At 49.9% G+C, this 57,671-nt stretch carries 41 protein-coding genes, 2 tRNA genes, 1 other RNA gene, 1 pseudogene, 1 riboswitch and 1 other annotated feature; of the genes and pseudogenes, 39 read left to right on the forward strand and 6 right to left on the reverse strand.

Annotation, left to right across the window (positions count from 1 at the left end):
* Positions 1-130: 130 nt before the first annotated feature.
* Positions 131-215 (reverse strand) — tRNA-Leu (locus tag QJ036_RS08195).
* 194 nt (positions 216-409) lie between these two features.
* Between QJ036_RS08195 and QJ036_RS08200 the strand changes: the two genes are divergently transcribed.
* The 13 genes from QJ036_RS08200 (at position 410) to QJ036_RS08260 (ending at position 12,015) form a co-directional block, all read left to right on the forward strand.
* Positions 410-494, forward strand: a tRNA-Leu gene (locus QJ036_RS08200).
* Between the two features lie 91 nt (positions 495-585).
* On the forward strand, positions 586-954 hold the full coding sequence (locus QJ036_RS08205; protein WP_283230905.1) for a CidA/LrgA family protein: 369 nt from the start codon (positions 586-588) through the stop codon (positions 952-954).
* Entirely contained in the window at positions 947-1,642 is a 696-nt protein-coding gene (locus QJ036_RS08210) for an LrgB family protein (protein ID WP_283230906.1), read from the forward strand. Before QJ036_RS08205 ends, QJ036_RS08210 begins: the two co-directional genes overlap by 8 nt.
* Before the next feature lie 76 nt (positions 1,643-1,718).
* The gene (gene ytvI / locus QJ036_RS08215; RefSeq protein ID WP_283230907.1) at positions 1,719-2,786 is read left to right on the forward strand and encodes a sporulation integral membrane protein YtvI; all 1,068 of its coding nucleotides are present in this window, start codon (positions 1,719-1,721) and stop codon (positions 2,784-2,786) included.
* Positions 2,787-2,993: 207 nt separating this feature from the next.
* Entirely contained in the window at positions 2,994-4,130 is a 1,137-nt protein-coding gene (locus QJ036_RS08220; protein ID WP_283230908.1) for a sodium ion-translocating decarboxylase subunit beta, read from the forward strand.
* Positions 4,131-4,146: 16 nt separating this feature from the next.
* The gene (locus QJ036_RS08225; RefSeq protein WP_283230909.1) at positions 4,147-4,281 is read left to right on the forward strand and encodes a hypothetical protein; all 135 of its coding nucleotides are present in this window, start codon (positions 4,147-4,149) and stop codon (positions 4,279-4,281) included.
* Positions 4,282-4,356: 75 nt separating this feature from the next.
* Positions 4,357-5,292 (forward strand): AEC family transporter, encoded by a 936-nt coding sequence (locus tag QJ036_RS08230; protein WP_283230910.1) that lies wholly within the window; start codon positions 4,357-4,359, stop codon positions 5,290-5,292.
* Positions 5,293-5,343: 51 nt separating this feature from the next.
* The gene (locus tag QJ036_RS08235; RefSeq protein ID WP_283230911.1) at positions 5,344-6,012 is read left to right on the forward strand and encodes an LbetaH domain-containing protein; all 669 of its coding nucleotides are present in this window, start codon (positions 5,344-5,346) and stop codon (positions 6,010-6,012) included.
* A 647-nt stretch (positions 6,013-6,659) separates the two neighbouring features.
* Positions 6,660-6,854 carry a hypothetical protein gene (locus QJ036_RS08240; protein WP_283230912.1) on the forward strand — a complete coding sequence of 65 codons (195 nt, stop codon included), beginning with the start codon at positions 6,660-6,662 and terminating at the stop codon, positions 6,852-6,854.
* A 70-nt stretch (positions 6,855-6,924) separates the two neighbouring features.
* Positions 6,925-7,428, forward strand: coding sequence for a hypothetical protein (locus QJ036_RS08245; RefSeq protein WP_283230913.1), 504 nt, complete (start codon positions 6,925-6,927; stop codon positions 7,426-7,428).
* A gap of 138 nt (positions 7,429-7,566) precedes the next feature.
* Complete coding sequence (locus tag QJ036_RS08250; protein WP_283230914.1) at positions 7,567-11,193, forward strand: lectin-like protein; 3,627 nt, start codon at positions 7,567-7,569, stop codon at positions 11,191-11,193.
* A 226-nt stretch (positions 11,194-11,419) separates the two neighbouring features.
* Positions 11,420-11,803 (forward strand): DUF3847 domain-containing protein, encoded by a 384-nt coding sequence (locus QJ036_RS08255; RefSeq protein WP_283230915.1) that lies wholly within the window; start codon positions 11,420-11,422, stop codon positions 11,801-11,803.
* Positions 11,804-11,820: 17 nt separating this feature from the next.
* Positions 11,821-12,015: a hypothetical protein gene (locus QJ036_RS08260; protein ID WP_283230916.1), complete on the forward strand. Its 195-nt coding sequence runs from the start codon at positions 11,821-11,823 to the stop codon at positions 12,013-12,015.
* A gap of 164 nt (positions 12,016-12,179) precedes the next feature.
* On the opposite strand, the gene QJ036_RS08265 is transcribed toward QJ036_RS08260, so the two are convergent.
* Entirely contained in the window at positions 12,180-12,707 is a 528-nt protein-coding gene (locus QJ036_RS08265) for a TetR/AcrR family transcriptional regulator (protein ID WP_283230917.1), read from the reverse strand.
* Positions 12,708-12,868: 161 nt separating this feature from the next.
* Here QJ036_RS08265 and QJ036_RS08270 point away from each other — a divergent pair, with 161 nt between their 5' ends.
* Both QJ036_RS08270 and QJ036_RS08275 read left to right on the forward strand, forming a co-directional pair.
* Positions 12,869-13,660: an MATE family efflux transporter gene (locus QJ036_RS08270; protein WP_283230918.1), complete on the forward strand. Its 792-nt coding sequence runs from the start codon at positions 12,869-12,871 to the stop codon at positions 13,658-13,660.
* Positions 13,661-14,227: an MATE family efflux transporter gene (locus tag QJ036_RS08275; protein ID WP_283230919.1), complete on the forward strand. Its 567-nt coding sequence runs from the start codon at positions 13,661-13,663 to the stop codon at positions 14,225-14,227.
* Positions 14,228-14,422: 195 nt separating this feature from the next.
* Here the strand turns inward: QJ036_RS08275 and QJ036_RS08280 are convergent, their stop codons facing one another.
* Positions 14,423-15,256, reverse strand: a complete 834-nt coding sequence (locus tag QJ036_RS08280; protein ID WP_283230920.1) for a YihY/virulence factor BrkB family protein — start codon at positions 15,254-15,256, stop codon at positions 14,423-14,425.
* Positions 15,257-15,422: 166 nt separating this feature from the next.
* Positions 15,423-15,651: a binding site (T-box leader), on the forward strand.
* Positions 15,652-15,853: 202 nt separating this feature from the next.
* Between QJ036_RS08280 and pheS the strand changes: the two genes are divergently transcribed.
* The 6 genes from pheS to smpB all read left to right on the forward strand — a co-directional run bounded on the left by pheS (position 15,854) and on the right by smpB (position 23,852).
* Positions 15,854-16,873 carry a phenylalanine--tRNA ligase subunit alpha gene (pheS, locus tag QJ036_RS08285; protein ID WP_283230921.1) on the forward strand — a complete coding sequence of 340 codons (1,020 nt, stop codon included), beginning with the start codon at positions 15,854-15,856 and terminating at the stop codon, positions 16,871-16,873.
* Between the two features lie 22 nt (positions 16,874-16,895).
* A complete protein-coding gene (gene pheT / locus QJ036_RS08290) occupies positions 16,896-19,316 on the forward strand; it encodes a phenylalanine--tRNA ligase subunit beta (RefSeq protein ID WP_283230922.1) in 2,421 nt (806 codons plus the stop codon).
* Positions 19,317-19,461: 145 nt separating this feature from the next.
* Positions 19,462-20,766 carry a phosphopyruvate hydratase gene (gene eno / locus QJ036_RS08295; RefSeq protein ID WP_283230923.1) on the forward strand — a complete coding sequence of 435 codons (1,305 nt, stop codon included), beginning with the start codon at positions 19,462-19,464 and terminating at the stop codon, positions 20,764-20,766.
* Between the two features lie 68 nt (positions 20,767-20,834).
* The gene (gene secG, locus QJ036_RS08300; protein ID WP_283230924.1) at positions 20,835-21,071 is read left to right on the forward strand and encodes a preprotein translocase subunit SecG; all 237 of its coding nucleotides are present in this window, start codon (positions 20,835-20,837) and stop codon (positions 21,069-21,071) included.
* Positions 21,072-21,198: 127 nt separating this feature from the next.
* Positions 21,199-23,388: a ribonuclease R gene (rnr, locus tag QJ036_RS08305; RefSeq protein ID WP_283230925.1), complete on the forward strand. Its 2,190-nt coding sequence runs from the start codon at positions 21,199-21,201 to the stop codon at positions 23,386-23,388.
* Positions 23,385-23,852 carry an SsrA-binding protein SmpB gene (smpB, locus tag QJ036_RS08310; RefSeq protein WP_283230926.1) on the forward strand — a complete coding sequence of 156 codons (468 nt, stop codon included), beginning with the start codon at positions 23,385-23,387 and terminating at the stop codon, positions 23,850-23,852. Before rnr ends, smpB begins: the two co-directional genes overlap by 4 nt.
* A gap of 607 nt (positions 23,853-24,459) precedes the next feature.
* On the opposite strand, the gene QJ036_RS08315 is transcribed toward smpB, so the two are convergent.
* Positions 24,460-25,422 (reverse strand): uroporphyrinogen decarboxylase family protein, encoded by a 963-nt coding sequence (locus tag QJ036_RS08315; protein ID WP_283230927.1) that lies wholly within the window; start codon positions 25,420-25,422, stop codon positions 24,460-24,462.
* Between the two features lie 188 nt (positions 25,423-25,610).
* Positions 25,611-25,805: riboswitch (cobalamin riboswitch) on the forward strand.
* Between the two features lie 253 nt (positions 25,806-26,058).
* Here QJ036_RS08315 and QJ036_RS08320 point away from each other — a divergent pair.
* The 5 genes from QJ036_RS08320 (at position 26,059) to ssrA (ending at position 34,683) form a co-directional block, all read left to right on the forward strand.
* Positions 26,059-30,870 carry a hypothetical protein gene (locus QJ036_RS08320; RefSeq protein ID WP_283230928.1) on the forward strand — a complete coding sequence of 1,604 codons (4,812 nt, stop codon included), beginning with the start codon at positions 26,059-26,061 and terminating at the stop codon, positions 30,868-30,870.
* Positions 30,867-32,111 (forward strand): ABC transporter substrate-binding protein, encoded by a 1,245-nt coding sequence (locus tag QJ036_RS08325; protein ID WP_283230929.1) that lies wholly within the window; start codon positions 30,867-30,869, stop codon positions 32,109-32,111. The genes QJ036_RS08320 and QJ036_RS08325 overlap by 4 nt, the downstream gene beginning before the upstream one ends.
* 28 nt (positions 32,112-32,139) lie before the next feature.
* Positions 32,140-33,162 (forward strand): FecCD family ABC transporter permease, encoded by a 1,023-nt coding sequence (locus QJ036_RS08330; protein WP_283230930.1) that lies wholly within the window; start codon positions 32,140-32,142, stop codon positions 33,160-33,162.
* Complete coding sequence (locus QJ036_RS08335; RefSeq protein WP_283230931.1) at positions 33,162-34,262, forward strand: ABC transporter ATP-binding protein; 1,101 nt, start codon at positions 33,162-33,164, stop codon at positions 34,260-34,262. The genes QJ036_RS08330 and QJ036_RS08335 overlap by 1 nt, the downstream gene beginning before the upstream one ends.
* 71 nt (positions 34,263-34,333) lie before the next feature.
* Positions 34,334-34,683: a transfer-messenger RNA gene (gene ssrA, locus QJ036_RS08340) on the forward strand.
* 595 nt (positions 34,684-35,278) lie between these two features.
* Here ssrA and QJ036_RS14330 read toward each other — a convergent pair.
* Positions 35,279-36,376: pseudogene (locus QJ036_RS14330) on the reverse strand (recombinase family protein); the annotation flags it as partial.
* Positions 36,377-36,533: 157 nt separating this feature from the next.
* Positions 36,534-36,770 (reverse strand): DUF4314 domain-containing protein, encoded by a 237-nt coding sequence (locus QJ036_RS08345; RefSeq protein WP_283230932.1) that lies wholly within the window; start codon positions 36,768-36,770, stop codon positions 36,534-36,536.
* 593 nt (positions 36,771-37,363) lie between these two features.
* On the opposite strand from QJ036_RS08345, the gene QJ036_RS08350 reads away from it, so the two are divergent.
* The 13 genes from QJ036_RS08350 to QJ036_RS08410 all read left to right on the forward strand — a co-directional run bounded on the left by QJ036_RS08350 (position 37,364) and on the right by QJ036_RS08410 (position 57,652).
* Positions 37,364-37,558: a hypothetical protein gene (locus QJ036_RS08350; protein WP_283230933.1), complete on the forward strand. Its 195-nt coding sequence runs from the start codon at positions 37,364-37,366 to the stop codon at positions 37,556-37,558.
* A 394-nt stretch (positions 37,559-37,952) separates the two neighbouring features.
* Positions 37,953-39,071 carry a tyrosine-type recombinase/integrase gene (locus tag QJ036_RS08355; protein WP_283230934.1) on the forward strand — a complete coding sequence of 373 codons (1,119 nt, stop codon included), beginning with the start codon at positions 37,953-37,955 and terminating at the stop codon, positions 39,069-39,071.
* A 172-nt stretch (positions 39,072-39,243) separates the two neighbouring features.
* Positions 39,244-39,939 carry a sugar transferase gene (locus QJ036_RS08360; RefSeq protein WP_283230935.1) on the forward strand — a complete coding sequence of 232 codons (696 nt, stop codon included), beginning with the start codon at positions 39,244-39,246 and terminating at the stop codon, positions 39,937-39,939.
* A 3-nt stretch (positions 39,940-39,942) separates the two neighbouring features.
* Positions 39,943-40,731 carry a glycosyltransferase family 2 protein gene (locus QJ036_RS08365; protein WP_283230936.1) on the forward strand — a complete coding sequence of 263 codons (789 nt, stop codon included), beginning with the start codon at positions 39,943-39,945 and terminating at the stop codon, positions 40,729-40,731.
* The gene (locus tag QJ036_RS08370; protein ID WP_283230937.1) at positions 40,716-41,573 is read left to right on the forward strand and encodes a LicD family protein; all 858 of its coding nucleotides are present in this window, start codon (positions 40,716-40,718) and stop codon (positions 41,571-41,573) included. The genes QJ036_RS08365 and QJ036_RS08370 overlap by 16 nt, the downstream gene beginning before the upstream one ends.
* Positions 41,574-41,598: 25 nt before the next feature.
* Positions 41,599-42,093, forward strand: a complete 495-nt coding sequence (locus QJ036_RS08375) for a hypothetical protein (RefSeq protein ID WP_283230938.1) — start codon at positions 41,599-41,601, stop codon at positions 42,091-42,093.
* 34 nt (positions 42,094-42,127) lie between these two features.
* On the forward strand, positions 42,128-47,098 hold the full coding sequence (locus QJ036_RS08380; protein WP_283230939.1) for a phosphodiester glycosidase family protein: 4,971 nt from the start codon (positions 42,128-42,130) through the stop codon (positions 47,096-47,098).
* A gap of 164 nt (positions 47,099-47,262) precedes the next feature.
* The gene (locus QJ036_RS08385) at positions 47,263-47,949 is read left to right on the forward strand and encodes a prolipoprotein diacylglyceryl transferase family protein (RefSeq protein WP_283230940.1); all 687 of its coding nucleotides are present in this window, start codon (positions 47,263-47,265) and stop codon (positions 47,947-47,949) included.
* A 6-nt stretch (positions 47,950-47,955) separates the two neighbouring features.
* Positions 47,956-52,974: an InlB B-repeat-containing protein gene (locus QJ036_RS08390; protein WP_283230941.1), complete on the forward strand. Its 5,019-nt coding sequence runs from the start codon at positions 47,956-47,958 to the stop codon at positions 52,972-52,974.
* Positions 52,975-53,050: 76 nt separating this feature from the next.
* Positions 53,051-53,899: a glycosyltransferase family A protein gene (locus tag QJ036_RS08395; RefSeq protein ID WP_283230942.1), complete on the forward strand. Its 849-nt coding sequence runs from the start codon at positions 53,051-53,053 to the stop codon at positions 53,897-53,899.
* Positions 53,874-55,046 (forward strand): glycosyltransferase, encoded by a 1,173-nt coding sequence (locus QJ036_RS08400; protein WP_283230943.1) that lies wholly within the window; start codon positions 53,874-53,876, stop codon positions 55,044-55,046. Before QJ036_RS08395 ends, QJ036_RS08400 begins: the two co-directional genes overlap by 26 nt.
* A gap of 1 nt (position 55,047) precedes the next feature.
* Positions 55,048-56,349, forward strand: a complete 1,302-nt coding sequence (locus QJ036_RS08405) for an O-antigen ligase family protein (protein ID WP_283230944.1) — start codon at positions 55,048-55,050, stop codon at positions 56,347-56,349.
* Positions 56,342-57,652: a glycosyltransferase family protein gene (locus tag QJ036_RS08410; RefSeq protein ID WP_283230945.1), complete on the forward strand. Its 1,311-nt coding sequence runs from the start codon at positions 56,342-56,344 to the stop codon at positions 57,650-57,652. The genes QJ036_RS08405 and QJ036_RS08410 overlap by 8 nt, the downstream gene beginning before the upstream one ends.
* Positions 57,653-57,671 lie beyond the last annotated feature (19 nt).

The following is a 57,671-nucleotide window of genomic DNA, read 5'->3' on the forward strand; positions in this document are numbered from 1 at the left end:
CACCATTTTTTATACCAAAAGATGCAGACTTGCTCAGAAATAGAAAAATTCATACAAAGAAACGCCAAAACCGACATTTGCCGGAGTTGGCGCTTCTTAATCAGGGACTTATTTTACAGCCCCCTCTTCGTGCAGTTGGCGGGACTTGAACCCGCACGAGCGCAATGCTCACTAGATCCTTAGTCTAGCGCGTATGCCAATTCCGCCACAACTGCGAACCGTCATTTAACTGACGCGACTATTATAATACCATTGACTTGTGAAATTGTCAATGGTTTTCTGACAAAAAAACACCAAAAAAATTTTTTGAACTTTTTTTACTAATTGTGTTGACATCTGCGAAAATTTAAGGTATACTACATTTCGTTCGGTGGTGAGAAATCACAGAAACGAAAGGAAAATTACATATGCAGTTGTGGCGGAATTGGCATACGCGCATGATTCAGGTTCATGTGAGCATTACGCTCGTGAGGGTTCAAGTCCCTCCAACTGCACTGCAGCCTCTTCTGAAAGGAAGAGGCTGTTTTCATGTCGATTATATTTGGAAAAATTTTCATGGAGGAATAAGATGCTATGGTGGATTGTATGAAATATATCAGACAGCTGGCTGTCATCATGGCGGTATCGTTTGTGGGAGAGCTTTTAAACCGGCTCTTACCTTTTCCGGTTCCGGGGAGTGTTTACGGGCTGGTGCTCATGTTTCTCTGTCTGATGAGCGGGGGGATCAAGCTCAGGCAGGTGGAGGATGTGGGGGACTTCCTTGTGAAGATCATGCCGATTCTTTTTGTCGGCCCCTGCGTCAGCCTGATGACCGTGGTTGGAGAGATTGCGGATCAGATCGTTCCGATTCTGATCATCTGTATTGTAAGCACCGTCCTTGTGATGGCGGTGACCGGCTGGGTGGCCCAGGCGATCATGAGAAAGAGAGGAGACAGGGAGGAAAGCCATGAATGAGATTCTTACGGAAAGTGTTTATTTTGGATTTTTTCTGGCTCTGGCGGCCTACTGGATCGGACTGACGATTCAAAAACGGTTTCCCTATACCATCTGCAATCCACTGCTGATCAGCGCTGTTGTCTGTGTGGCAGTCCTTCTGTTCTTTCGCATCGATTACGAAGTTTTTGATGCGGGAGCATCCAAGATCACCTACTTTCTGACGCCCTGCACCGTGTGTCTTGCTATCCCCATGTACCGGCAGGTGAAGGTCCTGAAGAAAAACCTGGCGGCGATCCTCATCAGCATTTTCAGCGGATGCCTGACGGCTGCCCTTTCCATCTGGGGGCTGTGCGCACTGTTTCGGATGGATGGAACGATTTATCATTCCCTGCAGGCAAAATCCATTACTACGGCCATTGCCGTAGGGGTAACGGAGGAGCTGGGAGGTATTCCCACTGTGACGGTGGCGGCAGTGGCAGTTACCGGTATCTTCGGGAGTATCGTGGCAAAGACGTTTCTTCGCTTTCTTAAAATCACAAATCCCATTGCCGTTGGCCTGGCCTGCGGCAATTCCGCCCATGCCATGGCAACCAGCAAGGCTCTGGAGTTCGGCGAGCTGGAGGGCGCCATGTCCAGTCTGGCTGTGGTAGTGGCGGGTGTTGTAACGGTTATTCTGGCACCTGTTTTTTCCGGTTTGATCCCGTAATGGCGGGAAATGGTTGTGGCTTCCGGAATAATATGGTAAAGTAGAAGAAAGCTTTAGTGTACAGGCGGGAGAGAGCATGGACGAAAAACTTAACAAGCGGAAAGCGTTTATCATTAATTTTTTATTTTTTATTATTGTGGTGGGAGTGTTTTATGTTGTACTAAAGAAGCTTTTTCCCATTTTTCTGCCTTTTGTGATCGGATTAGCGATCGCCGTTCTTTTAAATCCGCTGATCCGTTTTCTGACCGATAAAACAAAGGTGAGCCGGAAATTATGGTCGCCTCTGGCTGTGATCCTCTTTTACCTGCTGTTCGGATCACTGATCTATTTTTTCGGAGCGAAGATCTTCGGCTTTATCCAGCGTGGAGCCATGCAGCTGCCCGGCTACTATGAGTCCCACATTGAACCTCAGTTAAATCTTCTGGTGGAAAAGATCGCTTCCAGCTTTCCGGAAAATCAGGACCGCCTCATTGAAATTGCAGGTTCCATGGAAAATACCGTACAGAATCTGATTCAGAAGGGCTCTGGTGCGGTCATCAGCCTCGGTGCATCGTATGTGGTGGCATTTCCGGGACTTCTGCTCCAGCTCGTTTTTACGATCATTTCCTCCTTTTTCTTTACCGCGGATCTGGAGACTATAAAGGAATTTGTGCTCCGTCAGATCCCTTCGAAGAGGAGAGGAATCGTGACAGAGGTGTTCCGAAACGCAAGAACCATGGTCGGCAGGATCCTCCGGGTCTATCTGCTTTTGATGTGCATCACCTTTGTGGAGCTTTTCATCGGGTTCAAGATCCTTCGGGTGGACATGGCGTTTTTCTATGCTTTTCTGACTGCTATCGTGGATATCCTGCCGGTTCTCGGTACCGGAACGGTACTGATTCCATGGGGGATCATCGCCTGCATTCTGGGCAACATGGGAATGGGTGTGGGCATTTTGATCCTGTATGTGATCATCACGGCAGTACGGCAGTTTTTGGAGCCCAAGATCATTGGCCAGCAGGTGGGGCTTCATCCCATCGTCACTTTGATCTGCATTTTTGCGGGCGGTAAGTTTATGGGAATCTGGGGTATTTTCCTGTTTCCCATTATGGCAACGGTGTTAAAGAAAATGAATGATGAGGGGACCATTCATCTCTGGAAATAAAATTCAGACTGTACAAACAGGGAAAAGTGGTATATTATAACAGTATCAATAAGAGGGAGTAGCCGGCAGACTTCTGGATTCCGCAGCGTCAGTACGATTGAAAGATCCGCTGGGAATTGAAATGGCAAGACTTTTATTGCAGCAAATGATGCTGCAATGAAGGCCTTGCCCTTTTTATTGCAGCCAATGAAGAAAGGAGAGGTTACGATGGATTTTTTGTTGGAAGGAATTATGGCAGTGACCTGGCAGCAGGCCGTCATGTATGCAGTCGGCCTGGCGCTTATCTGGCTGGCGGTGAAGAAGCAGTATGAACCGGCATTGCTTTTGCCTATGGGCTTTGGTGCCATTCTGGTGAATCTGCCCATGAGCGGTGTCATTAATCAGGTGCTGGAGGGGGTCGGTGAGACCGGCGGAATCATCCAGTGGCTGTTTGAGGTGGGAATTGAGGCATCGGAGGCCATGCCGATCCTTTTGTTTATCGGGATCGGCGCCATGATCGATTTCGGTCCGCTGCTTCAGCAGCCGGTCATGTTTTTCTTTGGGGCAGCGGCTCAGTTCGGCATCTTTTTTGCCATATCGGCGGCCTGTCTCATGGGCTTTCCCCTGAAGGATGCAGCATCCATCGGAATCATCGGGGCAGCTGACGGCCCTACGTCCATTCTGGTATCCCAAATCCTTCATTCCAATTATATCGGTCCCATTGCCGTGGCTGCTTATTCCTATATGGCGCTGGTTCCCATTGTGCAGCCATTGGCCATTAAGCTGGTGACGACGAAAAAAGAGAGGCAGATCACGATGGATTACCAGCCGGGCAGGGTATCAAAGGCCATGAGGATCGCATTCCCCATCGTCGTGACGTTTATCGTCGGACTTCTGGCTCCTTCCGCCGTGGCGCTGGTAGGATTTTTGATGTTCGGAAATCTTCTGAGGGAATGCGGTGTTTTGGGAAATCTTTCCGAGACGGCCCAGACGACACTGGCGAACCTGATCACGCTGCTTCTCGGTATCACCATTTCCTTCAGTATGAGGGCAGAGGTCTTTGTCAATGGAAAGACTCTGATGATCATGGGAATCGGCCTTCTGGCCTTTGTTTTTGATACCATCGGAGGCGTTCTTTTTGCCAGGTTTATCAACCTGTTCCGAAAGAAAAAGATCAATCCGATGATCGGGGCGGCCGGCATATCCGCTTTTCCCATGTCCTCAAGAGTCGTACAGAAGCTGGCTATGGAGGAAAAGCCGGGTAATATTCTCATCATGCAGGCGGCCGGGGCCAATGTGTCCGGGCAGATCGCGTCGGTGGTGGCAGGCGGTCTTGTGATCAGCCTTGTCACACAGTTTCTGTAGAAAGGGGAGAAAAAGCATGTGGAATAATTTTCTGATCTCACTGGAGATTATGGCGAAGGGGATGGGCGGCATTTTTGCGGCGATCCTGATCCTTGTTCTTTTTGTATGGCTGATGGGGAAAATCGGAGGCGGCAGGGAACAGAAGAACTGAAACCTCTGTCGACGAAATCGCTCTGTTGTGCTATAATTCATTTGGTAAATATTATGAAAAACAGAGGATAAGATCGTGACAGACATTTTTGTGCGGGCGGGCTCGTTCCTGCTCATTATTGTACTGGGCTATGTGCTGAAAAGAGTGGGATTTTTCGGGAAGGATGATCATCGGCTTGTTTCAAAGATTGTGCTGAATGTGACCCTTCCGGCGACGATCATCGTCAATTTTTCCTCCACGGAGGTGGAACCGTGGCTTTTGCTCATGTTTGCTCTGGGGCTCTTCGGTAATCTGGTGCTTCTGGCAGCTGCCATGGCATTCGGCAGGGGAGCCGACTGGAGCACCAGAAAGCTTCGGATGCTCAATTATCCCGGCTACAGCATCGGCTGCTTTACCCTGCCTTTTGTCCAGAATTTTCTGGGGGCCTCCGGTGTTGTGGCTACCTGCCTGTTTGATGCGGGAAATTCCATGATGTGTACCGGCACCACCTATGCCATTGTGGCGGAAATGGACAGCAGAAGAGGAAGCGGAAAAAGCGTCAGTCTGGGGAAGAAGGTCAAGGAAATCGGAAAGAGACTGGTTCGTTCGACACCCCTGCTTACCTATGCGGTGATGCTGCTCCTTTCCCTGTGTCATCTGAAGCTGCCGGCCCCCGTTCTCACCTTCACCGGCATTGCGGCCAATGCAAACCCGTTCCTTTCCATGTTTATGATCGGCATGATGTTTGAGATCCGGCTGGCACCGGAGAAGCTTAAGGAGATGGTGCGGCTTTTTGCGTGGCGGTATGGCATCAGTGTTCTGGTGGCACTCTGCTTTTATTTCCTGCTTCCGTTTCCCGTGCAGATCCGTCAGGCATTGACGTTGGCGGCCTTTTCACCCCTTTCCGTGGCGGCTCTCGCGTATACGGATAAGGTGGGCAGTGATACGGAGCTGGCAAGTGCCTGCAATTCCTGCAGCATTATCGTCAGTCTGGTGGTCATGACTGCCCTGGTAACGTTGTTTGCAATATAATAGAAAAAATGCTATACTGAATGCAACAATTTGCGAGGAGAATGACACTATATGGATAAAATGAAAATTACAGAGCTTTATGATCTGAGCCATACCCTGGCGGCGCCTTATCTCATGCAGTTTACATATCCCTGGGAGGCGCTGGCCGGTTTGGGCGATTTTATTACGGAGCTTGGAAAAAGCCTTCCCAGGGAAGAATATGAGGAGATCGGAGAACATATCTGGGCGGCAAAATCGGCAGTGATCGCCCCCACAGCCTCCATTGCGGGGCCGGCCATCATCGGAAAGGAAACGGAGGTCCGCCACTGTGCCTTCATCCGGGGAAACGCCCTGGTGGGAAACAATGCAGTTGTGGGAAATTCCACAGAGCTCAAGAATGTGATCCTGTTTGACAACGTGCAGGTGCCCCATTACAACTATGTGGGCGATTCTATTTTGGGTTATAAGGCCCATATGGGGGCTGGCTCCATTACCTCCAATGTGAAGTCCGACAAGAAGCTGGTCGTAGTCAAGGCCGGCGATGTCCGGCTGGAAACAGGGCGGAAAAAGGTTGGCGGCATGCTGGGCGATTTTGTGGAGGTGGGCTGCGGCACCATCGTGAATCCCGGTTCCGTTGTGGGACGGAACACCAGCATTTATCCGCTGTCCATGGTACGGGGCTTTGTTCCGGCAGATTCCATTTACAAAAATCAGGGAGAGATCGTAAAGCGGGTGGACTAAAGCTTACTGAAAAATAATGGCACCTGAGATGCCATTCAGAGAGGGGGATGTTCATGAAGCAGAGAAGGGGCCTGTCAGGAGAAAAACGGAGGACCCCATCCAAAAGGCCCTGTATGCCGCTGCTTTTGAGCGTCCTCCTCATGCTTTTGTTTTTGGCCGGCTGCAGAAAAGAGGGACACGGCAGCCTTTCTGCAGGAGATCCTGAAAACTCTCGGGATGACACCAAGGGAATACAACGAGTTTATCGTTTACTGGCTGCCACAGATGAAAGACAATGCCTGCAACCTGATCTCCCTCCAGGGTGAAAACTACGAGGAGGCAGAGAAGTGCTGTATATCAGGCAGATAAGCCTGCATACTTTCGGTGTAAAATACATCAATATCATGGCGAAATGCACTGCACAGTGTTGAAAAAGAAATGCTACAAGCGTATAATTACTCTTTGAAATACACATCAGGAACCCCGCGACAGATTACCTCCTGCAATGCAGCGGCTCTGCACACGGAAATGATCCACAAGAGAAAAAGAGGCTTTGAAATACATATTCGAAATAAGGAGGAACTGGTATGGCTTTTGGGATCATGCAGAAAAAGCAGGGCAACAGGCCGCAGAGGGTATGGCAGATACCGACCGCATGAACGCAGAAATTGCCGAAGAAGAAAAGGCGATCGACACCTTATGTCGGGAACCGGATCGCATTGGTTTACAGCGAAGACGGCGGCTCCCGGAGCACGGCGGACGATGATGCGGTGCTCTGCAGCCTGTCTCTGACGCCTTCTCCCAGCAAACGGATCGACGAGCTGACCACAGGCGGAGAGCTGACCGTCCAGGTCGGCCAATAAGCCGTTTTGTCAAAAAGATGATGGAAGGGCGGATTTATGCCCCGCAAATGATTGAAAGGAGAAGGAAATTATGACGGTTTTTTTCACGATTCCGTGGATCTTTATTGTTTTAATTGCGCTTGTCGCGCTTGCGTTCGGGTTTGAAACGGTCAGCGTGATCGTTACGTTTGTGCTGAAATACTTCTGGATCATTTCCGTTGTTCTGTGGCTGGGTCTGTATGGCTTTGTATCCATGATCATGGAAGCGGAGGAATTTGATGCGGACAAGCTGAAGGGCCTTCCCAGAAAGCTGTATGCAGGCCTGAACACGCTTCCGTTTCTGCCGCTTTACATGGTGTTTTATGAATTCCTGCGCGAGCTGAATGAATGCGTAATCAAGGTAAAGATCATTGCGCTGATCATGGATCTGGTGGGCGGCTTTTTTGTGCTGGCGATTGCTTTCTTCGCAGGGTTTGGGATCATATATCTGGGAAACCTGTTGTGGGATAAGGGGAAAAAGAAAACGGCAGTCGTCGTGGAACTGGTGCTCACATTCCTGTGCAGCGCGCTGGTATTCCTGGTCTATTTTGCGTAGCTTCGGCGGCGGCCGGCCGTATCCCGAAAATCAGGGAAAGTACCACCGCTCGCAGCCTTCAGGGGCGTCCTGGCAGGCTCCTGTGCGGTACATTCTGGATACACAAAGTGGGACCGGTATTTGAAAGGTGGGGTTGAAATGGCAAAATACTGTGGATACTGCGGCGCAAAGATGCCGGATAACGCAAAGGTCTGCGGAGCCTGCGGAAGAGCGTTCGCCCTTCCACGCAAAGAATCAGCCGGCGGAGCTGACGGCAAAGCCGCCCGTCCCGCGGAGGTTCAGGAAGCGCAGGGAGCTACTCAGCGGTGGAGCGCCGCGGGCGCTGCGCAGACGAAAGAGCGTCCTCGGGGAAAGGTACGTCATACCAGCAGAATTGTAATCGCGGTGGGGCTTGTCATTTTGCTCGCGGTGGGTTTCTGCGTTTTCCCCAGGGAAAAGACTTTGCAGGAATCCTCCGGGCTGACGTCTTCTGCCGTTTTGCCGGCGCATTTCACGGACCGCCAGATTACGGACGAGCGATCCGCGCAAGACGCTGTCGGCGATGTGGCGGCGCTGCTGGGAATTGAGTCTCCGGCGGAAGAGCTGGAAGCCGCGGACCGGAGGGAGGTCCTGGGCGACACGTATTATAGATTCCGGCAAATGTATCACGGCGTTCCCGTATATGGCCGCAGCGTGGTGGTGTCGGCAAGCGCGGAGGGAACCGCGCAGATGCTTTCTTCCGGTTATGAGCCGCTGGAAGACATCTCCGTGGAGCCAAAGCTCTCAGAAGAAGCGGCGCTGGCAGCGGCCGCGGGACAGTATTCCGATCAGGCCAATCTGACCTCTGAGGGTCTTGTGATCTATCCCCGGAACGGGGAGAAGCCGGAACTGGCGTGGTTGATTGATTGCTGTGCTGGGGAAACACTGGAGCTTTGCTTTATTTCCGCAATGGATGGCCGGTGTCTGGGAACGGATTCCCTTGTGAGAACAGACACGGTCCTGGCATCCGGGAAGGATATTCATGGAACCCTTTTTGAAGGGGAGAATGGATTTTTCTGCCGGACAACTGACAAGGGAAAATATGAATTGGCGGATGAGGAGCGGGGAATTACCGTTTACAATAACAATGGCAATACTCTCAAGGGCCTTGATGAAATGTACGGCATTCTTGACGGGGAAAAAGGGCATTTTTACAAGTGGGAAGACGGAAAATGGATCGGCGATGACGGTACAGTGGTGACGATATCCGGAGAGGATAACGGTTCGTTTGTCATCCGGGACCAGAACGGGACAGTCATCAGCGAACACGGTTGCTGGGGATTCCATTTCCAGATCAAGTATCCCCTTGAGAATAATCCCATTCATACAGTGACAGAGGTTATCAGCAATACGCCGTATTTCAGAAACAAAGAGGCCGTCACAGTTATGACCCGTACGGCGGCAGCGTTTGACTTTTATCAGACAGTTCTCAAAAGAAATGGCTATGATGACGAGTGGGGACCTACTTGGGCCTTTTTCAATGACAACCGGGGAGGGGACAGTACAAACTCCTCTTCCAGACAGCTGCCGGGTATTCCCGGGGCAATCATTGTCTTGGGAAAAGACAGTACGCTCAGCGACGATATAATTGCGCACGAGTATACCCACAATGTACAGCTGTCCATCTGTAATCTGACCTATTACGGCGAATCCGGCGCTCTGATGGAGGCTTACGCGGATATTTTCGGAGAGCTGTTTGAAGAGTGGTACACCGGAAGCTGCGACTGGGTCCATAATTCCGACAGAAGCCTCATGGACCCGGAGGGAAGCAAGGGGAAATACCCGGCGGAATACGAAGGGAAAAACTGGAAGGATCCGCTGGACAGAGTGAATGACCGGGGCGGTGTCCATTCAAACTGCACGGTCATCACCCACGCCGCCTGGCTGATGACGCAGCCTTCCGTCAATCCGAGCCGGTATGAGCCCCTTTCCACCAATGATCTTGCCCGGCTGTTCTATCGATCCATGTTCGGGATTGCGAACGCGGATATCACATTCAGCGAATTCCGGTCTGTCCTGACGTACACGGCGTATTCTATGTGCCAGAGCGGGCAGCTGACCGCAAAGCAGGTTGCCATGGTGGATTGGGCCATGGGGACAAAAGCCGGGATTCCCAGCTCTCTCCTGCGGGATGAGAAAGGCCGCAGGATGGTTTCCATCGACGGGAAGGCAAAGCTGTTTGTTTACCGGTGGGATGGGAGATTGTGCGACAACTATGATCTTCGCATTACCCGGCTCAATACGGACACGCTGCCGGATGCGTCCGCCGGGAATTTGCAACGTGGAGAGTCCCGCACCTACTCTGTCCGGGAGGCAGACGCTTTTCAAATTGATCTGGAACCGGGCATCTATGAGTTTACGCTGACGGATCCCACAGGCGCGGTGTCTCCGGAAACCGAGTACCTCCGGGTTGCGGAAAAGGACGGCCTGGCCGGATACCCGTTCTATCCGGGATTCGGAGACGTGTCGGATCCTGTGGCCACAGTGGATGTGAAGCCGGGGGAATCCCATTTCTATCAGATTACCTATGAGACGCTGACGTGGGAAGAGGCGAAGAAGGCCTGTGAGGATGAGGGCGGGCATCTGGCTACCATTACGTCGGCGGAGGAGCAGGCGGCGATCGAAGCGCTGAATGTGCAGGATGCCAATCTCTGGATCGGAGCCAACCTGGATGACAGCGGCGCCTGGGCCTGGGTGACCGGAGAGCCGTGGTCCTATACCAACTGGAACGAGGGGGAGCCCAACAACTCCTCCAATGTGGCCCCCAATGAGACCTGTGCCGCCGTCTGGCCGAAGGGCTGGAATGACCTTGCAAACGATAACCTCTATGAACAGAGCGGATATATCTGTGAGTGGGACGGTGCACAAGAGCCTGCGGTCACCGACTCCAGCAGGCTGAAGTGCGGCGTTTATGTTTCGTCCCAGGATCCCGGAAACACCCTTACGGTCCATCAGGTGGATGGCAATACAGCTACATTTACTGTTTTTTGGCCCCGCATCGCCTCGATCGATCACGCGGAAGCCACCTTCCAGGGAACCACGGGAGATTTTTACTACCTGGGTCCGTCAGGCGGCTATCATGCGGCCGGACAGCTTGTGGACAATTTGGACGGAACGCTGGTCCTTACGCTGACGGATTCGGACTTGCCTTATGTGTCCGTTGGAACTGCAGAGACGTATGTTCTGGATGAAACGCAAGCGGTGGAAGAATGGGAGCCTGCCGCTTCCTCCGGCGGGATCCTGACAGATGAGCAGCTGGAAAACCTGAAAATCAGTCTGGGCGTTCCGGAAGATATGCGCGTGCAGTATCTTCAGTCCGATTTGTCCTACTGGCCATCCGGACGATGTTGGGAAGTGTATGTACAACTCCTGCATGAAGGAAACGCAATTGCTATGGCAAGCGTCAATCCGGGCAGCGGAGAAGCGACGAGAAATATTATCGCCTATTCTGGCGCAGAGTATCCCGCCAGCCTTTCCGAACCCCACTCCCCGGATTCTCTGATCGGCGATTGGAAGCTGGATGAAAATGAGCACTCCCGGGTTCAATTCATTGATTTCAAGCAAAACAGAGAGGTAACGGTTTGGTACAGTTCCGGAGAAACGGAAACCGCACCCTACCGGATCGAAAGCGTCGGTATTGTTGTGACTGGGCAGAATACGGTTCATTATTACTATATAGATGGAACTGATTTGTATCTGTCCGAGAATCTGGACAGGCCCGCTTTACTCTACCATCTGAGAGAATGACGGCAAGACCATAAGGCTGTTTTGCGTCACTTCGCTCCGAACAAGGGAGTGCCTCCCTTGCGCTGCTTACGCAGCTATTCCAGCGCGCTTTGCGGCGGATACAATTTTCTGACGCAGACAGTCCCCGCCGAAAAGTCTGAAAATTCCATACTATCAGCCAGACCGTCTACTGAAAAAGTAGGCGGTCTTTATTCATCCCATCCTATCAAAAAGGCGGTCATGTATTATGCCGAAACAGAAAACCATCCCGGAACTGAAAGCCGAGATCGCTACCAATGAGCGTCAGCTTGTCCAGCTCCAACACAAACAGCAGCAGTTTGAAAATCGTATCACCTATTATGAAAAAGGCGACCGACGGAAGCGGGCGCACCATCTTATCACCCGTGGGGCCGCTGTGGAGCGTGTAGTCCTGAAACACATTCAGGCTGTGACAGGCTACATTCTGCGTCATGAGGCACATTTCCGTACTGTGATGGAAGAACAGCTCCGGCCGGAAAGCGGTGAGCAAATCCGTATCCGCAGAAAACGGCTGGAACGGAATGAAAACCGCATCGCTGAGCTGAACGGCTGTTCATCAGAATTTACGAGGACAACGCCAGCGGGCGGCTGAGTGATGACCGCTTCGATATGCTGAGCCTGACCTATGAAACGGAGCAGAAGCAGTTGGAGGCTGAGTGCATCACCTTGCAGCAGAAAATTGAAGTACAGGAACGACAGAATGAAAACATTGAGAAGTTCATTCAGACGGCGCACAAGTATGTGGGTATCGACGGGCTGGGCTTCATCCCGCTGAATGAGCTGATGAAAGAGGAAACGGCGTGACCGGAGTCACGCCGCACTACTTGAAAACTCAAGGTTTTCACCATTTTTTGATTTTACTGTTTTACGACCACCCGGCAAAAGGGCGGTGGGCTGCGGATATCCATCGCCCGTTCTGTTTAGCTTCTGAAATTTTGTAAAGTGTCTGCTCTTAAAGGTTGTATTCATCAAAGCCTGGTGATGAAGGACATAAGAAAATCGATCATCTCCTCCGGCGTTTCCTTCATGCCGGTGTCCACCCATTTCTTTGTGACGCTGTTGATCAGGCCCATTTTTCCAACAGAAAGATACTTGTCCTGTATCGTATCCTCAGGGAACAGGGATACGCTTTGCTGGATCCTGTCCTCAGTTCTGGTAAATATTACAGATATATTTTCAAAACGGATTTTTTTCATCTGCTTTTGCCGCCGCGCGATCCGGTAGAAATGATTGAACAGAAACTCCCGCCACTTTCTCTCGTCACTGCGGAGGAGGATCGGCGAGATATCTTCGAGCAGCTCTTCGGACATCTCATCGGAGATAGCATCAATTACATCATTGATCGAATTGAAATTCCGGTAAAAGGACGCCCTCGCCACTCCGGCGCGGGTGACGATATCCGTTACCGTGATGTCCATATAACGCTTCTCTGCCATAAGCTCCATGACCGCATCCTTGATCTCTCGCTTCACGGAATAGCCCTCATTTTTTTTCATGATACAAAATGCCCTCCTTTTGTCTCATTTTTCGGAATCATATTGATATTTCAGCAGAGCTGATGTACAATGCCCCCTATGTGATACATTGTGTCTCGTTTATGGACAGCATTGTATCGCACCTGTTTCGCAATGTCAAGGTAAAAGGAAAGGTGATTTCAATGGAAAATAAAAATCTGGAAGTATTCAGCAACGCGCCTGTACCGAAGGCGGTGCTGAAAAATGTGCTGCCCGCCATGGCCGCCATGGTGATGGTGCTGATCTACAACCTGGCAGATACCTTCTTTATCGGTCAGACTCATAACGATATTCTGATTGCCGCCGTGTCTCTGGCTATGCCGGTGTTCCTTCTCTTTATGGCGATAGGAACGATCTTCGGTGTGGGTGGCGTCTCGGTAATCTCCCGGGCATTGGGAGAGGGACGCTCAGACTATGCAAAGAAGGTCTGTTCCTTCTGTATGTGGGGCTGCGTCATCACCGGAGCCGTACTCTCTGTCCTTTTTTTGGCATTTATGGATCAGATCCTTGCTATAGTAGGCGCAGACGCCGCCACGTCGGGTCCTGCGAGAACATATCTCACCATCGTCAGCCTGGGAGGTATCTTTGTCGTAGTCTCCAACTGCTACTCCAACGTGATTCGCGCCGAAGGGCAGGCGGGCAAGGCTATGATGGGACAGCTTCTGGGAAATCTCGTGAATGTGATTCTCGATCCCATCATGATTCTGCTCTTTGACTGGGGCATCGCAGGTGCTGCCATCGCCACGGTGATCGGCAACGTGTTTGGTGCGGTTTACTATATTATTTACTTCCTGCGGGGAAAATCTGTCCTCAGTATCCATCCCAGGGACTTTACCGTGCGGAATAAGGTCTGCACCGGAGTGCTGGCCATTGGCATTCCCGCTTCCCTGGGGTCTCTGCTCATGAGCGTCTCCCAGATCATCCTGAACAGCTAGATGGCCCGTTACGGGAATATGGCTGTTGCGGGCATGGGAGTGGCGGCGAAGGTGACCATGATCACCGGCATGATCTGCGTAGGCATAGGGCAGGGAGTCCAGCCGCTGATCGGGTTTTGTGTAGGGGCAAAGAAGTGGGAACGGTTCAAAAAGATCATGAATTTCTCCATTGTGTTCGCACTGCTGCTCAGCGTTGCGATGACAGGAATCTGTTACCTGTTTACAGAGCAGATCGTACACGCTTTCCTGACGGACCAGACCGCGTTTGATTTCGAAATGCAGTTCTCCCGCATTCTGCTGAGCACCAGCTTCCTGTTCGGCCTTTTCTATGTGCTTTGCAACGCGCTTCAGGCCATGGGCGCTGCCACTGCGGCACTGGTCGTGAATTTAAGCCGACAGGGAATCATATACATTCCCGCGGTGTTCATCATGCAGACTCTGCTTGGCATTACGGGGCTTGTCTGGGCACAGCCTGTGGCGGATGTGCTTTCCCTGTTACTGGTTGCGCTGCTGTATATTTTCTCCATGCGGAAAATGAAATCCAAAATGAAGCCGGCAACGGATTAATTTTAGCGATTTAAATTGAAAGGGAGGTTCTTTACATGAACAGCAATTTAGTCATCACCATAGGACGAACCTTCGGCAGCGTCAAGCGGCGGCAGAATATCTGTATTTCCAATGACCTTGTAGGCTTTATCCCCGCGAAAATTTGATATTACTTTGTTACGACCCCGCCCAGCTGCCGGGAATTGATTGCGCAGATCAGTGCCGATTTTTCCAATGGTCATCGAGGAGCTTGTTCAGTTCAGCTCCCAAGAGGACGATATTCATGCAGATATAGAGCCACAGCATCAACAGGATCAGGGCGGTCAGGCTGCCGTAAATATAGGAAAAATTGGCTATGTGGTCTACATAGAGGGAGTAGACATAGGAAAAAATCAGCCATCCAAGAGCGGTAAAGGCGGCCCCCGGAATCTGTTTCAGGAAAGACAGCTTTTTGTTGGGCAGGATGGTGTAGATCAGTACAAAGAACAGAAGGAAAAGGGCAATGGAAAGCCCGGTGCGGAACAGGATGATGATACCGGAAAAATAAGCCAGATGAGGAAACCAGGATTCCAAAAGCATCTGGATCCGGTTTCCGAACAGAAGCACGCCGATCGTGAATATCAGGATGAAAACAAAGCCGATCGTATAAACAATGGACAAAAGCCGCTGGATCACAACATTTCTTGTCTCCTTTGCTTCAACAATATTGTTTAATCCCTGCTGGAGAGAGTAGATGCCTTTGGAGGCGGACCACAGTGTGGTGACGGCGGACACGGAAATGATCGTTGTGGCCGAGTTGGTGTAAACGTCGTTGAGAATGCTGGCAATCAGATCCTGCACTTCCGGAGAATTGGGAAGTACTGACAGAATCATTTTCATTACCGTCTCCTGGGAATAGGGGATAAAAAACTGAATCAGAGGAACGATCAGCATGACAATAGGAATGGCGGAAATCGTAACAAAAAAAGAAACCTGTGCCGCATACACAGAAATCTTGTCGTCAAAAATAAGCTGGAAAAATTTTTCCAGAAACCGCTTCAGCTTCTTCATAGGACACCTCTGTCATAACATAAATTAGAGCACTTTGTTTTCAGTGAAGTATATCATGTTGCGTTTCGAATTTCAAGGGAGACAGGAAAACCAAAGGTTAAAAAATCCTTGACAACAATAGGTTTTATGTTAAAATATGTCATAGGTTTTCTATTATTATCATATGCAAAAGGCGTTGAAGGTGTTAGTAGATGCACTGTTTTCTATCAGAGAGAGGAGGCCACCGGCTGAAAGCCCCCTTAAGTTCAGGCAGGCATTGAGGTTCCCACCGGAGCTGCATATCCGAACTGAATTGATGCAAAGTAGGAGATGACGGAGCCGTCCGTTAAACGGCAGTTGAGCGTCTGCGTAATGCGCAGAAATCAGGGTGGTACCGCGAGCAATTCGTCCCTTTGCCAGTGATGGCAAAGGGATTTTTTTACGCGAAAGCTACAAGCCATGCACCGCTTGCCCGACGAGAGGGGGCTGCTTGCAGCCCGCTGAGCAGTCGGGCAGAGCGGTATAGGGCGCCAGCCCGCGAGCGAGAGTGCCGAAAGGCACAGGAGCGACGCATGGCGCAGGAGCGGATGGAAAAAAAGAGACTAAAAGGAGATTATTATGAAGGAAAAGCTGGAACAGATCAGACAGGCGGCCCTTGAGCGGATCGCCGCTGCTGATGCATTGGAAAGCCTTAATGAAATCCGTGTGGCTTACCTGGGCAAAAAGGGTGAGTTAACCAGTGTTCTTAAGGGAATGAAGAATGTGAGCGCCGAGGATCGTCCAAAGGTGGGACAGATGGTCAATGAGACCCGCGCGGTGATTGAGGAAAAGCTGGAAGAGACGAAGGCAAGGCTGGCAAAGAAAGCCAGAGAAGAAAAACTGAAGCGCGAGGTCATTGACGTGACGCTTCCTGCCAGAAAAAATCATGTGGGACACAAGCATCCCAACATGATCGCTCTGGAAGAAGTAGAGCGTATTTTTGTGGGCATGGGCTATGAGGTCGTGGAAGGCCCCGAGGTGGAATACGATTATTACAATTTCGAAGCTCTGAACATTCCCAAGGGACATCCGGCCAGAGATGAGCAGGACACCTTCTACATCAATGACAGCATTCTGCTCCGCAGCCAGACTTCCCCGGTACAGGTGCGTACCATGGAGAAGGGGAAGCTGCCGATCCGCATGATCGCACCGGGACGCGTATTCCGTTCCGACGAGGTGGACGCCACCCATTCTCCTTCCTTCCATCAGATCGAAGGCCTTGTAATCGATAAGAACATCACGTTTGCAGACCTGAAGGGAACGCTGCAGGAGTTCGCAAGAGAGCTGTTCGGTGAGGACACCAAGGTGAAGTTCCGCCCTCATCATTTCCCGTTCACGGAGCCCAGTGCTGAGGTGGACGTGAGCTGCTTCAAGTGTCATGGCAAGGGCTGCCGTTTCTGCAAGGGCAGCGGCTGGATCGAGATCCTTGGCTGTGGTATGGTGCATCCCAATGTACTTCGTATGTGCAACATTGATCCGGAGGCGTATTCCGGTTTTGCATTTGGTGTGGGACTGGAACGTATCGCCCTTCTCAAGTATGAGATCGATGACATGCGTCTTCTGTATGAAAACGACATCCGTTTCCTGAAGCAGTTCTAAGAAAGAGAGGAAGGAAAACATTATGAATACAGCATTATCCTGGATTAAAGCATACGTTCCTGACCTTGACGTGACAGCTCAGGAATACACCGACGCCATGACCCTTTCCGGAACCAAGGTTGAGGGCTATGAGTGTCTGGATAAAAACCTGGAAAAGATCGTGGTGGGCCAGATCTTATCCATCGAACAGCATCCCGATGCAGATAAGCTTATTGTCTGCCAGGTGGATATCGGAACAGAAACCGTTCAGATCGTAACCGGTGCGCCCAACGTGAAGGTGGGAGACAAGGTTCCGGTGGTACTGGATGGTGGCAAAGTGGCAGGTGGCCATGACGGCGGCCCCATGCCGGAAGACGGAATTAAGATCAAGAAGGGCAAGCTTCGCGGAATTGAATCCTGTGGAATGATGTGCTCCATTGAGGAGCTGGGTTCTTCCAGGGATATGTATCCTGATGCTCCCGAGTTTGGTATTTATATTATGAAGGAGGATGCGCCTGTCGGTGCTGATGCCGTAGAACTCCTTGGCCTTCATGATGTGGTTTTTGAGTATGAGATCACCTCCAACCGGGTGGACTGCTACAGTGTTCTGGGAATTGCCAGAGAAGCGGCAGCTACTTTCGGAAAGAAGTTTATACCGCCTCATCCGGTGGTAAAGGGAAATGACGAGGATGTCCATGATTATGCCTCGGTGGAAGTGGTGGACACGGAGCTCTGCCCTCGTTACTGCGGCCGCGTGGTAAAGAATATTAAGATCGGTCCTTCTCCTGAGTGGATGCAGCGCCGTCTGGCGGCCAGCGGGATCCGTCCCATCAATAATCTGGTGGATATCACCAATTATGTGATGGAGGAATACGGCCAGCCCATGCATGCCTTCGATCTGGATACCATTGCCGGTCATAAGATCATTGTAAAGCGGGCAAAGGACGGGGATGTATTCCAGACTCTGGATGGACAGATGAGAACTCTTGACAAAGATATTCTGATGATCAACGATGCGGAAAAGGAGATCGGCATTGCCGGTATCATGGGCGGAGAGAATTCCAAGATTACCGATCAGGTAAAGACGGTGCTCTTTGAGTCCGCCTGCTTTGATGGAACCAACAACCGTCTGTCGGCCAGAAGACTGGGACTTCGCACGGATGCATCGGGAAAATATGAAAAGGGCCTTGATCCCAACAATGCGGAGGAGGCCATCAACCGGGCCTGCCAGCTCATTGAGGAGCTGGGCTGCGGCGAAGTGGTCGGCGGCATGATCGATGTGTGCTCCAGCAAGCCGGAGCCGAAGCGGATTCCCTTTAATCCGGAAAAGATCAACCGTTTCCTGGGAACTGACATTTCCAGGGAGGAGATGCTTTCCTACTTTGGACCGCTGGAAATCGGATACGATAAAGAAACCGGCGAGGTCATCGCTCCCACCTTCCGTCAGGATCTGGGCTGCGAGGCTGATATTGCCGAGGAGGTGGCAAGATTTTTTGGCTATGCCAATATCCCCACCACACTTCCTTCTGGTGAGGCAACGACCGGAAAGCTTTCCTTTAAGCTTCGTGTGGAGGAGGCTGTCCGCGAGGTGGCAGAGTTCTGCGGGTATTCCCAGGGAATGACCTATTCCTTCGAAAGCCCGAAGGCATTTGATAAGCTTCTTCTTCCCGAAGATTCTCCTCTGAGAAAGACAGTCACCATACTGAACCCTCTGGGTGAGGATTACAGCATTATGAGAACTATTTCTTTAAATGGAATGCTGACTTCCCTGGCAACCAATTATAATAGAAGAAACAAAAATGTGAAGCTTTATGAGCTGGGCAATATCTATCTGCCCAAGGCACTTCCTCTGACGGAGCTTCCCGACGAGAGAATGCAGATGACTCTTGGCTTCTATGGCGAAGGCGATTTCTTTACCCTGAAGGGTGTCATCGAGGAAATTTTTGACAAGCTGGGTATGACCGACAGGATCACCTATGATCCCCAGGCAGGAAAGCCGTTCCTCCATCCGGGACGTCAGGCAGAGATCTCTTACCACGGTCAGGTGATGGGATATCTGGGCGAGGTTCATCCGGAGGTCCTTGACAATTACAGCATCGGCGACAGAGCTTATGTGGCTGTTCTGGATATGCCGAAGGTTGTGGAATGTGCGTCCTTTGACAGAAAGTACACCGGAATTGCCAGATTCCCGGCAGTTACCAGAGACATCAGCATGGTTATGGATAAGAATATCATGGTGGGTCAGGTGGAAGCCGTCATTGAAAAGAAGGGCGGAAAGCTTCTGGAGTCCTATCATCTGTTTGACCTTTATGAAGGTTCTCAGATCGCAGAGGGCAAGAAGTCGGTGGCATATTCCATTACCTTCCGGGCTCAGGACAGAACTCTGGAGGATAAGGATGTAAACGAGATCATGGAAAAGATCCTTGGGGAGCTGAAGTCCATGGGTATCGAGCTTCGCGGATAAAAAAATCAGATAACGATGCGGCAGTCACGGAACAGGTGGCTGCCGTTTGTTATGGAAAAAATATGAAGGGCCGGTCTGAATAAGATTTTTCCTTTTCCTTATAATAACTCTGAAGGAAGAGTTTCATACGGAGAAGGAGAACATTATGGACAGATATTTGAAGATCACAGCAGTCAGGGGAAGAGAAATTCTGGATTCCCGGGGGAATCCTACCGTAGAGGCGGAGGTGATTCTGGAAAACGGAGTCACAGGACGGGCCAGCGTTCCGTCCGGAGCATCCACAGGAAAATTCGAGGCGGTGGAGCTGAGAGACGGAGGGGAGCGTTACCGGGGGTTAGGAGTGAAAAAGGCCGTGGACCATGTGAACACCGTGCTGGCCCACGCATTGCTCAATCAGAATGCGGCAGAACAGGGAAGGATCGATGGACTTCTCATCCGGGCAGACGGAACAGAAAACAAGGAAAATCTCGGAGCCAATGCCATTCTCGGAGTATCCATGGCTGTGTCACGAGCCGCGGCAAAGGCTCTTGGACTTCCGTTGTTTTCCTATTTGGGAGGAATTTATACGAACCGGATGCCGGTGCCCATGATGAATGTGTTAAACGGAGGAAAACATGCAGATAATACGGTGGATCTGCAGGAATTCATGATCATGCCGGTGGGGGCGGAAAGCTTTTCCGAAGGACTTCGTTCCTGTGTGGAGGTGTACCACACTCTGAAAGAGATTCTGAAGAGCCGGGGACTTTCCACTGCGGTGGGAGACGAGGGTGGCTTTGCTCCTGACCTGCCTGACACGGAATCGGTGCTGAATCTTTTGGTGGAGGCCATGGAAAAATGCAGAGTTAGGCCCGGCGTGGACATGGCCATTGCCATGGATGCGGCATCCAGCGAGCTGTACGATGAGGAGCGGGACGTCTATTATTTTCCCGGCGAGAGCAGAATGAGCGGAAAAGAGATTCTCAGGCTCCGGGAGGAAATGGTGGATTATTATGAAAATCTGGTAAACCGTTATCCCATTGTATCCATTGAGGACGGGCTCCATGAGGAGGACTGGTGCGGCTGGAAGCTTCTCACCGGAAGGCTGGGGGAGCGGATCCAGCTGGTGGGAGATGATCTGTTTGTGACAAACACGGAACGACTGAGGCGGGGAATCGATCAGAAGCTTGCCAATGCCATCCTGGTGAAGGTGAACCAGATCGGTACTCTGACGGAGGCATTTGCGGCTACCGATATGGCCCAGAAGGCCGGTTATCACGCGGTGATTTCCCACCGGTCCGGGGAGACGGAGGACTCCATCATTGCTGATATTGCCGTGGCATCGGGAGCAGGACAGATCAAGACGGGGGCGCCCTGCCGTTCCGACAGAAATGCAAAATACAACCAGCTTTTACGCATCGAGGAACAACTGGGAATGTGTGCAGTATTTGAGAATCCCTTTGGGACATTTTAGAAAAAACTAGTTGCCAATCCTGTCCTTTTATGGTAGACTATTTATGTTTGACCGTAGGAGGTGTGAAAATGGCTGTATTAAAAGTAATTTTAACTGTTGTTTTTTTAATTATAAGTTTGGCATTGATCGTGATCGTACTGCTTCAGGAAGGAAAATCCGCAGGCTTGACCGGTTCCATCAGCGGCGCTGCAGAGACCTTCTGGGGCAAGAATAAAGGACGTTCCATTGAGGGTAAGCTTGAGAAGGTTACCAAGTACGGAGCGCTTTTATTCCTAGTACTGGCTCTTGTTCTGAATATGCTTTAATTTGGAACTTATAGCGGAGAAGATGGGATTCATTATCTGCCAAGGCACAAAGGATACGCCTTAGGCGGCGATGAATCCCTTTTTGTATATCTGCCCTGTCTGAAAGGGCAGCTTCAAAAGGAGAATCATGAGGAATCAGATAGATCATACAGAGGGACCGGAAACAGATCAGTCCCTCGTAGCGCGGAAGGATCGGCTTCTTGCACTGATGCGCCATAAGGATTATGTGCCCATGAAGGTGAAGGAGCTGGCGATTCTTCTCGGTGTGCCGAAGGAGGAAAGGCCCAGGCTTCAGGCTGTTCTGGATGTCCTTCTGGCGGAGGGGAAGATCGGCATTTCCAAACGGGGAAAATATGCCCTGGCGGAAAATTTTCTGGTCAGGGGGACCTTCATCGGAAACCGGAAGGGCTTCGGTTTTGTGGCTAGAGAACCGATTCCGGGAAAGGAAAAGGAACCGGACATTTTTGTTGCTGAGCAGGACTCTTTGAATGCCATGGACGGTGATACGGTTCAGGTTGTTCTTCTTTACGGAAAAGAAAACAGGAAACGGAAAAATCCGGAGGGCCGCGTGGTCCGCGTTTTGGAGCGGGCACACCGGGAAGTGGTTGCCACCTATGAAAAATGCAGGCATTTTGGCTTTGCCGTGCCCATCAACCAAAGACTGGGAAGTGATATTTTTATTCCGGAGGAGGCCTCCATGGAGGCTTCCACAGGCGAGAGAGTTCTGGTGGAGATCATAGATTACGGGAGCGAGCGGAAAAATCCGGAGGGCCGCGTTCTGGAGATCCTGGGACGCCTGGACGAGCCGGGAGTGGACATTCTTTCTGTGGCAAAGGCCTATGGCTTCGAGGCGGAATTTCCGCCGGAGGTGCTTTCAGAGGTGGCAGGGATCCCGTCGGAGGTCCTTTCGGAGGAATATGAGGGGCGCCGGGATCTGAGGAGCCTTCCCACGGTCACCATTGACGGTGAGGACGCCAAGGATCTGGATGACGCCATTACCCTTTCCAAGGAAAACGGATTATTCCGGCTGGGTGTCCATATTGCAGATGTTTCTCATTATGTGAAAGAAGGAACAGCGCTTGACCGGGAAGCGCTGTCCAGGGGGACCAGCGTTTATCTGACGGACCGGGTGATCCCTATGCTTCCGAAGGAGCTGTCCAATGGAATCTGTTCCCTCAATGAGGGCGTGCCGCGGCTGGCTTTCAGCTGCATCATGGAGATCGATGAAAAAGGGCGGGTGCTGGGCCATGAGCTTACGAAATCGGTCATTCTGGTGGACCGGCGTATGACCTATACGGCAGTCAATGCCATTCTGGAGGGGGATGAGAATCTTACTTCAGAGTATGAAGAGTTTGTTCCCCTGTTTCGCCGGATGAAGGAGCTTTCGGACCTTCTTCGTGAAAAACGGAAAAAGCGGGGATCCATTGATTTTGATTTTCCTGAAAGCAAGATCCTGCTGGATGAAAAGGGCCGTCCGGTAGAGATCAGGCCTTATGAGCGAAACGCAGCGACCATGCTCATTGAGGATTTTATGCTGCTTGCCAATGAGACGGTAGCCGAAGATTTTTACTGGCAGGGACAGCCCTTTGTTTACCGGACCCATGAAAAGCCGGATTCGGAGAAGATTAGAGAGCTGGCGCTCTTAATCAGCAATTTTGGGTATCACCTGAAAATGGGACAGGAGGAGATCCATCCCAAAGAGCTTCAGAAGCTGCTTGCCGGGATCCAGGATTCCCCGGAGGAGGCGCTGATCAGCCGACTGACCTTGCGTTCCATGAAACGGGCCAGCTATCAGCCGGAGTGTATCGGCCATTTTGGCCTTGCGGCCAGGTACTACTGTCATTTTACCTCACCGATCCGTCGTTATCCGGATCTGCAGATCCATCGGATCATGGGCGAATGTCTGGCGGGTGGGATGACGGACCGGAGAAAAGAGCATTATGAAGAGATTCTCCCGGGCGTCTGCAGCCAGTGCTCCTCAAAGGAGCGGCAGGCGGATGAGGCGGAACGGGAAGTAGAGAAGATGAAAAAATGCCAGTATATGGCGGGACACATCGGACAAAGCTATGACGGTGTGGTGTCCGGCGTGACTGGCTGGGGAATGTATGTGGAGCTTCCCAACACGGTGGAGGGCATGATTTCTCTGTCGGCACTGGATGGAGATTATTATGAGTATGATGAGAACAGACACCGGCTGGTGGGAGTTTCCACTGGAAAGGTGTACAGTCTGGGACAGCGTCTTAGAGTACGCGTCATTTCTGTAGATACGGTCGGCTGTACCATTGATTTTTTACCGGAAGGTGAGGATGAAGAATGAGCAAGGACAGCTACAAGCTGGTGGCCAACAATAAGAAGGCCTACCACGATTATTTTATCGATGATACCTATGAGGCGGGAATTTCCCTTTCAGGCACAGAGGTCAAGTCTGTTCGTATGGGAAAATGCAGCATCAAGGAGTCGTTCATAAAGATTGAAAACGGTGAGGTCTTTGTGTACGGCATGCACATCAGCCCCTATGAGAAGGGGAACATTTTCAACAAGGATCCGCTGAGAATCCGGAAACTTCTGATGCACCGCTATGAGATCAACAAGGTATATGGAAAGCTTCAGCAGAAGGGATATACGCTGGTGCCGCTGAAGGTTTACTTTAAGGGAAGTCTGGTAAAGGTGGAGGTTGGCCTTGCACGGGGCAAGAAGCTTTATGACAAGCGGGCGGACATTGCAAAGAAGGATCAGAAAAGAGAGGCAGAGAAGGAATTTAAGATTCGAAATCTGGGATAAGACAGACTGCATATCCCCGGCATGGGGATGTCTTCCACCGGCGGCATTGGAAAAACGGCATAAAACCGCGGCTGATTTATTTTGAAAAAACATCCGTGGGGGAGGCTTGCGGAACCAAAAGAAAGCTGGTAAGCTGGTATCATCAAACAAAGCCCATTATAAATCTTAAAAATAAAATACTACATCGGGGAAGAGGTCGGCAGAGATGCTGGTCTTTTTCTTTTTTCAAAAGTCTGCCTGTATGCAAAAAAACAAGGAGCTGCTGCAAAAATGGATTTATGTGGGCGTGCTGCCGAATAGCAGCAGACCTTTTCATTGTAAGCTGCGGTCGTACAGTTCAGGGAAGTCAGCGAAGGACTACGGCTGCAGATTCAGTTTCGCCCACTGCAGCCGTACGGATGAGGGTAAGACTACCGACGAAATTTCAATTTCCTCCGTAGCAACCTTACTGCTCTAAATTAAACAAGGGGGCATTTAAGCCCCCTACACACCGTACATGCCGCCTGGCATACGGCGGTTCAATATAACTTCAAAACATGGCGCACATTATAATAATCATGACAGCTTATAAGCCCGTCTTTAGTGAATGCTCTCCTAAATCAGCAGCTTATTTCATGTAATCGGTGGCAGCTTTCTCTGCAACATGAAGCCGGTGCATATCCACATCGGTGGGAAGGGTGCAGTCTGCGCCGAGGATCCAGTTTTTGTCTCCGAAGGTGTCCATGATCTCATGAACGGCAGCAATGATCTCTTCGTCAGTTCCGTCCACGAGAACACCGTCACGGTCATCCAGTCCGCCCAGATAAATCTTGTCTGCACCGAACACTTCACGGCCTTCGATCAGGCTGGGATTGTCGGAGTATACGCCCCAGTTGTAAACCGGAACATCGTAATCCTTATAACGGTTCAGGTTCAGATGATCCTTACACATATGAAGAACGTTCACAGGTGCATCCTTTACGGCATTCAGGATCTGAAGCTCGTAGGGTTTGACGAATTCGGCATATTCTTCATCGGTGAGCAGGAAATCCTCGCCGCCCAGGGCTGCATAGTAGATGCCATCGCAGCCGGCTTTTACACATTCTGCGGAGAGGTATTCCAGATAATCAGCCAGAATTCCGAACACATGCTTCATGCCTGCAGGATTCTCACGCAGATATTCCACGAGGATGTGGCGGTTCTCCTCAAAATTCTTGTCAACGCCTACCAGGGCATGGAAGGCGGAAGCAATAATACCGTGGATGGTGATCAGCATAACAGCTTCGCCCTTCATTTCTCTGCAGATATCTTTTACCAGCTCCACTTCCCGAAGAACGATGGGATCGTCGTGGGAGATGGGCTGCATTTTGTCAAGATCCGCAGCGCAGTTGATCTCTGTCTGCCTCGGAACGGTGTTTTCGTTCATGATCTTGCACAGAGAGGTACCGCTTTCCTTGAAAAATTTCAGATGGGTGTCGACCGCCGCCTGGCCGTATTCATTTCCGGCGGGAAAATGAAGCCAGAAGCCGCAGGGCATCTCATCGGGGCGTTTGCCGTTCAGTACTGCCATTACCTGTTCTTTCTTAGTCATTGTAAAGCTCCTTTCTGGTGGGTTATACAGTTGGTTTTTTATCACGTACACTAATATGATTAGCCTTGGTTTGATTATATCAGAAGTTTATAAGAAATCAACAGGAAAATGAAAAAGACGGAGATTGCAAAATCAGATTTTTCGGGGATACGGCTTGCTAAAAGATAAACAATCTGCTATAATTTTCATGTGAATATGGGATTTCCAGTGCCGAACGGTGTGAACCGTAAGGGTAAAAGGGAACCGGGTGTAAATCCCGGACGGTCCGGCCACTGTAAACAGGGAGCCAAACCGCAATTATGCCATTGTATAGGAATATGCGAGAAGGCGCGGTAGGGCAGTGATCTGTAAGTCAGGAAACCTGCTGGAAATGTTGGTGAATCGCTTCCGAAGAAAGCATAGGATTCATCCAGAGATGGACGACTCTCAGTGTCTGCTTTTCAGGAAAAGCAGGCATTTTTTATGTTCCGGAAGATGAATGGAGCTTCCGACAGCATAAAGATGGAGAATTTCCGCAAAAAAGGCTTCAGAATTCTGACAGGAGGTTTTGGACAAAACTGGAAAACCGACAGGCGGCGGCCGCTTCCCGGGGCCGAAAATTGGTGCGCAGGAACATGTGCAGACAGGAGGAACAGAGTGAAGAAGAGTAAAAGTCTGATCGCTTTTTTTCTGGCAGCTTCTCTGACCTTCTCCCCGCTGTCTTATATACGGGCATATGCCGCTGAGACAGGAAGCAGGGAAGAGATCGGTGAAAGCTCCGGAGAAGGAACGAAAAAGGAAGAACAGCCGGAGATGACTGCTGAATCCAAGGAAGAGGAAATCGCAGAGGAAGAAAGCACAGAAGCAGAGAGTACAGAGGAAGAAAGTGCGGACGATGAGAGCAAAGAGAAGGCGGAAAGCACGGAAGCCTCTGAAAGCGGGGAGGCAGAGCTGGAAGAGTCTTCTGAGGCTAAGGAAGAAGAATCAAAAGAAGCTTCTGAAAGTGCAGAAGAGTCAGAGAAAGCTGCAGAAAGCACAGAAGAAGAATCGGAGGCTTCCACGAAGGACACCGGGAGTTCATCGGAAGGCAGCAGGAAGGAAGAGAGCACCGCTTCCGCGCAGAATCTTATTCCCAAAACAGATGCCCTGTTGGCGATAAACAGAATCGCAGTCTTTTCAATGGAAAGAACGATTGTGCCGACACCTTCGGCGGAAATCACCGGGGTGACCGTCTTAAAGTGGGATGCAGATAGTCAGAGTCATACTCAGTATAGAATGTTTCCGGTAACAGTGACCTCCATGGCGGTAAGTGGACAAACCATCCGGATTTCTTTTCATACAGGAGCCAAAGCTGTCTTTGACTGGCTCTATTTCGGAAATCTGTCAGACGAAAACAAAACGGCTGATTTTGTGGGAACCAAGGAGGGAAGCACCTGCAAGTTTGAAATTGAAGTGCCTGTTTCCAAAAGAAACAGCTGGGTACCCATGGTACTGGGGCGATCTGATAAAGGTACCTGGTCGGACAATAATCTTTGGATGAGCATTCCGAATGTGCCTGTGATCACAAAGCAGCCGCAGAGGGAAGAGGCCAAAGTAGGAGGAAACGTTACTCTCTCTGTAGAAGTTACCGGAGAGGGGCTGACCTATCAATGGCAGTTTATGGCTGACGGCGGGGAAAATTGGGCCGACTGCGAGGGCGAGAGTGCAAAGACGGCTGCTTATGGCTTTGAGATGGCAGAGACTCTTGTCGGGCAGTATCGTTGTGTGATAACGGATAAGAACGGAGTTAAGGCAGAATCCGATGCGGTTGAAGTGTTTGTGGCAGAGGAAAAGCCGGAGGATGACGGGTTTGAGGCAACCGGTGGAATTGGCGCGGTTTATGGAAAAGATTATTCAAAAAATCCGAGCGGCAGCTTTTCCATGTTTAAAGTATCGGAATCCAAAGCAACAGTAAAGGGCAGTGAGATAAATATTGCCATCTGGGTAGCGCCGAAAAGTGCTTCCAATTCTACATTTACCTACAATGCCATTTATTTAGGAAGATATGGAGATACAATGGAGCCGCTGGTCTATGGAGAGATCGATGAAGAAAAAGGACTCCAGAAATATACGTTTACAGTTCCCTACAGTGCGAAAGGAACGGACTATCCGTTTGTTCCCGTAAAGGCAGACGGAACGGCGTATAAGACAACGCAGCTGTATTTGACGATCCCGTCCGTTTTTTCCGCTCCGGAGGATCCGGCTGCGGTGACTATCACAACACAGCCTGCCGAGATGACTTCTGCCATAGCCGGATCAGATGTGACGCTTTCGGTTGAAGCAGAGGGAGAAGGCTTGACCTATCGTTGGCAGTTCAGTACAGACGGAACGTTTTGGACGGATTGTGCTGAAGAGAGTGCAAAAACAGCTGCTTACAGCTTTACTATGACGAAAATGGCTTCCGGCCAGTATCGCTGCGTCATTGCCGATAAGAACGGAAAAGAAGAAATTTCAAATACGGCAGCTGTAGCAGAACCTGTTTTTTCGGGTGCAAAAGTAAGAGTTGTAAAGAAAGACGGCACAGATTTCAAAATGTTTACAGTTGCAGATTCGACAGTAACAGAAGATGGAGAAAATCTGGCCGTTGTGATTACTACGGAAAATGTATCCTATGATAAATTATATCTTGGTTCAAAGGATGATGCTCTCAAGATTCCGATTATCAGCGGAACAGAGGCGGAGGGCGGCTGGAGCTTTGAATTCACAGTCCCCGCTTCCTGCAAGGGAGAAACCCTTCCCATAACTTTGGGATATCCGACAGGATCTGAAAATGAGTGGTATGTAAAACAGTATCTCTGGATCTATATTCCCGACGAGGGAATCACCGAGCTTCCCGAGGCTGTGAATGAGATCCAGGCTATCACGGGAGGAACCGGAATTTCATATAAAGATTTTCAGATCGTCTCTTCCCGGGCTGTGTTGAAGCAGAATCAGGTTTTGCTTACCCTGACAGTAAACGGCAGAAAATGGACGCGACTGTATCAGGGAGTCCAGGCAGATACAAAAAAAGCTCCTTTTTACAGCGGGACATATGACGAAGCTTCCGATACGACTACTTTTACGTTTGCTGTTCCGGCCGGAAAACAGGGAATGAATATTCCGGTTACACCGGGAACGGAAAGCAGCTGGTTTGCATATGCGAGAGACCTGTTTATCAATGTGCCCAGGCTGGAGGAGGTAGCAAAAACTTCAGCCGACGGTATTTATGAGCTCTATGGCTCCGCTTTTCCGATTATTAATTATGCGGCCCTGCATTTTGAGAGGGAAAGCAGCCTTACCATTGACGGAGATGCGGCAACGGTGACGCTGATTACCCAGACCAATCAGTATGATAAGATTTATATTGGCTCTGTGGATGATCCGGATTCTGTAAAGAACGCCGGAGCGGCAGAGGCAGTGGCAAGGACCGATATCGGCGACGCCTACAAATGTTTTACCTTTACAATCCCTACCACCGATCTGGGAAAAGAGATCAATTATGTTGTGCACATTCAAAGCTCTGATTCCTGGGCAGTAAAACAGAGCAGCTTTCGGATCAATGAAATTCTGGAAAAAATCGGCAGCCTGCCCGGAGGGGACCCTGATCCGGAGCCGACGCCTGATCCGGAGATTCCGGCCGATGGTATTTACGATATCGAAGTGGAATCCAGTGCCTCCATGTTTAGGGTGGTGGATTGTGTATTGACGGTCAAAGGCGGAAAGATGAGTGCAGTTCTTACCTTAAGCGGAACCGGCTACGATTATCTGTATCCCGGTACTAAAGCAGAAGCGGCTGCGGCAGCCTCGTCGGCATGGAGTCCTTATGTGAAAAATGCCGAAGGCAAATACACCTACACGATTCCGGTCGAGGGACTGGACAAGGGGATCGCGGTGGCAGCCCATTCCATCAGCAAGAACATCTGGTATGACAGAACACTGACTTTCAAATCGGATACTTTGAAGAAGCTTTCTGATCTGCCCGGCGGCTCTGATACTCCCGGTACGACACCGACGGATCCGACAGATCCTTCCAATCCGGGAAATACGGGAATTGACGATCCGGAGACAACGATTCCGGACAATGATGGGAAGGAAGACCAGGAATCTCAGTACGTTTCTGACACCAGCGGATCCACGGGACGAATAGACAGTTCCACGACACTTGCTGACGGTGTATACAAACCGGATAAATTCTCCTGGTCCGGAGGTACGGGTAAGGTAAAGATTTCCTGCAATAAGATTACCGTAAAGAATGGACAGGCGTACGCAACGCTGGCGTTCAGCAGTGATTCCTACCAGTATGTAAAGGCCAATGGAAACACGTATTATGCAGGCAAAAGCGGAGGACAGGCAACCGTTGTCATCCCTGTTGCACTTAACAGAAACAACAGGATCCTTGGTATGACAACAAAAATGTCTGCCACCCATGAGATCGAATACAACATCTTTATCTATCTGGCGGCGGCCGGAAACGGCCAGACGATTGGAGAAAACAGCAACGAAAAGCTGGACGAAGAAGCACCGGAGATCATAGGGCTCGAATACAAGTCTGAGACTGAGTTGGATTTTGCGGAGTATTTTAAAATCTACCATTACGATCAGGGAATTGTCCTCCTGGAGGTCGATATGACCAGGGATACAGCAAGGGATCCGGAAAAGCTTGCTGAGGCAGAGAACAGTGAGGATAAAGCGGATAAGAAGGAAACGGAGAAGAAGGCAGAGAAAGCAGAAGAAACCCTTCCGGAAGAAGAGGGTGAGATCACGGTAAGTCAGAACGAGATCGCTGCAGAGCTTTACAAAGGAAACGTGGTCAAATATCTTCTTGTCCCTGAAAATGTGGAGATTCCTGTAGGTCTGGAGCAGGATATGATCATTGTGACGTTGCCTCTCGACAGGACCTATGCTGCTTCCGATGAGATCCTTGAGGTCATGGAGAGTCTGGATCTTCTTGATCAGGTAGCGGCTGTGGGCTGCGAGCAGAAGGACTGCAAGGTGGATACCGTTGCTGAAAGGATGAAAGTGAGAGACGGAGAAAAAGAAGCTGATGTGGTATATGGCGGATTATTCGATGCTCCGGATTTCAAGGCTCTGATCAAACAGGAGATCAATCTGGCAATTCTGCCCGGTACACTGCTTCCGAGGGATGAAGAGGATCCTGATATGCAGGACAGTACTGTTGAGAAGAACACTGACAGTGCCGCAAAGAAGAATGCCGGAAATGAGCAGGAGCTCACGGCAGAAGAACAGACAGAACGCCTTGAGAGTCTCACGGAAAAATTTGCAATGTTCGGAATTCCGGTTGTGATCGATCGTTCTGCCGATGAAGAGACAGAACTGGCAAAATACGAGTGGATCAAAGTTTACGGCGTACTTTTCGGCTGTGAGGAAGAAATGGATGAGCTCTTTGAAACAGCCGTAAAAGAAGCAGAACAGCAGGAGAGCAGACGATGAAGAAAAAGTATGGAAAGATCGTTGCGCTGATGCTGGCAGCAGTCCTCCTTTTGGGGGGCTGCGGCCAGGCTGCGCCGACAAAGGAAGAAAGCACCAATGGTTCAGAGACCGTTGCGGCTGGAGAAACCGAAGCGGTAAAGGAAACAGAACAGACAACGGAATCAGGAACGGAGGCAGTCCGGGAAACGGGGGATGCCCCAAACATCGAGGGACTTACTTATGAATCGACCATGGAGCTCACCTATGCGGAATGCTTCGACGTGTATTATTATGAAGGCGGCTATGCGCTGATCGATGTCCATGACAGTGCCAGATATCTGGTCGTGCCGGAAGGCCAGGAAGCCCCCGGTTCCCTGGATGAGGATATCATTGTACTGAAGCAGCCCCTCGACAGAATCTATCTGGCGGCGACTTCGGCCATGGCTCTGTTTGATTCCATGGGTGCCATGGATGCGATCCGTTTGAGCGGCACCCAGGCCTCCGGCTGGTATATTGATCATGCGGTGAAGGCCATGGAGGCGGGGGATATTCTGTTTGCCGGAAAATACAGTGAGCCGGATTATGAACTGATGGTGGATGAGGAATGTGACCTTGCCATTGAATCGACAATGATCCTCCATAGCCCGAAGGTCCAGGAGATGATCGAGATGCTGGATATTCCGGTTTTTATTGACCGTTCCAGTTATGAAAGCCATCCGTTGGGAAGAACGGAATGGATCAAACTTTACAGCGTTCTGGTGGATAAAGAGGAGGAGGCAGCGGCCTTTTTCGACGATCAGGCAAAGGTCATCCGTGATCTGAAGGATTTTCAGAACACGGAAAAGACCGTGGTTTATTTCTATATGAGCACGGACGGCTCTGCCGTGGTCCGCAAGGCAAGTGATTATATTCCGAAAATGATCGAAATTGCCGGAGGCCGGTATGCTTTCCCCAATCTGGAGGACGAGTCGGGAAAAACCTCGATCCCGCTGAGTATGGAGGAATTTTATGCCACTGCCGTAGATGCAGATTATCTGGTTTACAATGCTTCCATTGACGCGCCCATCAACAGCATTGACGAATTGATGGCAAAAAGTGAGTTGTTTGCTGATTTTAAAGCGGTGAAGGAGGGGAATGTCTGGACAACAGGAAAATCCCTGTACCAGGCGACCGATATCGTCGGCCAGCTGATTCGTGATCTGAATCTCATGCTGACAGGCGGAGATGCTTCCCAGATGACCTTTTTAACAAAAGTAGAATAGAGGACGGATTATGCAGCAGGATTTTCATATGGAAAACTTCAGACGGCGCTCCAGATATCTTCTTGTATTTCTGGTGTTGACGGCGGCGTTTTTGGCTATCACAGTGCTGAATATCAATACAGGAAATGTGGATATTTCCGTGTCGGAGATACTTCGCATCCTGTTTAAGGGAACGGAGAATACAACGGAGTACAATATTATCTGGAAGATCCGTTTGCCAAGGATCCTTATGGCCGCCATTCTTGGCGGAGCCCTGTCCCTGTCCGGCTTTCTTTTGCAGACCTTTTTTGAGAATCCGATCGCAGGACCCTTCGTGCTGGGAATCTCTTCCGGCGCGAAGATGGTCGTTGCGCTCGTAATGATCTATTTCCTGGAAAAGTTTAAAGTGGTTTCTTCCTATACGCTGATTATTGCCGCATTCATCGGATCATTGCTTACCATTGGATTCATCCTGTTATTTTCCAGAAGGATCCATCATATGGCCACACTCCTTGTGGCAGGGATCATGGTCGGCTATATCTGTTCGGCGGTAACCGACTTTGTTGTCACCTTTGCCGAGGATTCTGATATCGTGAACCTTCACGGGTGGTCCCAGGGAAGCTTTTCCGGCATGAGCTGGAATAATGTGGCTGTGGCGGCAGTGGTGGTGGGAATCACAGTGCTTATTACTTTTCTGTTTTCCAAGCCCATTGGCGCGTATCAGCTGGGAGAGGCTTATGCCCAGAGCATGGGGGTCAATATCAAGGCGTTTCGGGTGGCGCTGATTTTACTGTCCAGCATTCTTTCCGCCTGTGTGACGGCTTTTGCAGGTCCGATTTCCTTTTTGGGAATTGCAGTACCGTACCTGATCAAACGGTGCCTGAATACGTCCCGCCCGCTGGTGGTGATTCCCGGAACCTTTTTGGGTGGAGCCGTATTCTGCATGCTGTGCGATCTGATCGCCAGGACGGCCTTTGCGCCGATGGAGCTGAATATCAGCACCGTGACCTCTATATTTGGTGCCCCGATCGTAATATTTATGATGCTGAAGCGGCAGAAAGGAATGCAGTGATGGCGGATTATTACCTGAAAATGGAACACCTGGCTGTCGGCTACGGAGGAAAGCCGTTAATCAGAGACATCAATATCGGAATCGATAAGGGAGAGATCGTTACGCTGATCGGTCCCAACGGCTCCGGCAAATCGACGATTTTGAAAAGTATTACAAAGCAGTTAAAGCTGGTAGGCGGTGTAGTGGTTTTTGACCAAAAAAGCATTGGTGACATGTCCTACAAAGCTTTGTCTACCAGAATGGCTGTCGTGCTTACAGAGCGGATGAAGCCGGAGCTCATGACCTGCCATGACATTGTTGCGACAGGGCGGTATCCCTATACGGGGCGTCTCGGGATCCTGAGCCGTGAGGATGAGGAAAAGGTGGAGGCGGCCATGAGGGCAGTCCATGCGGAAGAGCTGGGCGGCCGGGATTTTAACAATATCAGTGACGGACAAAGACAGCGGGTGCTTCTTGCCAGAGCGATCTGCCAGGAGCCGGAGCTCATTATTCTGGATGAGCCCACGTCTTTTCTGGACATTCGCCATAAGCTGGAGCTTTTGTCGATCCTTCGGACCATGGCAAAGCAAAAGCAGATCACGGTGGTCATGTCCCTCCATGAGATCGATCTGGCCCAGAAGATTTCCGATAAGATCCTGTGTGTCAAGGGAGAATTTATTTCTCACTATGGAAGACCCGAGGAGATCTTTGAGGAACAGACCATAAAGGAGCTTTACGAGATCGACAATGGGTATTTTGATCCCTGCTTTGGCAGCATCGAGCTTCCGAAGCCGGTGGGAGAGCCGAGGATCCTGGTGCTTTCCTCCTGCGGAACCGGAATCCCTGTTTACCGCAGGCTCCAGAAGGAGCAGGTGCCTTTTGCGGCAGCCATTCTCTATAAAAATGACATCGATTATCGCCTGGCCAGACTTCTTGCGTCGGAAACAGTTGCCGAGGAACCCTTCCGGGAAATCAGCGAAGAGTCGTTTGCGAGAGCCATGGCTCTGATCCAGAGCTGCGAAAGGGTCATTGACGCAGGGGTGACGGTCGGAGACTGCAACCGAAGAATGGAAGAGCTTCTTGAGGCGGCACGGTTGGCGGGAAAGCTTCTGGAGGCGTAAAATCTCTCATTGACAATTTACCTCATCTCCACTATAATATGGTTACGCTGAAATTTCTTTTGCGAAAACCAGGGCTTGTACTGGTTTCGACGGGGGTTCAGAAGTTTGGGAAGCCATCCGCAGACCGTGACTGCGTCATCAACATGGAAAACCTAAATATAAACGCAGACGAACAGTTAGCGTACGCTGCTTAATTGCAGCCGTCGGCCCTAGGCCTCTCACAGCTTAGGATCCCGGCGTCGACCTTGTGAGGAACTTCGTTTCCAAAGCTTTGAGGGAATGGAAGAATTTATGAAGCTACTGAACGTGAGAGCCTGTCTTTGGGCGCTTGCGGGAGGGAATGTCAAAACAGAGACTGTGATGGAAGAAACCTGAATGGAAGGGCTTTCGGACAGGGGTTCGATTCCCCTCAGGTCCACCAAAAGTTCGTTATTCAAACCCTGCTCAAAAAATTTTGAGCCGGATTTGAGTAACTCGTCGATAGAATCAGCGTCTGCTTCGGCAGGCGCTGATTTCGTGTTTGTTTTTATGAGTTCTTTTTCTATCGGCCCAATTAGGTTCTTGTAGAGATCATTTAATTCAGTCGTTACGGTGCCATCCGCATGAATCCAGATTTTATTGAATATAGACTGATTCATAAGTTTTTTAATCGTATCATTTGCTTTGCGGTAAGTACTTCCGCAATCTTCAATGAGGTCAAAGGCTAGAGATAGATTCTTGAGTATATCATCGAACGTAGTACTACGGACGCTGATTTCATGTTTGATTGCAGCCAATTGCTTTGATATGGATTGTTGTTCGCGCTTCATTAAGCTTAGTGGTATCGCGTCGTTGAAATGTGCTTCTAGTAGCTTTTCTTGACGATGCTCGAGTTTCTCTTTTTCGCGACGTAAAGAATCCAGTTCTAGCTTGAATTTCTCGCTTTCTTTATTTATAAACTCTTGAATTTTGGCTTCTAGAAGAAGTCTATCGTTTGGCTTGATGCTGTAATTATCGTATATTTGTTCTACCTGGTATTCGACCTCATCGATTAGAATCGAGCGCATCTTGCATTTTTGATCCTTTGATTTAGTCCGATGCCGGCCAGCGCATATGAAATACGGATATATATTACCGGATTTACTCCTGGCATATGTGACAATCATTTTCGATTTGCATTCCCAACAGTAGACAGAGCCTTTTAGGAAATGCGGATGTTCGCGAGTTCGCTCGCCATTATGATGCGCTTGAATGATGGTCTGCACATGATTGAACGTCTCCAGACTTATCAGAGCCTCATGCGCACCGTCATATTCAACGCCATTGTAGCGAATAACGCCTGCATAGTATGGGTTTTTGAGTATTTTCTCTACTGTGCATTTAGTGACCGGCTTTGAAGGAATTTTGGGGGTTGCCCTAGTATTTAGCCCAAGCGCGGCCATATATTCCGCCAAACTAGTTAGTGACCAATTCCCGGTAGAGTATTCTTCGAAGGCTTGCTTAACGAGCGGTGCTCGTTCCGGGTCAAGTTCGACTGTGCGTTCTTCACGCCCCTTGTCATCAACTTTGCGTACGTTAATGTATCCAATTGGCGCTCGCCCAATTGTTCCACCGCCTTTCACCTTTTCTCCCATGCCTTTTTTAACTTCGGTTGCAAGATTCTGTGAGTAAAATTCGGCGATAGAACTCATGATGCCATGTAGGAGCATGCCGGATGGCGTCTCGTCGATACTTTCTGATGCAGATACTAATTGAACGCCGCATTCACGCAATACGCGCATAATGTCGCTGTCATCGTCACGGTTACGTGCGAGACGATCGACCTTGTGTACGATTACGTAGTCCACACGATCGGCGTTTTCTCTGACATATTCAAGCATTGCTTGGAGTTGTGGACGGTCGGCGGATTTAGCCGATGCGCCGCGGTCGACAAATTCTTTCCCGACCATTGCTCCTAATGACGCTGCCTTCTTTTTGTTTGCCTCACGCTGTGCCGGGATCGAAAAACCTTCATCATGTCCGCCACCACGTTCAGCTTGGCCACGGGTAGATACGCGGAGATATGATACTGCGAATTTAGGCGTCATTGAATCCATGAGCGCCTGAGCCGTATTCGCCATTGCTTTATTACTCATAGTGCGTACCTCCTTTCATAGGTAGTCATCGCATGATAGCTCTCTTCTCGAGAGAAAGCCAGTCTTTTTGCGGAGAATTAATAGTTATTTTTCTTCTTAAAAATGTTGGGTTTATCTTGAAAAAGCCAGTCCCAACCGGGGCTGGCTTTGGTGTGGATCATTCTACGATCCTGAATATATCATCCCCGTAAATGAGTCCAAGCGACGATCCGCAATCCCAATCGACAAAGATTGTTCCTTGCGCATCGATAAAGGTGACTGTGCCTTGGTCGCCTGGTTTCAGTTTTGTGTTATAAGGATCTTCCATCGAAATCAGCTCCACGCGAGTTCCTTCCGGATATCGTTCACGTAGCTGGCGGATGAAAGCCTGAGTATAAATTCGGCCATAATACATTAGGGTTCATGCCTCCTTTCGGAATCATCGGCCACGTCGTGCCGTTCTGGCGCGTGTCCGGCCTTCCAACTGCAGTTCCCGGATAAGTCCCGGAGCAGTATTTTTCTCGCTTGTTTGTACTCGTCTCCGACAAATCCGAGGCGAACCAGAAATAGCCGCATAGCATATTTAAGGTTCTCTTGCGGTCGTTCGACGGGTGAGATACGTTTCTGCTCACAGGCTGTTCTAGCAAGTGCTGAAATAAGCTTCGTGTAAGCGTCGGCTTCTCCATCTACTCCGCTGATTGTGAACCACGGAAAGTAGATCTTGTCCTCGTATTCTTCAATCTGAAGTTCACGAGCTCCAAGAGCAGCCTTTAAAAGCGTTTCTTTAGATTTGACAAGGCTACAAAGCCTGACGAGAGAATCTTCATCAAATCGTTCTTTTGTTATGAAATTCCGTTTTTCTTGACTTCACCCTCTCCCACCTTTATCATATTCTTGCGCGCTGAGACGGAGACTGAAAAACCGTCCTCGCATTGTGTTGTGATGCGGCCCTGCCATCCATCGTAAAAGCATATGCCCACCAGTCAAAGAACGAAAGGAGTCCGCACAATGGAAAATTATATTCCATTTGAGAAACTCTCAAAGAAAAAGCAACGTGAGTTGAATGCCAAGCGGCGAAACACCTGGGGTTCCATAAGCCCGATCACCAGAAAGCCGAATCCCCCGAAAGCATATAACAGACGAAAGGCACTGAAGTGGAATGATGATTCCAGTTCGGTGCCCTTTGCCTTTTTCCTTTTCTAACCCATATTCTCCATTCCGTTCCGAAACTTAAAACCAAGGTGTGATATAATTATTTGCGCAATTTGCATTTATAGATGTAGCCAAGTTGCAGTAAATGGTACCGGGTAGCTAGTTCAAAAGGCTTTACAAAAAAGAAAAAAATCGCAGAGTATAACACCCTGCGATTAAACTATAACGCCATTTTCTACTTCTAATTCGGATATATTTTAACATATACACCCAAAAATTTCAATAGGCCCCAGGCTATTTTGTCCAGAAATAATCGAAAAAAGCTACTTGAAGTCGTCGAAAACGCCTTTTTCTTGGTATTCGCAGTCAGGTAGCAGTCTACATATAAGGAAGTATTGATAAAATATGACCGGTTGCAATTTTGACAAAAGAAAGGATGTAGATTATGCGAACCGGTGAGAATATATTTAAGCGAAAAGACGGGCGATGGGAGGCCCGATATCACAAAGGCAGGGATGCTTCCGGCAAACTTCTGTACGGCTTCTGTTATGGAAAAACATACTCTGAAGCGAAAGCCCGCATGGAGGAAGCGAAGAAGGCTGCTCCAGCCTGGACACCATCATCAAAAGCAACCTCCCGGAGACCATTTCATGACTATTGCGACGAATGGCTGAGAATTAACCAGCCACGACTCCATGCGTCCACCTATGTGAAATACCAGTCTGTTCTTGAAAAATATATCAAGCCACAGCTGGGTGGATATTATCCAGATGAACTGACATCCCGGATAATCAGTGATTTCAGTCAGAAGCTCCTGTATGAAAAAAGGCTCTCGCCCAAAACAGTGAAAGATATTTTGCTTATCCTCCACTCTGTATTGGAATACACACAGAAGAACTATTCGGGACGAATGAATGCGATTGAAATTATCTATCCGAAAAATGAACAAGGGAAAATCCGCGTGTTATCGATCCCGGAACAAAGAATCCTGACAGAGTATCTTTTGACGAATATGGATCTTTGCAAATTTGGCGTTGTTCTTTCCCTCTGGACGGGGTTGCGGATCGGGGAAATCTGTGCGCTCAGATGCAGCAATATTTCTTTGCGCGATAAAAGTATCCAGATCGAATCGACAATTCAGCGGTTGAAGAATCTGTCTCCAGATGCCAAGACAAAAACTTCTGTTATGCTTGGACCACCTAAAAGCCCAGCCTCAGTTCGAACAATCCCGCTGACCAATCAGACTTTGGACCTGTGCCAGAAGATGCTTCCTGATAGGGAAGATGCCTTTATTTTATCTGGAACACCGCACTACATGGAGCCACGAGTGCTGCAATTCCGATTTCAAAAGTATGTGGATGATTGCAACCTGAAAGATGTCCATTTTCATACGCTTCGACACACCTTTGCCACCCGCTGTATTGAGGCGGGAGTAGATGTCAAATCGTTGAGTGAGATTCTGGGACATGCAAACGCAACAATCACCATCAACCGATATGTGCACTGTTCTATGGATATGAAACGAAAAAATCTGAATAAACTGGATCTGCTCAATTTGGAATAAGCAGTCAGTTCCATCGTCAAGCCAATAGCTGCCCATTGCACTACAGTGTCTTTTCCTCAAATATCACAGGGTGTTATACTCTGCGAAAGAATACTAAACACGCCAGCAAGAGCTAAATATGTCTCTTGCTGGTTTTCTTTATAGAAGAGATTATGGGGAGAGATAGACAACGATGGGTACAGTAACAGCCGAACAGGTTCGTAGTTCGGTGGAAGATTATGGTTCAGGTTTTCCTGAAGAGTCTGAACTACATTATTTTGAAGTCAGCTTGCCCAAAGCAAATGACAATTATACATATTCGTTTTTGAAACGGACTTTTGACGTTGCTGTCTCAGCGGTGCTGATTGTTTTATTAGCCCTTCCTATGCTTTTCATTGCGATCTTGATTCGGTTGGATTCTCCGGGCCCGGCTCTGTTTCGGCAAGAGCGGCTGGGAAAGGATGGACAGCCATTTACAATTTTGAAATTCCGATCCATGCGGCTTGACGCAGAAGAAAACGGGCCACAGTGGGCAGATAAGGATGATCCGCGCTGCACCCATTTGGGGCGGGTTCTTCGGAAGTCCCGATTGGACGAGTTGCTGCAGCTTTGGAATATCCTGAAAGGCGACATGAGCTTTGTTGGTCCGAGACCGGAACGGAAATGTTTTTATGATGAATTTGAAACCTATATTCACGGTTTTCACAACCGCCTGATTGTAAAACCCGGCCTGACCGGCTGGGCACAGGTCAACGGTGGCTACGACCTCAAGCCGGAAGAGAAGATCGTGTTCGATATGGAGTACATTCAAAAGCAGTCTCTAGGATTGGATTTGAAGTGCATTTTCCAGACGGTTCATTTGATTTTTACTCACGAGGGGGCGAGATAAGGGGTGTGTGATGACAATAGTTATCTTGGGGTTTCTGTCATAATGCCTGCGTATAACGCTGAAAAGACAATAGGAAAAGCAATTGAATCCGCATTAGCACAGACCCACCCAAAGCTGGAACTAATTATTATTGATGACTGCTCAACTGATGACACGCTAAAAATCGCACAGCAATACGCAGAACGGGATACTCGAGTACAAATTTTGCGAAATGAGCAAAACACTGGAGTGGCCCATTCCAGAAATTGTGGTATTCAATTTGCCCAATATCCATGGATTGCATTTTTAGATAGCGATGATACATGGCATCCCTACAAGTTAGAAAAGCAGCTTTTTACTGTGATGGAAACGGGAGCTTCGCTATGTTACACCTCCTATGCTTTAGTTGATGAGAAAGGGAAAAAAGTACGGCCCGACTATATCGTTCCTATCCGAACAAATTTCAATTTGCTTCTAAAAGAGAATATAATTGGTTGCTCTACGGTGTTGGTCTCATCCGAAGTTATGAAAGTGTATCATTTTCAATCCGACTTTTTTCATGAGGATTATGTTTTATGGCTTGAAATCCTAAAAGCTGGATATGAAGCAGTAGGATGTCCAGATGTACTTACGGACTGGTGTTATAGAGAAAATTCCAGATCATATCAAAAGGGAAAAAGCTTAAAAAGCCGCTGGAATATCTATAGAGATTGTGTAGGCCTGTCATTGGGTAAGAGTGTGTACTACTTAATTTGCTATTCAATTGCAGGCATTCGAAAATACGGACGGGGTGGCACATGGAAAATACAATAACAGACCATCAGACCGTGTTAATGGAACTTTGGTACGTTTTTGATTCAATCTGTGCAAGAAATCACATCAAGTATCAGCTATATGCTGGTTCTGCGTTAGGTGCTGTTCGTCATCACGGAATTATCCCATGGGACGATGATCTTGATGTAGTGATGTTAAGAGAAGATTACAATCGCTTTATGGACATAGCTGAGTCCGAGTTAGATAAAAACCAATATTTTCTTCAACGGGAATTCACAGAACATTGGCCGATGTTTTTTTCTAAACTGAGAAAAAACAACACTGCCTGTATTGAACGATATATTCCAAAGGATTGGGAAACTCACATGGGAATCTATATTGACATCTTCCCATGCGACAATCTTTCTGACAATCCCATTAAAAGGAAAGCTCAATTTGTGGCGTCAAAAATTGTAATTGCAAAATCGTTACATGCGCGAGGATATAGCACTGACGATCCATTCAAAAAGCTATTTATTGGGGTATGTAAGTTTCTTCCTAAAAACATGTTCATCAAAATTGCAATCAACGCAAAAGAAAAACATACAGAATACGTCCATACATTTTTTGGAGCGGCTAGGAGGTATCAGAAAAACGTCTTTCCGAGAATCTGGCTCGAAGAAAGCATAATGTTTCCTTTTGGCGGATCGGTAGCTCCAGTGTCAGTGCATTATGATGCGTTACTCACAAAATTGTATGGCGATTATATGACCCCGTTACCGGAATCGCAGAGGGGATGCAAAATTCATGCAGAGATTGTTGATACGGAACATTCTTATGAAATCTATCAGAACGTGCAGCGCACCATGAAGTTCAGTGAATACACCCGGAGCATCCGGTGACAGCTTGAAAGGAAGGATATCTGAAATGCAAAAAAGTATGAAATGCCTGGTCAGTTCGATCCTGCTTTGCGTTTTACTTGCAGGATGTTCAGCGGGAGAATCCGGTTCTTCCGACAAACAGCAAGAAGGAATTGCTGTTGAGCATACAGCGGGCAGTGTAGAAAGCGCGCCGACCGTCGAGGAGCTGGAAGAGAGCAAAATCGAGACTGCGTATGGCACCTTATACTATCCCAAGCAATGGGAGGAGTATGTGACGACAGAACAGCAGGAGAACGGTGATACGATTGTCGTTTCATTCATCGCAACGCTGCATAATACCAGCTATCGTTTGTTTGAAGTCACCATCGGCGGCACAGAAGGCGCGGCGGCGGGAGAATTGACAGATAACGGAGGGACAAAACGCACGGTTTATATGCAGGTATATGAACTGGAAGGAGATTCTGAGCTGACGGCAACCGAACAAAATCGCCTGTATGCCATGCAGGAGGACCTCAATTACCTGATCGACCATTTGGAATAATCCAATGCATTTTATAACACGAGGAGGAATTAGCATGAGGAAGAGGACAACCTGTAGGTTTGCTTCTGCACTTTTGGCCGTTGTGCTGTTTTTGAGTACGCTGTCGCCAATTACTGTGTACGCAGAAGAATCTGCGCAGAAATCAGAGCCAGCCGCCTTTGATGAGGCAGATAGCGATGCCGCGGCAAACTCTGACGATTTGGGGGAGGATGCAGACACCAAAGGCGGTGGGGAAGAAGAGGATACTCCGGCGGAGCCCCTTGATACGCCTGAGCTTTCTCCTGTGGCCGACTATGCCACATTCCTTGCTGACCTGAAGCAACTTGAGAATTACGCTTTAGAGTATGCCCAGAGCAATCCCTCGGAGTATTCCACTGCGCTGGTGATTAACTTCATCCGCACAGGTGTGGAACGGTACACCTCCAGCACCTGGGCAACACTGGCCGGCACGGAGAATACGGCCTTCACGGAATATGTGGCCCAGCAGGACGTTGCAAATGGTACTACCGCTTCCGCGTTGAAAGACTTGGAGCAGCTCACGCTGCCCAACGGAAACCTGGTTGACCTGGGCCATATGTTCGGCACTCTGGACATCACTTGTTATGCGACAGTCCAGGGCATGACTGCTGAAGCCATCCAGGCCCGCGCAGATATGGGCGGCTGGGCTGGCGACACCGCCGATATGATGTACTGCGCCGAAAATGTGGACATACCGGACAAGGTGGACACCAGTGAAACCGATGTGGATATTCTGGCGAATGCCATCCGGGAAAAGTATCTGGGGGCGGATTATGCAACGCTGAACAGCGTTGATCACTCCTTTACTTCCACCGACGTCTATGGTGATATGGATGCTTTCTATGTTGCCAGCAAGCTGGGCAGTGGTGACAGCATCAGCTCCATTCTGGAGGGCTATTTCACCAGTTCTCTCAGCGATGAGAGCCGCGCGGCGTATTTTCTCCAGAACCGTCTGGGCAACGTTCAGACAAAAGCGGGTATCCGTAAGGCTGTTCTGGATGCCTACACCTCCAACACCTTGATCGGAGCACTGGAAGGTTCCTACGAATTGCTTGATCTGGAGAATCACGATACCCTGCAAACTGCCTGCTGCTATGCGTTTGCGGACTATCTGTTTGAGCTTGCGGGCGATGAAAACGGAACCGACCCTGACCCGACACCGGAACCCGACCCGGAGCCGGAACCGGATACGCCGGAGAACGGCTACTATACCGTGTTCTCCAATACCACCAGCACCATTGCACCCGGCGTCACCCAAGATATTACCTACGCGCTGACCGCTGACAGCAAGCAGATCGTGTTCTACACGGCTACTATCGACGTCAGCCGTGAGGACATCAGCATCTACGCGAACTATAATAATAATGACGGATCCGCCTGGGCCATGGCCAGAGTTTCCGATCAGATGGCTGCGGCTCAGGCCAGGCACTCTGATCCGGCTGACCCGGACAACTACATAGAAAACTACAATGCGGTTCTGGGCGTCAATGCGGACTTCTATAACATGAGTACCGGCGTTCCCAGCGGCGCATTGGTCATGGAGGGCGTGGAGTACCATGGCGTTGGCAGCGAGAACTTCTTCGGTATTCTGAAGGATGGAACGCCCATTATCGGCAGCTCCAGCGACTACACAACATACAAGGATCAAATCCAGGAGGCCGTGGGCGGCAGCGTATTCCTGGTCAAGGACGGAAAGATTGCAGTCAGCACCAATGCGGACTACTACAATTCCAGAGCTTCCCGCACCTGTGTAGGCATCACCGGCGACGGAAAAGTGGTCATGATGGTGCTGGATGGACGGCAGGAGCCCTTCTCTGCCGGCGGCAGCGCCGAGGAGATTGCCCAGATCATGCTGGAAGCCGGCTGTACCGTCGCGATTAATCTGGACGGCGGAGGTTCCACGACCTTTGCTGCCAAGCAAGAGGGATCTGACGAGGTCACGGTTGTGAACCGTCCCTCTGATGGATATGAGCGTTCTGTTAGCTCCTCCTTGCTGGTAGTTTCCACGGCGCAGACCACCAATACATTTGACCATGCTCTGATTACCACGGATACTGATTATCTGACGGTTGGCAGCAGCCTGGCCCTCACGGTCAGCGGCGTCAGCAGCACCGGCAACGCCGCCGAACTGCCGGAGAATACCCAGTGGGTTGTGGTGGATTCCACCGTCGGCTCCGTTGAGAATGATACCTTTACCGCAGCCCAAACCGGCAGCACAGAGATTCAGCTTACGGTGGATGGCGTGGTGGTTGGAACCAAGACCCTGAATGTGGTGCTTCCGGATGCGCTGCTCTTTACGTGCAGCAGCATCGATGCCGTTTATGGGGAGGCCGTTGATCTGCCCATTGCGGCAACCTACAACGGCAACGCCGTGACCATCAATCCCGCGGATATTGTCTTTGAATTGAGCAATAGCGCGGCTGGCACTATTGCTGACTTCCAGTTTACCGGCGATGCGGCTTCCGGTATCCGGAATGTAAAGGTCACCGCCATGATTGCCAAAGACTATTCCATTCAGGCAACCATGAGCCTGGCTCTCTATAGTGCGGATGAGGCAAAGTTTGACTTTGATGCCGCCATGTTCGGAGACCGTACACTGGCATGGAACCGTGAGGTGTCCAACGCCACCCGCGTCTCCACGACCGAGGATGACGTCACTACCGACACCTACTATATCAACAAAGCCGATCTGCCCATGGTGACCGAGTACACCTTTGCACTGGATATGCAGAAAGTGGAGGTCCCCGAACAGCTTATTCCGCTGCTTTCCATGGTGGCGGGAGGCGATCTGGATAATGTCACCGCATGGGACATCCTGCTCCAGCTTGCGGAGCGTGTCAGCAGCAAGACCAATGTTCAGGTGCAGATCAACTTCGATAAGAATGTGACGGTTGACTATTCCAACCTGCAAGTAGTGAATGACTATTTCACCCTGACCAATGCGGAACTGGATGAAGAATCGAACACGCTGACCATTTCCATCAACTGGATCAAGCAGAGCGAGGCAATCAGCGCCGAAACTGCTAACCCCATCGTCATTGTCAGCGGCCTCTCCCTGGTCCCGAAGGATGACGCCGTGTGGGATGAGAATAATTGCCTGACGCTGAAGCACAGCGGCACTATCAGCTATGACATCTACTTGGGAGCCAGCACTCTGTACTCCATGGCAAGCCAGACTTCCTTCCAGGAGCAGTATGGTATTTATCCGTATACCGAGCCGGAAAATACAGCCCATCCCAGTGGCGGCCATTTTGCCTCCACCTTCCGCACCTTCGAGGATGACTACACGCTCGACAGTACCATCAAGGACGGCTGGGCCACCTTTAACGGAAACGTCTACTACTTCCAGAACAATGAACCCCTCACTGGCATCCAGAAGCTGCCTGGCTATCAGGATGAACACAACGAGTTTTACTATGACCTTGGCGAAGATGGCATCTATACCGGAAAGCTGACTGGGTTGTTTGAGCTGGACGATGAACTGTATTATGCGATCAATGGTGTACTTGAATCCGGATGGCGTATCATTCAGACCGACGGCGCGGATTACTACTACTACTTTGACCCGGTGACGGGCAAAGCAGTGGATGGCATCCGGACCATCGATGGATACGAATATACGTTTACAGACCACATTCTGACCCGTGGCGCGCTGATCCACAGTGCAGAGGGCACACATTATAAGTGGGCCGGCGAGTGGGTCATGAACAGCTGGGTGGAGATCGACGGCTGCAAGTATTATGCCGGAAAGCAGCCGTATGGATACTTCGTCACAGATTTGCACCTGAAGATCCATAAGTATGGAAGCATGACCGAGATGGTCTGCTGCCTGTTTGACAGCAATGGCGTATGGCAGGAAAACTACAGCGGCCTGTATACAGAGGAAAACGGCGACACTTATCTGATCGAAAACGGTTATTTGGTAGAGGGAGCCGGCCTGGTTCTGCTGGATGGGGACTACTACTATTTCCGCACCAGTACCAGTACAGCTGTAAAGGGCAGAACCTACTGGATCACCTTGACCAACGGTCTGCTTCCTGTCGGACAATATGCGTTCGATGAGACCGGCAAGATGATCGATCCTCCGGCCGTGGATCCCACACCTGATCCTGAACCTGAACCCGAGCCCACCCCCGACCCCGATCCCGATCCGGAAGAGCCGGAGGTCAAGAATGGCATTGTGGAAGAGGACGGAAGCCTGTACTACTATGTGGATGGCGTGCGGACAGGAGCCGGCTTGATTCAGATCGACGGAGACTACTATTACGCCAAGACTTCCAACGGTGAACTCGTCCATGGCCGTACCTACTGGATTACGGTGACCAACGGACTGCTTCCTGCCGGAGAATATGCGTTTGATGAGACCGGCAAGATGATCGATCCTCCGGCCGTGGATCCCACTCCTGATCCTGACCCTGAACCCGAGCCTACCCCCGACCCCGATCCTGATCCGGAAGAGCCGGAAGTCAGGAACGGCATTGTGGAAGAGGACGGAAGCTTGTACTACTATGTGGATGGCGTGCGGACAGGAGCCGGCTTGATTCAGATCGACGGAGACTACTATTACGCCAAGACTTCCAACGGTGAACTCGTCCATGGCCGTACCTACTGGATTACAGTGACCAACGGCCTGCTTCCTGCCGGAGAATATGCGTTTGATGAGACCGGCAAGATGATCGATCCTCCGGCCGTGGATCCCACTCCTGATCCTGACCCTGAACCCGAGCCTACCCCCGACCCCGATCCCGATCCGGAAGAGCCGGAGGTCAAGAATGGCATTGTGGAAGAGGACGGAAGCCTGTACTACTATGTGGATGGCGTGCGGACAGGCGCCGGTCTGATTCAGATTGACGGAGACTACTACTACGCCAAGACTTCCAACGGCGAAATCGTCCACGGCCGCACTTATTGGATCACGGTAACAAATGGCTATCCCCTCGAATCCAAGCAGTACACCTTCGACGAAACCGGCAAGATTGTCTTCTGAATCAGCGCGTTTCCACGGATGGTAATTAAACCGGGCGGCCCGGCACGAAATTGGCTTGGGCCGCCCAGGGAGAAATGAGTTTACCCAGCGAAGGAGACGAAATCTCTGTTATCTCTGCCGGTGTATAGAGGAAAGCGACCGGGCCGGAAGAAGGTGAGGAAACATTGAATGAAATTCTGCCATGGGGGAAGGAACATGCGCTCTTTCTGCTCCTGTTTTTTGCCACGGCTGTGTGCTGTGTCTGGCTCTCAATGGTGCGGAAGCGGCTGAAAATGCCATTGTATGCCGTCTTTCCCGTAGCTGTGCTGCATACCCTGATCGGTGTACTCAGTGTGAAGATCTTTGCCTTCCTGGAGACTGGCTTTAATCCGAACAGTCTGGGGAACATGAGTCTGTTCGGCGGTGTGTTCTTTATGCCACTGGTCTATTGGGCCGGTGCGAAGCTGACGAAGCGGAACCTGGGGCTGGTGTGTGATCTGCTTACGCCGTGCATGATCTTCACGGTCATGTGTGCACGGGTCAACTGCATTTTGTCCGGCTGCTGCTTTGGCCTGCCAATCCCCGGTATGAACGGTTTGCGATGGCCGACCAGGGAAGCGGAACTGGTGTTCTACCTGGTGTTGCTGGTCCTGCTGGTTCGGAAGGTTTGGTGCGGCCAGACCCACGGGGAGATTTATCCACTCTATATGGCGTCCTACGGCGCGTTCCGGTTTGTTGTGGAGTTTTTTCGCCATCAGGAATACAGCCTGGGAATTTTCCACCTTTCTCACCTCTGGGCCGCGGTTTCCTTCGCCATCGGCCTGAGTATTTACGTTGAACTTCAAGCAAAAGGAAAAAAAGTTAGGAGATGAATGGCCATGATAAAAAGAGTATTGAAACGGCTGACTGCCATGCTGCTCGCCTTTGTGCTGCTCTTTACGCTGTTCCCGAATCTTTCTTTAACGGCCTATGCGGCCGATACGGCACTTAGCGGACTCAGCGATGAGAACATCGGCTTGACCACAGACAAAAGTGACGCGTGGAGCGCAACCGGAACAACAATTACCGGTTCTGTTAAGGGTACAAGCGGTACCTGTTCCAGCAGCAGCTCGGAGTCCACGCTTACCATTACAAACAATAAAACCGTCCCCGCCATTCTGTCTTTTTCCTACAAGATAACACAGAATGACAACAGCGGCACCATCCAGGTAGCTGGCACCAGTGTGACTGCCGATGGAACGTACAGCGGAGAGCTTGCGGCAGGTGCTTCGATCAAGGTTTATCTGAAATCCGCTGCCGGTGCATACACCACGGCAGTGGAACTCAGCGGGATCTCCCTGATCGCCAACGTGCAGGCCACCACCACGTTCCAGCCTGCGGAAAACGGCAGCTATACGGTGGACGGCGTGGAGATCACAGAAGAAACCACCAAAACACAGCAGTCCACTGTGGCCTATAGCCTGGCCGCTAAGCCTGCTTCCGGCTACAAGTTCATCGGCTGGTACAGCGTGACGGAGGGAAAATACCTGTCCTCGGATACGTCTGCCACGATGTATTTTGACATCGACCAGACAGTCACGGCTGTGTTTACCGAGGAAGCAAATCCCGTTTTTGACGTCAGCGGCGCGAAGTTTACCGACTTGAATGAGGCCAACGAATACGCCGTGACGAACAGCTTGAGCAAGATCGTCCTCGTATCTGACGGTACGCTGAACAGCGGCAGCTACACCATTTCCAGTGGCGTTACCCTTTTGATTCCCTTTGACAGCGCCTACACCTGCTATACGACCACCCCTGCAAATACGGGCAATGTCTGGACAGCACCCTCGGTCTATAAGACCCTGACCATGGCGGAGGGCGCTTCCATCACGGTGGAGGGCGCCATCAGCGTCAGCGCAAAACATTATGCCTACGGTCAAACAGGCGCAGGCGCACCTTGCGGGAAATACGGCTACATCTATATGAACAGCGGAAGCAGCATCACCGTCAACAGCGGCGGCGGGCTGTATGTCTACGGCTATGTGTCCGGCGACGGTACGGTGACGGCGAAATCCGGCGCGACTGTATACGAGAATATGCAGATCTGCGATTTCCGCGGCGGCAGCGCCACTTCCGGCATGAATAACAATGCCCAGAAGATCTTCCCGCTGAACCAGTATTTTATTCAAAACATTGAAGCAAAGCTGATTTTGGAATCCGGCGCGGATGAGTATATCTACACCTCCATTTATGCCGCCAGCGCTGCCACCTCTACAGCTGTGCATTTCATCGGCAATAAGGGCGCCATGTTCTCGGTCGAGGAAGGCGGATATTTTACAAAGCAATACCTCCCAGCCAAGGACAGACTGGAGATCAATGTTTCTGGAAATGCGAAGATCAACAATCTGACCCTGACGGTCATGGGGATCACGGTGAGTTCCAGCAACTATGTTCTGCCCATCACGAACTGCATGACATTGAACGTTCTTTCCGGTACAACGCAGATCACCCAGGATGTGGCTCTGCTGGCCGGCGTTCAGGTGAATGTTGCAGACGGTGCAACAGTGCAGGTGAATGAAGGCGCATCCCTGTATGTGTATGACCACGATGAGTGGACCCAAGCAAACTATGCGTCCAACGCCAAGTTCAAGACGGTGCTTTACTCCCCCACCAGAACCTATACCCGCACGGCAAATGATCTGATCGACGCCCGCATTGATATCAACGGCACTTTACAGTCCGATGGCTATGTCTACACGACCGCAGGCGGCGCGGATATTACCAGCAGCGAGGGAACCGGCAAGTTTATTTTGACCAATGGTGCCGGGACGGAAACCGTGACGTATATGTATAAAGACTATACGACCACCTATGACGAGATTCCCATCACCTCGGCCAAGCTCCACAACGGCAGCCAGGATGTCGGTACCGAGGAAGCGTACACCCTCACCGACGGAGCCGCTGCGGGCAGCACCTACTTCTGGAATAGCGACGACAGCAAGTGGAAGCTGGAGGGCGAGACGGAAACCATCACGATCACCTTTGACGCCAACGGTGGCGAGGGAAGCATGGATGCCCAGACCGTCCCCGCTTCCGCCGACACAGCCCTGACAGCCAATACCTTCGCCCGTACCGGCTATGACTTCACCGGCTGGAACACAGTGGCGGACGGCACCGGCACAGCTTATGACAATCAAGCCATCGTGAATCTGACCGAGAATCTGACGCTGTATGCCCAGTGGCAGGCCAACACCTATACGGTCACCTGGGTAGACGAGGACGGTACCGAACTGGAGAAGGACGAGAATGTACCCTATGGCACCACGCCCGAGTACAACGGCGAAACGCCCACCAAGGAGGGCGATGCCCAGTATACTTACATCTTCAACGGTTGGACACCCGAAGTTTCCGCTGTTACCGGTGATGTGACCTACAAGGCAGTCTATCAGCAGACAGTAAACCAGTACACCATCACCTGGAAGAACTGGGATGGCACAGAGTTGAAAATTGAGCAGGTGGCCTATGGTGAAGTTCCTGCCTATACCGGCGAGACGCCCACCCGTGCCGGCGATGCAGAGCATACCTACACCTTCAGCGGCTGGACACCTGAGATTCAGCCTGTCACTGGTGAAGCGGAGTACACCGCCGTGTTCACCGATACCATCAACACCTACACGGTTATCTGGAAGAACTGGGACGGCACCGTGCTGGAGACGGACGAAGATGTGGAATACGGCACCACGCCCGAGTATAACGGCGAGACACCCACCAAGACCGGCGACGCCCAATACAGCTACACCTTCAAGGGCTGGTCTCCTGCAGTGGATACCGTTACCGGCAACATTACCTATACAGCTGTCTTTGAAGAGACGATAAACCAGTACACCATCACCTGGAAGAACTGGGATGACACCCTATTGAAGACAGAGCAGGTGCCTTACGGCAATACGCCTGTCTATTCCGGTGAGACACCCACCAAGGTGGGCAATGCCCAGTACAGCTATACCTTTACGGGCTGGACGCCGGAGATTACCGTTGTGACCGGCAACGCGGAATACACGGCGCAGTTCCAGGAGAATGTAAATACCTACACAGTCACCTGGCAGAATACCGATGGCACGGTCCTGGAAACGGACGAAAACGTGGCCTACGGCACTGTGCCTACCTATGACGGCGAAACGCCCACCAAGGCAGCTGACGCCCAGTATACCTACGCTTTCAAGGGCTGGCACCCGGAGATCACCGCTGTGACCGGCAATGTGACCTACACCGCCGAATTCACCTCCACGGTCAACACCTACACAGTCACCTGGCAGAATGCCGACGGCACGGTCCTGGAGACCGACGAGAACGTGGAATACGGTACCGTCCCCACCTATGACGGCGAGATGCCCACCAAGGCAGATGACGAAGACTATTCCTACACCTTCAGCGGCTGGACGCCGGAAGTCAGCTCTGTGACCGGAAATGTGACCTATCAGGCCACCTTTACTGCTACACTGCTGGTTAAGCACACCGTCACCTTCAACGCCAACGGCGGCGAGGGCAGCATGGAGCCGCAGGTATTCATTCAGGGTAGAGACACCAAGCTGACTGCCAATACCTTCACCCGCGAGAACTACAAGTTCACCGGCTGGAACACCGCAGAGGACGGCTCCGGTGCATACTATGCGGACGAGGGTGCGATCATCAACCTGACGGAGGATCTGACGCTGTATGCCCAGTGGCAGATTTGGAACGGCTGGTACACCGATACAATCGGAACCACCTACTATGTGGAGGGCGAGCAGCCTTACTATAGCCAGTGGGCAATTATTGACGGAAGCACCTACTATTTCAATGAGCAGGGCTACATCGTCAAGGGCCTGTACAAGACCACTTCTCAGGACGGAAGCCATGAGGCGACCTTTGTATTTGACAGCAGCACCGGCGTGTTCCTGAGCGATAAGTCCGGCCTGCATGATGTGGGCACGGATACCTACTGGATTCAGAACGGCGAGGTAGTTGAGTACGCCGGCCTGATCAGGATCGTCAAGGATGATGGTGTAATCAATTACTACTACTTCGGAGAAGATTCTAAGGCCTGCAAGGCTACGGCAGAAAAGAACCAGTATCTCGTTGAGAAGACCAACGGACTGGCGCTGCCCGGCGGAATCAATTATACCTTCGGTGAAGACGGCGTCATTGCACACTTTGCGGACACCTCCATCAACGGAATCTATTTCGATGAAAGCTCCTCCAATTATTACTATTGCATTGACGGTGTTATTATTGCCAACGGCTTGATGCTGATCGACGGTTCTTACTATTACGCAAGAACCTCCTCCGGAGCCTTTGTGTGTGGCTGCAGCTACTGGATCACAAAGACAAACGGCCTGCTGGACGAGGGAATCTATCAATTCGATGAGACGGGCAAGATCGTCTTCCCGGAGGAAACCGAAACGAAGAATGGCATCGTGGAGGAAAACGGCAGCCTGTACTACTATGAGAAGGGCGTTCTGACCGGCGCGGGCCTGATCCAGATCGGCGATGACTACTACTATGTCAGGACGTCCACCGGCGAGGTAGTACATGGCAGAACCTACTGGATTACACAGACAAACGGTTTGCCGATAGAAGCTGGTCAGTATCAATTCGCGGATGACGGCAAAATGATCCTGCCCGAGACGGAGCCTGAGGAACCAGAAGATCCGGAAGTAAAGAACGGCATCGTAGCAGAGGACGGCAGCTTGTACTACTATGTGAATGGCGTGCGGACGGGAGCTGGCCTGATCCAGATCGGGGACGACTACTACTATGTCCGAACCTCCACCGGCGAGGTGATCCATGGCAGAAGCTATTGGATCACCGTGACCAACGGCCTGCCGGTAGAAGCCGGTCAGTATGCGTTTGCCGAGGACGGCAAGATGATTCGATAAGGAACAGACGCGTACCTGGTGCGCATTCTGCGCACCAGGTTATGCGTTTCTTATTGAGCTGTGTGAAAAGGGGCGAATGATGAGCGAATGTAAGAATATTGAGATTCTCTGCGCAACCATGCATCAGTACGACTTTTCAAAACATGATACCATGAACATTCATGATTGTGATGTTGTATTCGCAAATCAGGCTGACAAGTTTTCCTATCAGGAGATGAAGGTCGGATCTAATTCCGTGAAGATGCTGACCACAGCCACAAGAGGAGTGGGAAAAAACCGCAACCTGGCGCTGGCATTGGCATCAGGTGAGGTCCTGCTGTTTGCGGATGACGATCTGACATATGAGACCGATATGCCCCGGATGATTAGCGCGGGATTTCAGCGCTTCCCCGATGCAGATATGATCGTATTTGGCACAAGATATACGAAAAACGGGAATGTATATAAATGCCGAAAGCCTAAAGCCGGAAAGCTTCCTTTTTTCAGAGCCCTTCGCTATGGCACATGTGCGTTGGCTGTCCGCCGCAGTTCTGTCCTGAAGCACGATCTGCACTTCACAGAGTTATTCGGCGGAGGATGCCGGTATTCTTATGGAGAGGATACTGATTTTATTGTTCAGTGCTTTCGCAGGCATTTGAGGATTTATTCTTACAGTGAAGTGATTGCGGCCACTAGCAAGGATTCGTCGACCTGCTTTTCCGGCTACGGTGAAAAATTCTTTTTCGATAAGGGCGCCCTGGCAAGACATTCGTTAGGGCTGGCCGCTGTTCCTTATATGGTACACATGGCTCGGAAGGATTTGGAATCCGATCTGAGCTTTTGGAAGAAAATATGGCTTTTATGGAGCGGGTACAGGAGCTTTCCTGATCTGATCTCCTATGTGGAATGGTCATCAAAGCATGAAGAAAATCATCATTGTCAATAACAATATGAAAGTGGGCGGCGTACAGAAGAGCCTGTACAATCTCCTGTGGGGTGTGTCGGAAAAATATGATATTACCCTATATCTGTTCAGCAAGTCCGGCGAATACATCGATCATCTCCCGCCAACCGTTGAGATTCAGACCTGTACATCCCTTTTCCGCTTTCTTGGGGTTAGTCAGGCGGAAAGTAAAAATTGCTTACGGGACAAGCTGACGCGTGGTGTATTGGCAGCATTATGCAAACTGCTCGGCCGTCCGTTTGTAATGCGTTTGATATCTCTTAGCCAGAAACCTCTTGCGGAAGAATACGATGTGGCGATTTCTTATCTTCAGAATGGGGATATCCATTCCTTTTACGGCGGCGTGAACGAATTCGTGTTGCAAAAAGTGCGCGCGAAGAAAAAAATTTCTTTTTTGCATTGTGATTATGAAAACTGCGGAGCCAATCATCCGCAGAACAATGAACTGTACCTTGCTTTTGATAAAATCGCAGCTTGTTCAGACGGATGCCGCAATGCGTTCCTCCATGTCATGCCGGATCTGGAGCAAAAGTGTGTTACTGTAAGGAACTTTCATCGGTACGAACAAATTTTGAGCCAGTCAAAAGCAAACCCTGTGACATATGAGGAAGGGAAACTTCATGTTGTAATGGTGAGCCGATTGGCGCATGAAAAAGGGATAGAACGTGGAATTCAGGCGATTTCCCATGTGAATCAGGTCGGCATTCCGACAGAGCTCCATATTGTCGGAGACGGGCCGATGAAGCGAAAATTACTGGACGTTGCTTCCGAATGTAATGGAACGGATTTTGTTCATTTTTATGGAGAACAATCAAATCCTTACCGGTATATGTGCAACGCGGATTTACTCCTCATTACATCTTTTAACGAAGCAGCGCCGATGATTATAGATGAAGCATACTGTTTAGGCCTTCCCATCCTAAGCACCGCCACAACGTCTACGAAAGAAATGATCTTAAACCGTGGCTGCGGATGGGTTTGTGATAATTCACAATTTTCGATTAACAGGTCCTTGGTAGAAATACTTCGGAATCGCAGCGTAATAGAATATGTTCGTTCACAAATTCGATACACCGATGTAGACAACATAAATCCGATGAAACAGTTCGCTGCGCTAATAGGGGATTGAAATGATTCGACTTCAATCAGTTCAGAATAAGCTACATTATCCGATACCTGGTATTTGTGCTATTCTGGCGCTTATTTACTTGTCACCGTTTGTGAGTTCCTGGTTAAACTATGTGGCATTTATGATATGTATATATCGTCTGGTGAAATATGATGAACGTATTTTCAGCGTAGATTACTGCTGCCTGATTAGTGTGGCTACAGTCTTTGCTCTCCCGGGAGGACTCTCCTTTGTGGTTGTTTTGAGTTTAATTGCGGAGGTCTGGTTTATTATTCGGGATGGACTGGTTGCGGATACGGCTCTGGTGTGCTTATTACTTTTGGCATGTTACATCATGCTGCGGATGCAGTCCTCACTCAGTGATTTTGTATTATGTTTCAGTCAACTGCTCATCATATATCTTCTGATCTCGTTTCTTGATGAGCAAACCATTGTTCTGGATATTGAACTGTTTGTAATAAATGTGGGGGTATCTTCAATCTACGCACTGTTGTTCCGGAACTCCCCTGCAATAAGCCAGCTTATAGGAACAGAAGTTACAGCGTATTTTGGCAGCAGTCTCACGCGCTTTCAGGGGCTGCTTCGTGATCCTAATTATTACATGTCTCTTGTAATAATGGCGATCGTTTTGCTTACGCTGCTTCATTTCAAAAAATATATATCAAAAGGATTGTTCCTGTTTGGCACTGGATGTATGTTTTTGTTTGGCGCATTAACATACAGTAAAACATTTATATTTCTTCTATGCTTGTATTGGCTTTTATGCCTTTTCTATCTGATTCGACGGAAACGATATATATTTGCTGTTGCGTTCGCTGCGGGAACTGTATGCCCGGCAATTCTTCTTTCAAATACGTTATTCGCAACTACACTTTATCGGATTACCAGCGCTTCTTCTGTGGGTGAACTGACAACGGGCCGCACGACTTTGATTGGCACATATTGTAATGAGATAATGTCATCTCCCGGAATCATGCTTTTTGGGGAGGGAATGTCAGCGGAGCTTCTTGAAAAAGGAACACACAATTTATTCCTGGAAATTCAGTATTATATTGGGTTGATCGGGTTGATCCTGTTCGTTTCCTATTTTGGGACTCTGGTAGTCTGGATGAGGAAAAAGTATACAATGGGGAGTGTGGCTACAAGATTGTTAAACTATTCCTCGTTGATTGTATTCATTGCGTTGTTCTGTTCACTGCAGGGAATGTTCTCTATTTCCGTTTATGCATTGATTTACCTCGCTGTTATCTCCATTGGTATTCCACAAAATGCTGTTTGCAAGGAAAGATGTTGCTATGAGTAAAATTCTTATGATTTCCCGAACAGGCTTTTCTGACCAGGAGGCCAATGGCATTACGATGAAAGTGCTTCTGTCTGCATGGCAGGCAGATGAGAAGGCGCAATTTTATTGTGATGTTCAGCCGCCGGATTATAGTGCGGCTTGTGAATCTTTTCGCACTTCGGATATGGATATGCTGAAAGCGTTCATCGGGAGAGGTGGAGGCAAGGCATTTTGTAAAACGGAGGCACAAGAAACAGCAACTGGACAACAATCTGCGGATGCGCCAGGGAAAACACTAGCTACCCGTAGTGTTCCAGGGTGGATGAAACGAAGAAAATATGATTTTCGCCTGAAATGGCTGCGAGAAATTCTTTGGAGTGTTAGTCCATGGGGGCACACAAGACTCAAAAAATGGATTAGCAGGGTTTCGCCGGATGCGGTGATTTATATGGTTGGTGAAAGCATATTTCTGGACAAACTGGTTCTTCACATATGTAAAAAGCGCAGGCTTCCTTTGATCCTTTACAATGGGGAAGCTTTTCGGCTCATTGACTTGCAAAAGAGAAAACGGCTTGAACGTAGATACTATCAACGTATCAAGCATCTGTATGCAAAACTTACTCAACGAGCATGTTTCATTATTTATAACAGTGAGATGCTGAAAGAAGGGTATGAAAGAGAATACCCTATGTGTCCTCCAGGTATGGTTGCATATAACAGCGCTGAAATTGAGTGCGCAGAGTATTCTGCAGCGGGAAAGCCCCAAATAACCTACTTTGGAAATCTCGGAGTAGGACGTACAGACAGTTTGATTAGAATGGCCCAAATTCTATCCGAGATTGATTCAACAGTTCATATCGATATTTATGGGAAGGCGTGTCCAAGTGATGAGGATCTGATCCGTCAACAGGGCAATCTCGTATACCATGGATTCATATCCGCAGATGAACTCCAAGCTGTCATTGCAGAGTCTGATATCTTGATTCATACAGAGAGCTTTAAACCAGATATTGCTGAAAAACTCCAATACGCTTTTTCAACAAAGATTGCGCAATGTCTGCATGCAGGCAGATGCCTCTTGTCTTATGTTCCCGCAAATTCCGCATCGGCCCAATACTTACTCCACGAGAAGTGTGCGGTTGTTGTAACAAATGAGGCTGAGCTGCAAAAGGCTTGGGAATTACTTCTGTCCAACACACAAAAAAGATCGGAATATGCAAACGCGGCACAGGAAATCGGGAGAAAAAATCACGATGCCAAGACAACATCAAAATGTGTTCGGGCAGCGATCGAAGAGGCAATAACAAAAGAAGTCGAATCATAATAGCAGAGGTTAAAATGAA

Source organism: Fusibacillus kribbianus (genome assembly GCF_030053595.1).
In the GTDB taxonomy this organism is placed as follows: domain Bacteria; phylum Bacillota; class Clostridia; order Lachnospirales; family Lachnospiraceae; genus Lientehia; species Lientehia kribbiana.

Bases quoted from the DNA above. Each gene is read 5' to 3' on its own strand.
- QJ036_RS08250 (WP_283230914.1), top strand. From the start codon at position 7,567: ATGGCAAAATACTGTGGATACTGCGGCGCAAAGATGCCGGATAACGCA.
- QJ036_RS08260 (WP_283230916.1), top strand. From the start codon at position 11,821: ATGCTGAGCCTGACCTATGAAACGGAGCAGAAGCAGTTGGAGGCTGAG.
- QJ036_RS08335 (WP_283230931.1), top strand. From the start codon at position 33,162: ATGGCGGATTATTACCTGAAAATGGAACACCTGGCTGTCGGCTACGGA.
- QJ036_RS08390 (WP_283230941.1), top strand. From the start codon at position 47,956: ATGATAAAAAGAGTATTGAAACGGCTGACTGCCATGCTGCTCGCCTTT.
- QJ036_RS08210 (WP_283230906.1), top strand. From the start codon at position 947: ATGAATGAGATTCTTACGGAAAGTGTTTATTTTGGATTTTTTCTGGCT.
- QJ036_RS08235 (WP_283230911.1), top strand. From the start codon at position 5,344: ATGGATAAAATGAAAATTACAGAGCTTTATGATCTGAGCCATACCCTG.
- QJ036_RS08350 (WP_283230933.1), top strand. From the start codon at position 37,364: ATGGAAAATTATATTCCATTTGAGAAACTCTCAAAGAAAAAGCAACGT.
- QJ036_RS08355 (WP_283230934.1), top strand. From the start codon at position 37,953: ATGCGAACCGGTGAGAATATATTTAAGCGAAAAGACGGGCGATGGGAG.
- QJ036_RS08360 (WP_283230935.1), top strand. From the start codon at position 39,244: ATGGGTACAGTAACAGCCGAACAGGTTCGTAGTTCGGTGGAAGATTAT.
- QJ036_RS08315 (WP_283230927.1), bottom strand. From the start codon at position 25,422: ATGACTAAGAAAGAACAGGTAATGGCAGTACTGAACGGCAAACGCCCC.
- pheS (WP_283230921.1), top strand. From the start codon at position 15,854: ATGAAGGAAAAGCTGGAACAGATCAGACAGGCGGCCCTTGAGCGGATC.
- QJ036_RS08400 (WP_283230943.1), top strand. From the start codon at position 53,874: ATGAAGAAAATCATCATTGTCAATAACAATATGAAAGTGGGCGGCGTA.
- QJ036_RS08330 (WP_283230930.1), top strand. From the start codon at position 32,140: ATGGAAAACTTCAGACGGCGCTCCAGATATCTTCTTGTATTTCTGGTG.
- smpB (WP_283230926.1), top strand. From the start codon at position 23,385: ATGAGCAAGGACAGCTACAAGCTGGTGGCCAACAATAAGAAGGCCTAC.
- QJ036_RS08380 (WP_283230939.1), top strand. From the start codon at position 42,128: ATGAGGAAGAGGACAACCTGTAGGTTTGCTTCTGCACTTTTGGCCGTT.
- eno (WP_283230923.1), top strand. From the start codon at position 19,462: ATGGACAGATATTTGAAGATCACAGCAGTCAGGGGAAGAGAAATTCTG.
- QJ036_RS08270 (WP_283230918.1), top strand. From the start codon at position 12,869: ATGGAAAATAAAAATCTGGAAGTATTCAGCAACGCGCCTGTACCGAAG.
- secG (WP_283230924.1), top strand. From the start codon at position 20,835: ATGGCTGTATTAAAAGTAATTTTAACTGTTGTTTTTTTAATTATAAGT.
- QJ036_RS08275 (WP_283230919.1), top strand. From the start codon at position 13,661: ATGGCCCGTTACGGGAATATGGCTGTTGCGGGCATGGGAGTGGCGGCG.
- QJ036_RS08325 (WP_283230929.1), top strand. From the start codon at position 30,867: ATGAAGAAAAAGTATGGAAAGATCGTTGCGCTGATGCTGGCAGCAGTC.
- QJ036_RS08280 (WP_283230920.1), bottom strand. From the start codon at position 15,256: ATGAAGAAGCTGAAGCGGTTTCTGGAAAAATTTTTCCAGCTTATTTTT.
- QJ036_RS08370 (WP_283230937.1), top strand. From the start codon at position 40,716: ATGGAAAATACAATAACAGACCATCAGACCGTGTTAATGGAACTTTGG.
- QJ036_RS08245 (WP_283230913.1), top strand. From the start codon at position 6,925: ATGACGGTTTTTTTCACGATTCCGTGGATCTTTATTGTTTTAATTGCG.
- QJ036_RS08205 (WP_283230905.1), top strand. From the start codon at position 586: ATGAAATATATCAGACAGCTGGCTGTCATCATGGCGGTATCGTTTGTG.
- rnr (WP_283230925.1), top strand. From the start codon at position 21,199: ATGAGGAATCAGATAGATCATACAGAGGGACCGGAAACAGATCAGTCC.
- QJ036_RS08225 (WP_283230909.1), top strand. From the start codon at position 4,147: ATGTGGAATAATTTTCTGATCTCACTGGAGATTATGGCGAAGGGGATG.
- QJ036_RS08220 (WP_283230908.1), top strand. From the start codon at position 2,994: ATGGATTTTTTGTTGGAAGGAATTATGGCAGTGACCTGGCAGCAGGCC.
- QJ036_RS08375 (WP_283230938.1), top strand. From the start codon at position 41,599: ATGCAAAAAAGTATGAAATGCCTGGTCAGTTCGATCCTGCTTTGCGTT.
- QJ036_RS08345 (WP_283230932.1), bottom strand. From the start codon at position 36,770: ATGTATTATGGCCGAATTTATACTCAGGCTTTCATCCGCCAGCTACGT.
- QJ036_RS08395 (WP_283230942.1), top strand. From the start codon at position 53,051: ATGATGAGCGAATGTAAGAATATTGAGATTCTCTGCGCAACCATGCAT.
- QJ036_RS08255 (WP_283230915.1), top strand. From the start codon at position 11,420: ATGCCGAAACAGAAAACCATCCCGGAACTGAAAGCCGAGATCGCTACC.
- ytvI (WP_283230907.1), top strand. From the start codon at position 1,719: ATGGACGAAAAACTTAACAAGCGGAAAGCGTTTATCATTAATTTTTTA.
- pheT (WP_283230922.1), top strand. From the start codon at position 16,896: ATGAATACAGCATTATCCTGGATTAAAGCATACGTTCCTGACCTTGAC.
- QJ036_RS08405 (WP_283230944.1), top strand. From the start codon at position 55,048: ATGATTCGACTTCAATCAGTTCAGAATAAGCTACATTATCCGATACCT.
- QJ036_RS08265 (WP_283230917.1), bottom strand. From the start codon at position 12,707: ATGAAAAAAAATGAGGGCTATTCCGTGAAGCGAGAGATCAAGGATGCG.
- QJ036_RS08410 (WP_283230945.1), top strand. From the start codon at position 56,342: ATGAGTAAAATTCTTATGATTTCCCGAACAGGCTTTTCTGACCAGGAG.